Source organism: Achromobacter sp. Root83, from assembly GCF_001428845.1.
Lineage (GTDB): Bacteria > Pseudomonadota > Gammaproteobacteria > Burkholderiales > Burkholderiaceae_B > Achromobacter.
The window spans coordinates 113,122-169,097 of record NZ_LMIU01000023.1; the positions used below are offsets into that span (position 1 = coordinate 113,122).

Genomic DNA, 55,976 nt, shown 5'->3' on the forward strand with positions numbered 1-55,976 from the left:
ACCCGCGTTCGCTCATGCAGGGCGACTACATGGCCTTGAACTTCGCGGCGGGCCGTGAAGTGACGCGCCTGCGCCTGGGGGGCGGTGGCCAACAGGATGAAGATGAGTCCGTCATGGGCTATGAGCCCGACGGCTACGTGCTGCTGGCGCCGGATGCGCGCGGCGTGGCGCAGCCCGTGCGCATCCAGCCAGAGATCCATCCGCATGCCGAAGGCGAGGTGCCGCTGCGCTACCGCGTTCGAGACAACGGCGTGCGTATCGTCACCAATGCGTATTTCTTCCCCGAAGGGCAGGCGGCGCGCTACGAGGTCGCCAAGTACGGCGAGCTGCGCGTGGCGGAAAACGGAGAAGCCCTGCTCGTCAGGATGCTGGGCGAAGACCTGCAGCCTTTGTAGCCGCGCCGGCCGGTCCGGGCCTCAGCCCGGAAACCGCCCGGCCCAGCGCGCCGTGGCCTCGCGCAGGAACGGCGCGATGCCCGCGGCGGCGAAGGGCGGGAATCCCAATGCCTCCCAGGCGGCCTTCAGGGCCGTCAGGGGCGCGCCGGTGTCAATGGGCGGGGCGCCGTTCTGTTTGGACAGTTTGAGGCCGCTGGAGGCGTCCAGGATCAGCGGCACGTGCATATAGCGCAGCGGGGGCAGGCCCAGCAACCGGCCCAGCACCCGTTGGCGCGCCGTGGAACTCAGCAGGTCGGCGCCGCGCACCACGTCCGTCACGCCCTGCGCGGCGTCGTCCACCACCACGGCCAACTGATACGCCCACAGCCCATCCGCGCGCCGCAGCGCAAAATCGCCCACCGCTTGCGCCACGTCCTGTTCCTGGGGGCCCAGCCAGCGGTCTTCGAAGTGTTCCAGGCCATCCGGCACGCGCAGGCGCCAGGCGCGCGCCTGGCGGCCTTCCGGCAAGCCGTGGCGGCAGGTGCCGGGGTAAGGCCTTTCGCCGTCGGCGCCCGGCATCGTCTGGCCGCGCAGCGCCGAATCGGCGATTTCCCGGCGGGTGCAGCCGCAGCCATAGATCAGGCCGCGCGCGGCCAGCGTGTCGAATGCGGTCTGGTAGGCGTCGCCGCGACGGGATTGCCAGATGATCTCGCCGTCCCAGGCCAGGCCCAGCGCATGCAGCTGCGCCATGATGACCTCCGCCGCGCCGGGGACCGTGCGCGGCGTGTCCACGTCTTCGATCCGCAGCAGCCAGCGTCCGTCATGCGCGCGCGCGTCCAGCCAGCTTGCCAGCGCGGTCGCCAGCGAGCCCGCATGCAGCGGGCCGCTGGGACTGGGGGCGAAGCGGCCAACGTAGGTCACGGCGAAACGCCCGCGCGGCCAGGCGCGCGGGGATAGGAGAGGAGATTCAAGGCGCGGGGCGCCGCGGCGCGCTCAATGCAGCAGGCGCACGCCTTCTTCGTCCAGCAGCTCTTCCAGCACCAGATTGTCGATCTCGGCTTCCTGGCTCCAGAGAACCATGAGGGCGATGATCTTGATCTTGGCGAGCGGCACGGGCGTTTCCGGCGAAGCCAGGCCGCGGTCGATGACGATTTCACGCAGGGGCGCGGGCAGCACGCCGGCCGATTCCAGGAAGGCGATGAAGCCGATGGATTCGGTGCCGAGCTGTTGGTATTCGTTGTCGGTGTAGATCCGGGTTCCGGACGTGGGAGCCTGAGCGAGGTCGACGCATCGTTCGGTGGTCTCGGCCAGGCCGTACAGCCAACCGAGCGCGTCGTCGATGTCTTCGTGCTCGAATCCGGCGGCGGCGAGCCGCTTGGCGAGCACATCGGCCGCAGGACAGGCTTGCGGCGTGTAGTAATTCTCGAACAGATAAACCAGGATATCGAACATATGGCGCAGTTTTGAGCCTGTTTGCACAGTCGGCCCGCAGATCGGCAGACCAGCAAACATGAATTTTACTTTACGCTGATTTATTTTGCCGGGCAACCAAAGGAAAGCCGGAATGTTGTTTGCCGTCACCCACCGGCAATCGAGGCCCTTTTTTACGTTAAATGCTGTCAAAATCCACGATTCAGGGCAAAAAGGGGCGGACCGATCAGTCCGCCCCTTTTTTTTGAATCCGCTATTGTGCTGCGTGTCGCGTCAGGCGGATCGGGCCGAGTTCTCGAGCTTGAGTTCCGCCAGTTGCCGGATGAAAACCGGGATGCAGATGGCCAGCCCGATCAGCCCGCTGGCCAGGCCAGGAAGGATCGTCAGCAAGGCGCCGATGGTGCACAGCCACCGCTCCCAGCTCTTCATGCCGACCAGCATGTAGCGCGAGAACGCGGCCGACAGCAGCACCAGCCCGACCATGCAGCCGAACAGGGTCACGAAGAAGTCATACCAGGTGAAGCCCTGCACCGAGATCAGCAGCGACGGCGAGAACACGAACACGAATGGCACGATGAGCTTGGTGATGCCCAGCCTGAACGCCGTGTTGCCGGTCTTGAAGGGATCGCTGCCCGCCATGCCCGCCGCCGCGTACGCCGCCAGCGCCACCGGCGGCGTGATGTCCGCCAGGATGCCGAAATAGAACACGAAGAAGTGCGCGGCGATGGGCTGCACCCCAAGCTGCACCAGCGTGGGCGCGGCAACCGCCACCATGATCAGGTAGTTCGCCGTGGTGGGGATGCCGCAACCCATCAGGATGCAGACCAGACCCGTCATGATGAGCGCCGCGACCAGGGTCAGCGACTGCACGTTGGCGATGGCGTCGGGAATCACCATCGCCGCGCCGCCGGCGATGGCCTGCGCCGCGGAGATCACGATATAAGAGATCTTGAAGCCCACGCCCGTGAGTGTCACCACGCCGATCACGATGCCGACCGTACCGGCCGCGGCGCCCACGGCCAGTGCATACTTCGCGCCCGTTTCAAAGGCCTCGTACAGATCGCGCCAGCGCAGCCGCTGGAATGGGTTCAGCAGGCCGACGATGATGCAACCCGTGATGCCGGCGAAGGCGGCCAGATACGGCGTGCGGCCGCTGGCCAGCACGCTGATCAGCAGCACCAGCGGGATCAGCGTGGGCCAGCGCATCTTGAAGGATTGCTTCAGCTTGGGCATTTCCTCGGGGGTCAGGCCGCGCAGGCCCTCGCGCTTGGCCTCGAAGTGCACCTGCATGAACATGCCGAAGAAATACAGGAAGGCCGGGAAGATGCCCGCGATCGCGATCTGCTGGTACGGGATCCCCAGGAACTCGATCATCAGGAACGCGGCGGCGCCCATGATGGGCGGCGTGATCTGCCCGCCGGTGCTGCTGGCGGCTTCGACGCCCGCCGCAAAATGCCGCGGATAGCCGACGCGGATCATGGCGGGGATGGTCAACGACCCCACCGTTACCGCGTTGGCTACGGACGAGCCCGACAGCATGCCGAACATGGCCGATCCAAACACCGACACCTTGGCGGGGCCGCCCGCGTAGCGGCCGGCGATGGTCGAAGCGACGTCCAGGAAGAGCTGGCCCAGGCCGATGCGGGTGGCCAGCACCCCAAACAGCACGAAGTGGAAGACGTAGGTCGCCACCACGCCCACGGCCACGCCGTACACGCCCTGACTGGTCAGGTACATGTGGTTGACGATCTGGGACCAGTTGTTGCCGGCATGCTGCAGCAGGCCGGGGAAGTACTGGCCGAACATGGCGTAGGCCATGAACACCAGCGCAATGATGGGCAGCGGCCACCCCATGGCGCGGCGGGTGGCTTCCAGCAGGCCGACCAGCAGGATCGAGCCCATGAAGACATCCATCGGCAGCGGATTGCCCACCCGGTACGCCAGATCATCGAAGATGTAGGGGATATACAGCACCGACAGGGTCAGCGCGATGGCGATGATCCAGTCATACAGCGGGATGCCGCCGGGCGCGTACCACGTCGACCTGGGCTCGCGGCGGTAGTGGGATTTGGAAAATCCGAATACCAGGAATATCAGGCTGAGCACAAAAGCCAGGTGTACGCCACGGTGCGTGGCCTCGCGCAGCAGGCCGAAACCGGCCGTGTAGTAGTGAAAAAGCGAAAGCGTGACCAGCAGGCCTGAAACGATCCAGGTGGCGGTCTTGTCCAGCGGCCGGAAGCGGATCTCCGAATCGTACTTTTCCGCCAGTTGCTGGGTTTTCTCGTGGTCAATTTCCATCGCGGTGATTCTCAAGATGACTCAAGAAGCAGGGCCGCGCATCGGCGGCCCTGCTCACACACGGCGCAACCAGCAAACGCCGCGGACATAACGAACTATGACGATCCAGCTGTCCCGTCAAGGACAGGCAATACAAGTAAGGACCAGGCTTCCCCAAGCGGGGCCGCGCGCAGCCGGCTTTGCCGGTCCGCTGCGGCGCCCCCGGGGGGGAAGCGCCGCAGGCGCTACGGGGGGCTTTACTTCAGCAGGCCGATTTCCTTGTAGAACTTTTCGGCGCCCGGATGGAACGGGATGCCCGCGCCCTTGATGGCGTTGTCACGCGTGATCAGCTTGCCCTTGGCATGGCCGTTGTCCAGCGTTTTGCGCGTGGCGTCGCTGTACAGCGCCTTGGTGACGTCATATACGACCTGCTCGGGCAGCTTGGCCGACGTGACCATCTGCGCATTGACCGAGATGGTCTTTACTTCGCCGACGTTCTGATAGGTGTTGGCGGCGATGGTGTCGGGCGTGAAGAACTCCTGCTTGGCGCGCAGGGCGTCGATCTCGGGGCCGACCAGCGGCACGATTTCAATGCCGGCGCCGCTGGAAGCGAGTTCGGCAATGGCGCCGGCAGGGGCGCCGCCCACGAAGAAGAACGCGTCCAGGCCGCCATCCTTGAGCTTGTCGCCCGCCTGGTTGGGCTTGAGGTATTCGGCCTTGATGTCCTTATCGGTCATGCCGTAGGCGCCCAGGATCAGGCGCACGTCGACCAGCGTGCCGGAGCCCGGCTCGTCCATGGACACGCGCTTGCCCTTCAGGTCCGCCACGCTCTTGATGCCGGCGCCTTTGCGCGTCACCAGGTGGATGCTTTCGGGGTACAGCGTGGAGATCAGGCGCAGGTCCTGTGCCTTGGGCTTGCCTTCGAAGGTGCCCGTGCCGCTGTAGGCCCAGAACGCCACGTCCGACTGCGTGAAGCCCGCTTCGAACGAACCGCCCACGATGCCGTTGATGTTGGCCACCGAGCCATTGGAGGCGACCGCCGTCGCAACGAGCTTGCCGGGCTGCGACACGGCGTTGGCGATGATGCCGCCGATGGGGTAGTACGTGCCCGCAGTGCCACCCGTTCCGATGCGGAAAAATTGTTGGGCCTGCGCGGAACCTACGGTGCCGACGGCGGCGACCGCCACGGTGAGGGCGGTGATCCAGTGCTTGAGTTTCATGCGAGCTTCTCCGGTATTCGTGGACGGGATGTATCAGTGACGAGGGTTCGTCTTGTCATTCCTGCCGCGGCATTGGGGCCAGGGCAAAAATGGGCCTCCCCTTGGGGGCCGTTTTCATGATGAAATTCTGTCATGTCGACCTCTCGTAGCCAATGGTTACGGGGCTATCGTTTACCTGGGGGTGATCGGCCCCTTTGGTTATGGTTGGTCCTGCTTTGGTTATGCGTGCGTTACATCCCATGTGGTGCAGACAACGGAGTCACCAAGATGTCCCAGGAAGTCATACGCGGCATTGCGCTGCCCCCGCCCGCGCAGCCGGGCGATCCCTTGGCCCGCGTCGATACGCCCAGCCTGGTGCTGGACCTGGAGCCGTTCGAGGCCAACCTGCGTGCGATGCAGGCCTGGGCCGACCGCCACGAGGTGGCCTTGCGCCCGCATGCCAAGGCGCACAAATGCCCGGAAATCGCGCTGCGCCAGCTCGCTCTGGGCGCGCGCGGCATCTGCTGCCAGAAAGTCAGCGAAGCCCTGCCCTTCGTGGCGGCGGGCATCCGCGACATCCACATCAGCAATGAAGTCGTCGGACCGGCCAAGCTGGCGTTGTTGGGCCAGTTGGCGCGCATCGCCAAGATGAGCGTGTGCGTGGACAACGCGCAGAACCTGGCGCAGGTCTCGCAGGCCATGGCGCAGGCCGGCGCCCAGATCGACGTGCTGGTCGAAGTCGACGTGGGCCAGGGCCGCTGCGGAGTGTCGGACGATGCCCTGGTGCTGGCGCTGGCGCAGCAGGCGCGCAGCCTGCCGGGCGTGAATTTCGCGGGGCTGCAGGCGTATCACGGATCGGTGCAGCACTTTCGCACGCGCGAAGAGCGCGCCCAGGTCAGCCGGCAGGCCGCGCGCATCGCGGCGTCGTACGCGCAACTGCTGCGCGAAAGCGGCATCGCCTGCGACACGATCACGGGCGGCGGCACGGGCAGCGCCGAGTTCGACGCCGCCAGCGGTGTCTATACCGAATTGCAGGCGGGCTCTTACGCATTCATGGACGGCGACTATGGCGCGAATGAATGGGATGGTCCGCTGACGTTCCAGAACAGCCTGTTCGTGCTTGCCACGGTGATGAGCACGCCCGCGCCCGACCGCGTGATCCTGGACGCGGGCCTGAAGTCCACCACGGCGGAATGCGGTCCCCCCGCCATCTTCGGCGCGCCTGGGCTGACCTACGCGGCCATCAACGACGAGCACGGGGTCGTGCGCGTGGCGTCCGGAGCGGACGCGCCCGCGCTGGGCTCGGTGTTGCGCCTGGTGCCCTCGCACGTGGATCCCACTTTCAACCTGCATGACGGGCTGGTGATCGTGCGCGATGGCGTCGTCCAGGACATATGGGAGATCGCGGCGCGCGGTTTTTCGCGCTGATCCGCGCGGGCGGCCTGCTGGCCGCCCTGTTGACCGCCTTTCCTGCCGGTCCGGACAAAAAAGGCCGGCGCGTCACTGCCGCGCCGGCCCTCGATGCAGATTCCCAACGCCTACTTGGCCTGGTTCTGGATCTTCTCCCCGCCACGTTCGATGTCTTTGCCGGCACCTTCCATCGTGTTGCAACCGGCAGTCATGGCGGTGACCGCCAGCATCAGCGCAAGCCAAATTCGATGGGTCATTTTTTTCTCCTTCGGGGGATTCGTTGGACATAGCGGGTCATGCCGGGCGGCAGCCGCGCGCTTATCGCTCAGCAAGCCGCGTGCCTGACCCCTGTCCATGTCCACGTGTCCGGCGCCTCGGCGGCGGATATCCCCCTATATCCCCAGGAACTGCCGTAATTCCGGCGTGGCGGGCGCCGTGAAAAGTTGTTCCGGCGGCCCGATCTCATGCACCCGGCCCTGGTGCATGAATACCACGCGGTCGCAGACTTCACGCGCGAAGCGCATCTCGTGCGTGACCATCAGCAGCGTCATGCCGTCCGCTGCCAGCTCGCGCACCACCGCCAGCACTTCGTTGACCAGTTCCGGATCCAGCGCGGACGTGATTTCGTCGCACAGCAGCGCCAGCGGCTGCATCGCCAGCGCGCGCGCGATGGCCACCCGCTGCTGCTGGCCCCCGGAAAGTTCTTCCGGCCAGGCGTCGAATTTATGGGACAGCCCCACCCGGGTCAGCATGGCGCGCGCCAGGTCGGCGGCCTCGCGCTCGGGCATGCGCTTGGCCACCATCGGCGACAGCATGACATTGCGTCCCACGGTCAGGTGCGGAAACAGATTGAACTGCTGAAAGATCATCCCCACCTTCAGCCGCAGCGCCCGCAGCCGCAGTTCGTCGTCGCCCAGTTGCGCGTCGGCCACCATGATCGCGCCGCCATCGATCTGCTCCAGTCCGTTGATGCAGCGCAGCAGCGTGCTCTTGCCCGAACCGCTCTTGCCGATGATGGCGATCACTTCCCCGGGATCGACTCGCAGGGTCACCCCCTTCAGGACTTCGTTGTCGCCGAACCGCTTGCGTACGTCTTCAAGGGCGATGAGGGGCATGCAACTTCCTTTCCAGCCGGAGGCTGAGGCGCGACAGGGGCCAGCACAGCGCGAAATAGATGACGGCCGCGCAGGCATAGACGGTGAAGGGACTGAAGGTGGCGTTGGTGATCACGGTGGCCGCCTTCGACAGTTCGGTGAAGCCGATGATCGAGGTCAGCGCGGTGCTTTTGACGATCTGGACGGCGAAGCCCACGGTGGGTGCGACCGCGATGCGCAGCGCCTGCGGCAGCACCACATGGCGCATCTGCTGCACATACCCCAACGCCAGGCTGGCCGACGCTTCCCATTGCCCTTTCGGCACGGCCTCCACGCAGCCGCGCCAGATTTCGGCCAGGAAGGCGCCCGACCACAGCGTCAGGGCCGCCCCGGCCGCCAGCCACGGCGGCACTTCCACGCCGATCAGCGACAGGCCGAAGAACGCCAGGAAGAGCTGCATCAACAGCGGCGTGCCCTGGAACAGTTCGATATACGCCCAGCTCGCGCGGCGCATCAGCGCCACGCGCGATGTCCGCATCATGAGCGCCAGCATGCCCATCACCGCCCCGCCCGCGAAGGCCGCGAGCGACAGCACGACGGTCCAGCGCGCCGCCAGCAGCAGGTTGCGCACGATGTCCCAGCTTGAGAATTCGATCATCCTGCCGCCTTGCGGAACAAGCGCCTGCCGGCCAGGCGCAGCAACTGGCGCAGCAGCACGGCCAACGCCAGATAGATGCCAGTGGTCACGAAATAGACCTCAAAGGCGCGGAAGTTGCGCGACTGGATGAAGTTGGCGGCAAAGGTCAGGTCTTCGGCCGCGATCTGCGAGCACACCGCCGACCCCAGCATCACGATCACGATCTGCGACGACAGCGCCGGCCAGATGCGCATGAGCGCCGGCTTCAGCACCACGTGCCGGAACACCTGCACACGCGTCATCGCCAGGCTGGCCCCCGCCTCGTATTGACCCTTGGGCGTGGCGTCGATGCCCGCGCGGATGATCTCGGTGCTGTAGGCGCCCAGGTTGAGCGCCATCGCCAGGCAGGCGGCCTGCATTTCGCCCAGTTGCACGCCCAGCGACGGCAGGCCGAAAAACACGAAGAAGAGCTGGATCAGGAAAGGCGTGTTCCGGATCAGCTCCACATAGGCCGTGACCGGCGCGCGCAGCCAGCCCGGCCCTTGCGTGCGCACCCAGGCGCAGGCGATGCCCAGCGCCACGCCCGCCACGGCGCCGAACGCGATCAGTTCGACCGTAACGCCTATGCCCTTGAGCAGCACCGGCGTGTACTCCAGCACCGAGGCGAAGTCATACTGGTAAGCCATGATGGCCGCCCGGACTTACAGGTCCTTGGGCAGTGCGGCGCCCAGCCACTTCTGCGAAATCGCCGACAGCGACCCGTCGCCCTTGGCGGCGGCCAGGATGCCGTTGACGCGGGCGCGCAGCTTGGGCTCGTCCTTGTTCATGCCGATATAGCAGGGCGAATCCTTGATCAGGAATTTCGTCTCGGGCTTCTTGGGCGGATTGCGCGCCAGGATGGCGGCGGCGACCACGTTGCCGGTGGCGATCAGCGGCACCTGGCCCGACAGGAAGGCGGTGATGGTGCCGTTGTTGTCTTCATAGCGCTTGAGCGTGGCCGATTCGGGCGCGATCTTGGACAGCTCGATGTCTTCCACCGCGCCGCGCGTCACGCCGATGGTCTTGCCGGCCAGGTCGGCGGCCGAAGTCACCTTCAGGTCGGCCGGGCCGAACACGCCATTGAAGAACGGGGCGTACGCGTCCGAAAAGTCGATGGCCTTCTCGCGCTCGGCGTTCTTGCCCAGGCTGGAGATCACCAGGTCCACCTTCCTGGTCTGCAGATAGGGCACGCGGTTGGCGCTGGTGACGGGCACCAGCTCCAGCTTCACGCCCAACTGCTTGGCGATGAGTTGAGCGGTGTCGATGTCGTAGCCCAGGGGTTTCATGTCGGCGCCCACCGATCCGAACGGTGGGAAGTCCTGCGGCACGGCGATCTTGATGGTGCCGCTCTTGACGATGTCGTCCAGCGCGTCGGCATGCGAGGCGGGCGCCGCCAGGAGGCTGGCGGCGGCGCAAAGGGACAGCAACAGGGTTCTGCGTTTCATAGGGAACTCTCCAGGGCCCGCACTGCCCGGGCGGGTCAATGCGCTGCACACCATATCGGTATACAAAGTAGCCAAAGCAAGTTCCATGCCATTCGCGGGCCCCTGTGCGGCCCGAAGCCCGGCCCGCGCCATGCCCGACCGTGGTGCGGGCCATGCGCCGAAAGCGGGCATTCCGCGCACCGGAATGGGTGCGCGGAAGCAGAATTCAGTCCACCTGCGCGCCGGACTGCTTGACGGCCTTGCCCCACTTGTCGACCTCGGCGGCGACAAAGGCGCCGGTGGCCTCGGGCGTCAGCGGCATGGGTTCAGCGCCGCGATCGCGGAAGAACTTCTGCATCTCGGGCGTGTTCAGCACCTGCGCGATCTGCTTGCTGAGCGCGCCCGTCACGTCCGCCGGCGTGTCGCGCGGCGCCAGCACCGCCGCCCAGCCGATGGCCTCGAAGCCCGGGTAACCCGATTCGGCCACGGTGGGCACGTCCGGCAACTGCGGCAACCGCTTGGCGGTCGTCACCGCCAGCGCCACCGCTTTCTTGCTCTGCACGTGCGGCAAGCCCGCGGTCACCGAATCCACCATCAGCGGAACCTGGTGCCCCAGGAAATCCGCCTGGGCGGGGCCGCTGCCCTTATACGGAATGTGGCGGATGTCGATATCGGCGGCCGCCTTGAACATCTCGGCCGACAAATGCTGCGTGCCGCCGATGCCGGCGCTGGCGTACGCCAGTTCGCCCGGATTGGCGCGGGCCTGGGTCACGAGCTGCTTGAGCGACGTGATGCCCGAGGCGGGCGTGGCCAGGAACATCAGCGGCACCGAGAACACGCCCGACACCGGCGCGAAATCCTTGGTCAGGCTGTAGTTGATGTTCTTGTACAGCGTCTGGTTGACCGCCGCGGCGCTGCCGGCGATCACCAGTGTGTACCCGTCCGGCGCGGCGCGCGACGCCTGCTCCATGCCGATATTGCTGCCGGCGCCAGCGCGGTTCTCCACCACGATCGGCTGCTTCACGGCGGCGCCCAGCTTTTCGGCCAGGGCGCGGGCGAAGATATCGGTGGCCTGCCCGGGCGGGAACGGCACGATCAGACGGATGGGGCGGTCGGGATACTCGGCATGCGCGGGGGCGCCGGCCGCCGCCAGCGCCAGGCCGGCTGCGAGACTGGAAAGAATACGTTTCATGATTGGTCAGTAAAAAGTGACAGCGGGACGCGCGCGGACGGCTGACCCGTTGCATAAAATAGAGCGCCAGCGCTGGCGGCCCTTTTGGGGCCGCCCGGTGGCAAATCGGCGGGGGTGCGTCACGATAGCATTCCCCCGTCGGTGCTACATTTGCCTTTTCGCGTTCCCACCCCGAAGTTACCTTCATCCCCTGTCCTTTCACCCCGCAGGAACCGCCATGGAATTCAGCCAGTTCAACGTCAACACCCTCATGGAGATCACCTCCCGCCCGGACCTCGTGTTCGTGAGCGGCAAGGGATCCTGGCTGGAGGATCACGCGGGCAAGCGATACCTGGACTTCGTGCAGGGCTGGGCGGTGAACACGCTGGGCCACTCCGCGCCCGAAATGCAGCGCGCGCTGGTGGAACAGTCGCAGAAACTGATGAACCCGTCACCGGCGTTCTACAACATCCCCTCGATCGAGCTGGCGCAGCGCCTGACCGGCGCGTCCGACTTTGACCGCGTCTTCTTCGCCAACAGCGGCGGCGAAGCCAACGAAGGCGCCATCAAGCTCGCGCGCAAGTGGGGCCAGGTCAAGAAGAATGGCGCCTACAAGATCATCACGATGAACCACGGCTTCCACGGCCGCACCCTGGCCACGATGTCCGCATCGGGCAAGCCGGGCTGGGACAAGATGTTCGCGCCCCAGGTCGAAGGCTTCCCCAAGGCCGAACTGAACGACCTGGAATCCGTGCGCAAGCTGATCGACGACAAGACCGTCGCCATCATGCTGGAACCCGTGCAAGGCGAAGGCGGCGTGCTGCCCGCCACCAAGGAATTCATGCAGGGCCTGCGCAAGCTGGCTGACGAAAACCAGCTCCTGCTGATCGTCGACGAAGTGCAGACCGGCATGGGCCGCACCGGCAAGATGTTCGCCTACCAGCATTCCGACGTCATCCCCGACATCATGACCCTGGCCAAGGGCATCGGCGGCGGCGTGCCGCTGGCCGCGATGCTGGCGCGCCAGGACGTGTGCGTGTTCCAGCACGGCGACCAGGGTGGTACTTACAACGGCAACCCGCTGACCACGGCGGTTGGCGTCGCGGTGTTCGACGCGCTGGTTGCGCCGGGCTTCATGGACGCGGTCAATGCGCGTGCCAAGCAATTGTCCGAAGGGCTGCTGACCTTGTCGGCGAAGTACGGCATGAAGGGTGAGCGCGGCATGGGTCTGCTGCGCGCGCTGATCATGGATCGCGATGATGGCCCCGCGATTGTCGAGGCCGCGCGCAACCTGAACCCGCAAGGTCTGCTGCTGAACGCGCCGCGCCCGAATCTGCTGCGCTTCATGCCGGCGCTGAATGTGACGGCTGAGGAAGTGGATTCGATGCTGAAGCAACTGGATGCGCTGATTGCGCAGGTGCGCAAGGCTTGATGGGGTTTAGAACTTAGTGAATGCAGGGGCCGCGATTTGCGGCCCCTGTTTTTTGGCCGGGCGGTTCGCGGTTGGGATCGTTACTGTGGGTTGCGACACGTTAAGGGATACGAATGGACGCGAAGGAATTTGTCGGCAACTGGAATGCGCTGCGGGGTGAGCTGTTGGAGACGTTCATGGCGGCGGATGGCGGGAGTGCGGTCGCGGCCAAGGTGCGGGCGTTGGGGTTGCCGGCGGAGCAGCTTGCGGGTGTGCGTGGCGTTTTGGATGTGGCGCTGCGGGACACGATGTATGCGTTGCTGCTGGGGTTGGATGGGGCGGCGAGTATTGGGGATAGCCAGGAGCAGTTCACCATCGCGGGTGAGGATGGGGTGGTGATCGAGGATATTGAAGCGGAGGCTTGGGAGTGCTTCCATGGCGATTCGGGCGTCTGCGGTTGATTCGCTCGCCAAGGGTCTGGGTTTTTCGGTCGCCGTTACTGGAGTTGGAAGATGTCCAAGTCGCCTGCTGATGATGTGGTGTCGATCTATCGGGCGCATGCCGACGCGTTTGTGCGGCTGCGTGGGACTGGGCTGATCGGAGAGTTCCGGCGATTGGCTGCGCCGGGGGCGGTGTTGATGTTTACCAGCGGGCCGGCGTTGGGCGAAGCGATTGGGGAGTTTGAGGGGAAGCCGCTGTATCACGGGAGCTTGGATGGCGGCGAGTATCGCGGGTTGCTGGCTGCAAATGGGTTTGAGGTCGTGCGGCTTCCACCATACCGTTGAGGGTTGGCGAAGGACTGGTGTGCTGGACGCTATCGGGATTATGGCTGTTTTTTGTGGGTAGCTCTCTGAATGTCGAAAGCGGAGATTGGCTAAAGTCAGCTCACGGACAAAACGGTCATCGTAGTTTCCAACATGATCACATCAATATGAGGAGGGGTTTTCATGGTCGCTAACTTTAGAGTGAGCGCGGGTTGGTTATCTTCGACCGTGTTCTTGTTCTACGCGGCCCATGTAGCCCCTCCTGCCCATGCGCAGTTGGTCTCCGGCACCGGCGAAGTGGTCCCCGGGGCGGTCCAGTCGCCGAATTGGAACATCGGCGGCGACCTGACCGTCGGGGATTCCCTGAACGGGACGTTAACCATCGACGCAGGCGGTTCTGTCGACAATATCGGGGCATACATTGGAAACAGCAACGGCGGCGTGGGCACCCTGACAGTGTCGGGCCATGACGGCAGTGGCACGGCGTCGACTTGGACTAGCGCCGGTCCTGTGTATATCGGGGTTCAGGCTGGCAGCAACGGCATGCTGAGGATCCTGGGCGGAGGCGTCGCGCAAAGCGACTTGGCCTTAATCGGCGGGGACAACGGCAGTATCGGCGACGTGCTTGTGTCGGGCTTGGGGTCGACCTGGAATCTTTCCACGCCGAATTCCTTTCAGATCGGCGCGTTTGGAAGGGGCACGCTGCGTATCGACGATGGCGGCGCCATGCGTAGCGGCCAGGCACTGATCGGCAGCGGCCTCGGCGGCGAGGGCAGCGTCACGGTGTCGGGACCCACATCCCTCTGGGACCCGTTCAACAATATCTACGTAGGTTTCGAGGGTCTTGGCGACCTGCGCGTCCTGGAAGGCGCCACAGTGCGCACCGTCGGATCGTCTGCACCAGGCGCCGCCGCAACGGTCTACATTGGCCATCAGGCGGGCGGTGTTGGCACGGTGACCGTATCGAGCACGACGGCCGATATCTCGACACTTACCGCCAGCGACCGTATCGAGATAGGCTCGGCGGGCACGGGAACATTGAACATCGCGAAGGGCGGGCTGGCGATTGCCAGCAGCGATACCTGGCTGGGCGTCGACAACACCGCCACCGGTACGCTGAATCTCATCGGCGATGCCAGCGGCCGCGGCGTGCTGGAGACCGGCTCGGTTATCAAGGGCGCTGGCAACGCCACCTTCAACCTGGATGGCGGCGTCCTGCGGGCTCGGCGTAACCAGGCCAATTTCCTGAATGGCTTCCTGACGCAGGCGATCGGAAGCGAGGGTGCCTCGTTCGATAGCAACGGCTACGAGGTGGGCGTGATGACCGCATTCTCGGGAACCTCCAGCCTCGACAAGCTGGGCGCCGGCACGCTGACCTTGTCGGGCAACAGCGCCGCCTTCACGGGCACCACCGATATCCAGACCGGCACATTGCAGGTCGATGGCGTCCTCGGCGGGCCGGTGAACGTCCTGGCGGGAGCATGGCTGACCGGCACGGGACGCGTCGGCGCGACCGTCAACCAGGGCACGATCGCACCGGGGCCTCGCAGCGGGTTTGGCATCCTGACCGTCGCCGGTGACTATACGGCACAGGGCGGGAACCTGGAGATCCGCACCCAGCTTGGCGGCGACAACTCGCCAACCGATAAGTTGGTAGTCACGGGCGACACCGCGGGTGCGACACCGGTCAAGGTGAAGAACATGGGAGGCGCTGGCGGGTTGACCCAACGAGGCATACAGATCGTGCAGGTCAACGGAGTCTCGGCGGGGCAGTTCAATTTGGCTAATGGCGACTATGTCATCGAGGGGCGTCCGGCCCTGGTGGCCGGCGCCTACGGCTATGTCCTGCAACAGGACTCGGCCGACGGCGGCTGGTATCTGCGATCATCCCTAACCGATCCCGGCACACCGCCGATCGGTGGCGTTTCGCCGGGCGCTGAACCGCCCTTGCTGTATCAGCCCGGTGTGCCGGTCTATGAAGCCTATGCCAATACACTCCTTAACCTGAGCAGGCTGCCCACCCTGCGCCAGCGGGTCGGCAATCGCCTCTATGATTCAGCGGATGCCGGCCGCAACGGCGTATGGAGCCGCATGGAGGGCACGACGAGCCGCCTCGAACCGTCCACGTCCACCACGGGCGCACGCCAGGACATCGACAGCTGGAAGGCACAATTTGGTGTCGACCGTATCCTGGCCGGTCGAGAAGAAGGCTCCCGTCTGGTAGGCGGCATAGCCTTTCACTACGGCAAGGCCGACACACGCGTGTTTTCGGCATATGGCAACGGCACGATCGACACCACGGCCTATGGCCTGACACCGACGCTGACCTGGTATGGCAAGAATGGCCTCTATATCGACACCCAGGCCCAAGCAACTTGGTTCGACAGCGACCTGAATTCCCGGCTGGCCGGCAAGTTGAAGGGCGGTAGCCAAGCCAACAGTTACGGGCTGGGTCTCGAAGCGGGCAAGGCGTTCGGGTTGAGCGAGCGATTGGCCCTGATCCCACAGGCGCAGCTGACCTACGTATCGACCCGCTTCGACAGCTTCAACGACAAATTCGGCGCGCGCGTTGAAAGCGACAAAGGCGAGAGCCTGCTGGCCCGCATCGGTATCGCGCTGGACTACAAAAGCAATTGGCAAACGGGAGGCGTGAATCGTGAATCAAGCGTCTATGGCGTCGTCAACGTGAAACATGACTTTCTGGACGGAACCCGTGTGCGTGTGGCCGACGTGCCCGCGGCCAGCCGTATGGCGCGAACCTGGGGCAGCGTGGGAGCGGGAGCAAATTATGGTTGGGGCGATCGCTATGCAATCTACGGCCAGGTCGACGCCGACGCGGATCTCTCCGGCAGCTACATCGTCACCGCCACCGCAGGTTTCAGGATGACGTTTTAGCACCGGTTGTGCATAACACCCGAACAGCTGCAGTGGGTCGTGTGCTGCCAGTCGTGAGCGCCGCTACGCAGAACAGGCAAATATCGTTCGCCCTGCACGATTCAGGTCCACGACTCCCTTCTCGCTTTCCCCGATCACGGCCCTAACCGTCCAACTCCCGGGCGCTCTCGTAGGCCCGAGGTCGCGGTGTTGCTGCGGTCCTGCGGCTCTCTTCGGCCGCATCTTCTGCGAAGGCAGAACTAACCTGTGCCAGTGTCAACGGTCGATGCCGCACCCCCTACTGCTCCCTGGCCCGCTCCCTCAGCATGAACTTCTGCACCTTGCCAGTGGCGGTCTTGGGCAATGGTCCGAACACAATGGCGCGAGGCACCTTGAACCGCGCAAGGTGCTGGCGGCAGTGCGCCAGGATGTCGTCGGCGCTGGCTTGGGCGCCGTCCTTCAATGCCACGAAGGCGCAGGGCGTTTCGCCCCAGGTGGGGTCTGGGCGGGCCACGACGGCGGCCTCCAGCACGTCGGGGTGCCGGTAGAGCACGCCTTCAATCTCGACCGTGGAAATGTTCTCGCCGCCGGAAATGATGATGTCCTTCGCGCGGTCCTTGATCTCGATGTAGCCGTCGGGGTGCACCACGCCCAGATCGCCGGAATGGAACCAGCCGCCGGCAAATGCTTCGGCCGTCGCGGCGGGGTCGTGCAGGTAGCCCTTCATCAGGGTGTTGCCGCGTAGCGCGATTTCGCCCAGGGTGATGCCGTCGGCGGGTACGGGCTGGCCGTCGGCGTCCAATACCCGCACCGCTTCGACGTTCAGTTTGCGCACGCCGATCCGCGCCTTGCGGGCGGCACGCTCGGCCAACGGCAGGTCGTCCCATTCTTCGTGCCACGCGCAACTGATGGACGGCCCATACGTTTCCGTGAGGCCGTACAAATGCGTCACGCCGATGCCCAGTTCATCCATGGCCTCGATGATGGCGGCGGGCGGCGCCGCGCCGCCCGTCATGGCCTGCACCGGATGTGAGGCCTGCCGGCGCACGGCGGCGGGCGCGTTGACCAGCATGGTGAGCACGACCGGCGCGGCGCAGAAAAAGCCCACGCGGTGCCGTTCGATGGCGTCGAAGATGGCGGCGGGCTCCACCCGACGCAGGCACACGCTGGTGCCGGCCAGTGCCGCCAGCGTCCAGGGGAAGCACCAGCCATTGCAGTGGAACATGGGCAATGTCCACAGATACACGGCATGCGGCGGCATGCCGCAAGACAGGACATTGCCCATCGCATTGAGATACGCGCCGCGGTGGTGATACAGCACGCCCTTGGGATTGCCGGTGGTGCCGGAGGTGTAGTTGAGGCAGATGTTCTGCCATTCATCGGCGGGCGGTTCCCAACTTGCGCCCGCGGGTTGCGCTGCCAGCCAGGCCTCGTATTCGGCATCGCCCAGCGTGCCGTGTTGGCCGGTGAATTCGCGGTCTTCGATGCGTACCGTGCGGGGCGGCGCATCGAGCAGGGCCAGCACGTCTCGCACCTGGTCGCTGTATTCGCTGTCGAAAAGCAGCACCGTAGCGCCACCATGCGAGAGGATGAAGGCAAGCGTGGCCGCATCCAGCCGGGTGTTGAGCGCATTGAGCACCGCGCCCGCCATCGGCACGCCGAAATGCGCTTCGTAGAGCGCCGGGGTGTTGGGCGCCAGCACTGCTACTACGTCGCCGCGTCCGATGTCCCAGGCCCGCAGTGCCGCCGCCATGCGCTGACAGCGGTCCCGGGTGACGCCCCAACTCTGGCTGAAGTTGGCGCCATGGACGAGCGCCGGGCGGGCGGGATACACGCTGGCGGCCCAGTCCAGAAAGCCCAGCGGCGAAAGCGGTACGTGATTGGCCGCGTTGCGCGGCGGATCGTCGGCGTCGGCAATCATTGCGGTTTCTCCTGTCCTGCCTGTCCGGGGCGGGCTGGTCTTCGGGGGGCTGTGTGCTCGGCTTCAGGGCCAGCTTCATCGCCAGCTTCCGGGCCAGCTTCCCGGCCACCCTCACCGCCAACATCACGGCCAGCTTCCCTGCCGGTTTCCCGGCATGCCGCCTGCCAGCCCAGTTCCGCCAGTGGTGCCACGCGCGCGCCCATTTCCAGCGCGTCCTCGGCGGCGGCGTTGCCGGCGCGGGCGCGGGCGTACACGCCTTGCAGAATGGCGGCGATGCGAAAGAAGCTGTAGGCCAGGTAGAAATCCCAGTTGGGCGGCGGTTCGGTGCCGCGTTGGCGGCAATAGGCGGCCACGAAGGCGTCTTCGTCCGGTATGCCCAGCGCGCACAGGTCCAGGCCCGCTATGCCTCGCCACAGCGCGGGCGGGATGCGCCAGCACATGCAGTGGTAGGCCAGATCCGCCAGCGGGTGTCCCAGCGTGGACAGTTCCCAGTCCAGCAGCGCGATCGCGCGCGGTTCGGTGGGGTGGAACACCAGGTTGTCGATGCGATAGTCGCCATGCACCAGCCGGGTCTGGCCGTCGTCTTCGGGCAGGTGACGCGGCAGCCAGTCGATGAGCGCATCCATGGCGGCGATGGTTTCGGTTTGCGTGTCGCGATACTGGCGGGTCCAGCGTGCGACCTGCCGCGCGAAGTAATCGCCGCTGCGGCCGTAGTCCGACAGGCCCGCTTCGGCGGGGTCCACGGCGTGCAGCGCCGCCAGCGCCCGGCCGGCCTCGGCGTAGAGGGCGGCGCGTTCGGCCGGCGCCATGCCGGGCAGCGCGGGATCCATGAAGACGCGCCCTTCTGCAAAGCTCATCAGATAGAAGGGCGTGCCCACGATGGCCCGGTCGGCGCAGTAGTGCAGCATGCGCGGCACCGGCACGGCGCTGTCCGCCAGCGCCGCCATCACCCGGTACTCGCGATCCACGGCGTGCGCCGACGGCAGCAGCTCGCCGGGCGGTTGCTTGCGCAGCACGCGCAGGCCCGTGGCGTCTTCAAGCAGGTACGTGGGATTGGACTGACCGCCGGTCAGCGGCCGCAACGTCAGCGTGGCCGGGTCCGCCAGGCCCTGCCCGCCCAGATAGGCCGCCAGCGCGGGCAGCCACGCTGGCGTGGAAGCATGGGCGGGAAGCGTCATACCAGCGCCTTGCGCGGGGCATCCGCGTCGTCCCAGCGCCAGTAGCCGTCGCCCTCGTCAATGAGATAGCGCGCCAGCACCATCTTGTGTACTTCAGAAGCGCCATCCACCAGGCGCGCCTGCCGCGCATAGCGATAGATCCATTCCAGCGGCGTGTCCTTGGAGTAGCCGCGCGCGCCGTTGAGCTGAAGCGCGGTGTCGACCACTTTCTGCAAAGTTTCGGACACCACGATCTTGGCCATGGAGATCTCCTTGCGGGCGTAGTCGCCCTGGTCCAGCCGGACGGCGGCGCGCATCGTCAGCAAGCGGCCGATCTCGATCTGCATGGCGGCCTCGCCCAGCAGCCATTGCACGCCCTCGCGTTCGGCCAGCTTCTGGCCGAAGCTGCTGCGCTGGCCCACGTAGTCCACCGCGACCGCCATGGCGCGGCGCGCCAGCCCCAGCCAGCGCATGCAGTGCGTCAGCCGCGCCGGCCCCAGGCGGATCTGCGTGAGCTTCAGGCCATCGCCCACTTCCATCAGCCGGTTTTCGTCGGGGATCTCCAGCCCGTCGAATACCAGCTCGCAGTGTCCGCCGTGTTCTTCCGGCCCCATGATGGGAATGCGGCGCTCGATGCGCCAGCCCGGCTGATCCGCGTGGAACAGAAACGCGCTCAGCCCCTTGCGCGCGTCGTCCGACGTGCGGGCGATCAGGATGAAATGCTTCGCCACGCCCGCGCCGGTGATGAACCACTTGCGTCCGTGCACCACCCATTTGCCGTTTTTCAGGGTGGCGGTGGTGCGCATCATGGACGGATCCGAGCCGCTGCCCGGATGCGGTTCGGTCATGATGAAGGACGAGCGCACCTTGCCGTCGATGATGGGCTGCAGCCAGCGCGTCTTCTGATCTGGCCGGGCCACCTGCGCCAGCACGCGCATATTGCCGTCGTCGGGAGCCGCCGCGTTGAAGCACACCGGTCCGAAGATGGAGCGGTTCATTTCTTCGTAGCAGGCGGCCAGCCCGGCCATCGGCAGGCCTTGGCCGCCGAGTTCGCGCGGCATCTGCAAGGCCCACAGGCCGGCCTCGCGCACGCGGGCGCGCATGCGCTCCAGCGCGGCCTCATTGATGTTGTCGTGTTCGTCGTAGTTGGCCCGGTCGGCTTCCAGGGGGATCAGTTCGCGGTCGACGAATTCGCGCACGCGCAAGGCATAGTCCTTGTGTTCGGGCGGCAGAGAAAAATCCATTCGAGGTCTCCTTTTGTGGCGCGTGTGTTGCGCGTTTGTGGCGCATGTGGGGCGCATTTGGGGCTTACACCGCCCCGGTGCACGGGGTTAGAGCGAACTGGCCAGATGGCCGCCGTCCACATCGATGACAGAGCCGGTCATGAACGCCGACGCGTCCGACGCCAGCAGCAGCAGCGGCCCGTTGAGATCCTGGGGCTGGCCGAGCCGGCGCTGTGGCACGCGCTTGATCAGCGCCTCGCCGGCCGGCGAGGCAAAGAACTCACGGTTGAGATCGGTGGCGATGTAGCCGGGGGCGAGCGCGTTCACGCGGATGCCGTGGCGCGCCCATTCCAGGGCCAGTGCGCGTGTCAGGTGCAGCAGTCCCGCCTTGGCGGCCGCATAGGGCGCCACGTGGGAGGCCACGCGCTGACCAAGGATGGACGCGATGTTGACGATGGCCCCTGGCGTGCCGTGCGCGATGAAATGCCGCGCCGCCGCCTGGGCGACTCGCCAGGCGCCGTTCAGATTCACGTCCACCAGTCCGGTCCAATCGGCTTCGGTGAGTTCCAGCGCGGGCCGCGATACCGCGATGCCGGCATTGTTGATGACCACGCTGACCGGTCCCAGCGCCTGGGCCGCGGCGTCGAACGCCGCCTGGACGCTGGCGGGCTGCGTTACATCCATGGCGATGGCGCAGGCTTGGCCACCCGCCGCGCGGATGGCGGCCGCGGCCTCTTCGCCCAGTGCTGTCCGGCGTCCGCATAGCGCCACCCGCGCGCCCGCGCCCGCCAGCACGTCGGCAAAGTGGCGCCCCAATCCGCTGTACGCGCCCGTGACCAGCACGGTGCGGGATTTCAGGTCTTCGAACATCCGCTACCCTCCTTGGTGGGTTGGGGACCTCGCAGCAACGGTGCCAGATCGTCCGGCACGTCCAGCTCCCACCGTAGCACGGCGCTGGCCAGGGCCTTGCCGTAGTTGTCGATGGCCAGGCTGCGCGACACACCGCCGCCCAGCGCGCCGTCGAGCACGAAGTTCAGCACGCCCAGGCCGTCCACGTCGTAGCGCGTGATGTCGCCGCGCACGGTCTGCTCGTTGTAGATGGCGCGCATGGCCTGCACCGTGAGCGCGCGCTTGATGTGGGGATAGAACTGGGGCTCGTAGGCGATGACCGCGATGTTCGAGGTATTGCCCTTGTCGCCGCAGCGCGTGTGCGCCACGCTTCGCAACGTAACTCGCATGAGATGCCTCCTTAGACGAATTCCACGCTGCACGCCACACGCTCGCGCGGCACCAGCGTGGACCACAGGCCGATGACTTCGCGGGTGCGGTCCTGATGCGGCACACGCTTGCCGGTAGAGGCCAGCCCGCAGACGGCCATGCCGTCCACTTCGCGGCCGATCTTTTCGGCCTGGGCGCGGCTGGCGCAGCGGGCCGCGATACGCACCGCCACCTCGGCCGGTTCCTCGCGCAGGGCGGCCGACGCCGCGCCATGCACCGCGTTCACGCCGATGAAATCGATGCGCAGGTCGTCGGCCTGCAGGCCCGCGATGCGCAGGCGTTCGCGCAGTATGGTTTCGGCCAGCCGCGCCTTGTCCAGGCAGCCCGGCCCGGCAAAGAAGAACATGTCCTCGCCGATATGGCCTTCGGTGCAGCCGATGGACACCTTGAGTGTCGACGTGCGCGGCCAGCCCGAAATATGGCTTACGCGGACACGGTCGCGGGCCGCCTGTTCCAGCCGCGCGGTCGTGAAATCCACCACGACGTCCGGCGTAATGTAGCGCGCCGGGTCATGCACCTCGTAGAACATCTGCTCTTTCACGGTGCGCAGATCGATGCAGCCGCCCGTGCCTTCCACCTTGCCGATTTCCGCCGTGCCGTCGGCGTCCACATCGGCATAGGGGAACGCCAGGTTCCACGGCTCGGGCACGTCCTTGTAGCCGGGGTCGCCGAAATAGCCGCCCGTGACCTGCGCGCCGCACTCCAGCAAATGGCCGATGCCGCTGCCCTGGCCCAGCCGCGTCCAGTCGTCCTCGCGCCAGCCATAGTGGTGCATCATGGGCGCCAGAAATAGCGAAGGGTCGGCCACGCGCCCGGTGATGACGATGTCCGCGCCCTGATCCAGCGCCTGCACGATGGCGGCCGCGCCCGCGTAGGGTTCGGCCGAAATCAAGGTGTCGCGCACGGTCGAGACCGCCGCCCCGGTTTCCATGATGCGCAGATCGCTTGCGGCGATTTCCGCGCTCAGGTCGGTGGCGGTCACGGCGGCCACGCGGGCATTGGTCCAACCCGCCTGCGCGCATAGTTCGGCCACGCGGCGGGCCGCGCCTTGGGGGTTGATCCAGCCCTGGTTGGACACGATGCGAGTGCCGTGCGCCCTGCAATGCGGCAGCACTGCCCGCATGCGCTCATCCAGCCAGGTGTCGTAGCCCGCGAAGGCCGGGTCGCGCCGCTTGCGCACCTGCGCGGCCGACACGGTGGCCTCGGCCATGGTCTCGAAACACAGAAAATCGAGCGCGCCGCGTTCCGCGTTCCAGCGCGCCGGGTCGATGCGGTCGCCCCACCAGCCCGAGCCCGAGCCAATGCGCAGCCTGCCGGCCTTGTCGTTCATGTCTGCCTCCTTGTTCTGGCTTCGCTGATTCACTGGGGCCGGATGCCGGCGTCCTGGATGACCTGCCGCCACTTGGCGGTGTCGCTGCGGATGGTCTCGGCGTATTGCGCGGGCGTGCCCGCCACCGGAACCGCGCCCAGTTCCTCGACCTGGCGGCGAGTGCCGGGCGCGGCCAGCGCCGCGGCCACCGCGTTGCGCACCTTGCCCACGACCTCGGGCGGCGTGCCTGCTGGCGCCAGCAGGCCGAACCAGGAATTCACCTCGTAGCCCGGCAGGCCGGCCTCGGCCACGGTGGGCACGTCCGGCAGCATGGGCACGCGGCGCGTGGTCGTCACCGCCAGCGGCTTGACCGCGCCGGCCTTGATCTGGCCCATGGCCGAAGGCAGGTTGTCGTACATCAGTTGCACCTGCCCGCCCAGCAGATCCGTCATGGCGGGCGCGGAACCCTTGTAGGGCACGTGACGGATGTCGACCTTGGCCAGCCGGTTGAAGAGTTCGCCCGACAGATGCGGCGAGCCGCCCAGGCTGGTGGACGCGAAATTCAGCGACCCCGGCGCGCGCCGCGCCTGGTCGATAAGCTGCTCCACCGACGTGATGCCCAGCTTGGGGTTGACCAGCAATACATTCGGCGAATTGGCCACCAGCGTCACCGGTGTGAAGTCGCGCGCCGCGTCGTAAGGCACCTGGGCATAGATGAACTGGTTGGTGGCCTGCGTGCCCAAGGTTCCCATCAGCAGCGTATAGCCGTCTGGCTGGGCGCGCGCCACGGCGGCCGCGCCGATGCCGCCGCCCGCGCCGGGGCGGTTCTCGACCACGACGCTCTGGCCAAGCTGCGCGCCCGCCTCGCGCGCCACCAGCCTGGCCAGCAAGTCCGTCGTGCCACCCGGCGGAAACGGCACCACCAGGGTGATGGGGCGCGCGGGCCAATCGGGCGCGGCCTGGGTCGCGGCGGACAGGGCCAGCGCGGCGCCCAGTATCAGGGTTCTGACCATGCGATTGCTCCTGGATGTTTTCATTGACTTCCCCATTCAGGCGGCGCGACGCGCCGTCTTGTTCACGCCATCGGACAGCTCCACCAGCGCGTCCAGCGCCACGGCGCCTTCGCCCTGCGCGCCCACCAGCACCGGGTTGATGTCGATGGATGCCACATGCCCGGCCGCCGCCAGCGCGTAGCGGCCCAGGCGCACCGCCTGTTCCGCCACCGCCTGCATATCGGCCGCGGGGTCGCCGCGCACGCCGGCCAGCAGGCGGCCGATGCGCAGGCCGCGCAACGCCTCCAACGCTTCCTCGGCCGCAAAGGGCGGCATCAGCAGGGCCACGTCGCCCAGCGCCTCCACATACTTGCCGCCCGCGCCCACCATCACCACCGGGCCGAACACCGGGTCGTTGCGCACGCCTAGCGCCAGCTCGTGCAGGCCGCGCTGCATGCGGGCCACGATCCAGCTTGCGTCGTCCACGCCCAGGCGGGCCAGTGTCTCGGCCTGCCGCGCCAGCGCCTCGCGCAGCGCGGCCTCGTCGTTCAAGCCCAGCGCCACCAATCCGTGTTCCGATTTGTGCGGCAGACGCGCCGAACATGCCTTGAGCGCCACCGGCGCGCCCATGCGGCGCCAGGCCGCCACGGCCGCATCGGCATCCGTGCAAAGCACGTGCTCGCCCACCGTGATGCCCTGCGCGGCCAACAGCGCCAGGCTGGAAGCTTCGGACATGAACCCGGGCGGGGCGCCGGCCGGCGCATCCAGCGGCGCGGCCGGCGCGGCCACGGACGCGCGTCCGCGCAGCGTATGCATACGCCATAGCGCCGCCAGGGCATCCACTGCCTGTTGCTCGTCCGCATACACCGCCACGCCATGCGCCCGGAACGTGGCGGCCACGTTGTCTTGCCACGCCACCACCGCCACGGGCTTGGCTGCCGTCTGCGCAAAGCGCGCGGTGTCCGACGCAAACCGCTCAACGTCGTAGCCGCGCCCCGCCACCGGAATATCGATCAGGAACATATCGGCCGCCGGATCTTGCGCGATGGGCGGCAGCACCTCGCCGAACAGGCCGTTGTTCGACAGCAGGGCGGCAGTGATATCCACCGGGTTGCCCGTGGTGGCAAAGCCTGGGAGCCGCTGCCCCAGCGCTTCCTGTGTGGTCTGGCCCAGCGGTGCGATCTCCAGGCCGCGTTCCACCGCCGCGTCGGCGGCCAGCACGCAGCTCGCTCCCGAATTGCTGACCACCACCATGCGTGGGCCTTGCGGCAGCGGGCCGCGCAGCGCCAGCTCGGCATAGCGCACCAGCTCCTGCGGGTCGCGCGCCCGCAAAATGGCGTGGTGGGCAAAGAAGGCATCCACGGTGCGGTCTTCATTGGCCAGCGCGCCCGTGTGCGACGCGGCCGCTCGAGCGCCCGCTTCCGAGCGCCCCGCTTTCACCGCAATCAGCGGCACGTTGCGCGCCCGCGCCAGCGCCGCCGCCTCGGCCAGGGCGCCCGCGTCGCGCAGCGACTCCAGGTACAGCAGCACGATGCGCACCTCGGGGTCGCGCAGCACCGCGCAGGCTAGCTCGGCCACTGTCACGTCGGCCTCGTTGCCGGTGGCGTGCACGTGCCGTACGCCCACGCCGCGCTGGCGCAGCAGGCCATACACCATCGCACACATGCCGCCGCTCTGGCTGATGACCGCCACCGGTCCGTCCTGCGGCTCCACCTCCAGGAACATGGTCGAGAAGCTGGCAATCGCCCCATTGCCGAAATTGGCCAGCCCCTGCGAGTTCGGTCCGACGATGCGCATGCCGGCCGCACGCGCCCGCGCCGTCATCGCGTCCTGCGTCCGGCGGCCCGCTTCGCCGGTTTCCGAGAATCCGGCCGAAATCACGATGGCCGCCGACACGCCCAGCGCCGCGCAGCGGTCTACCGCCTGCACCGCCTGCTCGCCGGCCACCGCCACGATGGCAAGGTCCGGTACCGCCGGCAATGCATCCAGGTCGGGCCACGCGCGTTCGCCCTGCACCTGGGCGCGTTGCGGGTTGATGGGGTACAGCGTGCCCGCGTAGCCGTGGCGCCGCATGTAATGAATGGGCCGTCCGCCGATCTTGTCGGGGTGGTCGGACGCACCCACGATGGCGATGGATGCCGGGGACAGCAGCCGGTTCAGCGCCGCCGCGTCTCGGTTGTCGGAAACCATGAATTCTCCTTTCAGCAGGTAGAGGCCCGCGCCTTCAGTTGACGGTGGCGCCGGAGGCGCGCACCACCTCGGCCCATTTCTTCACTTCGTCGCCGACGAAACCACGCGTGTCGTCCGGCGTCATCCAGTCCGCCGCGAAGCCCTGTGCCGCGAATTTCTGCTGCACGTCCGGACGGCCCAGCACCTTCTGCAGGGCCGCGCTCAGCGCCTTGACCACGTCCGGCGGCGTGCCCGCCGGGGCCAGCAGGCCGTTCCATGCCGTGGCCTCATAGTTCTTCAGCCCGGCCTCCGCCACCGTGGGCAGCTCCGGCGCGGCCTGCGAACGCTCGGCGCTGGTCACCGCCAGCGCCTGCAGCTTGCCGGCCTTCACATAGGGCATGGAAGACAGCATGGTGTCGAACATGAGGTCGGCCTGCCCGCCCATCACATCGGTAAGCGCGGGCGCGCTGCCCCGATACGGCACATGCACCATGCGCGTACCCGCCAGGGTGTTGAACAGTTCCGCCGACAGATGGGTGGACTGCCCGTTGCCCGACGACGCAAAGGTCAGTTGGCCCGCGCGCTGCTTGGCCAGGGCGATGAGTTCGCTCACGTTGCGCACCGGCAGGTCCGGGCGCGTCACGATGACCAGCGGCCCCTTGGTCAGCAACGACACGGGCGTGAAGCTCTTCTGCGTGTCGTAGGCCAGGTTCTTGAACAGCGACATATTGATGGCGTGCGCCGTGGTGGCGATCAGCAGGGTGTAGCCGTCCGGCGCGCTCTTGGCCACCATGTCGGCGCCGATATTGCCTCCCGCGCCAGACCGGTTATCCACGATCACCGTCTGGCCCAGCACATCGCCCAGGCCTTGGGCCACCACGCGCGCCACGATATCGGTCGGCCCTCCTGGCGGATACGGCACCACCAGGGTCACGGGTTTCGTCGGCCAGGCCGACGCGGCCGATACCGCGCCCGGCGCCGAGCAGGCCGCCAGGGTCAAGGCGGCCAGCGCCGCGCGCCATACGGAAATTGCAGGCATGAGTGTCTCCTCCGTCCTCAGCGGGACGTTTTTTTCAGTGGGTTGGGAAGGGAGCTACGCTTGCCGGCGGTGCATCAGGGCGGCCGGCGCGCCTGGAAACAAAGCAGGGTGCGGCTACCGTGCTCGAAATCGCGGGCAAACACCTGCTGCCCGATGGTCAAGCCGGGCGTGGCGTGGCCCATCAGCACCGCGCCCTCGCGCAACCGGACCAGCACCAGCTCGTAAGGCGCCAGCGTGCGCCACGACGCGTCCGGCGCGCGGTGCACCGTGCTGTGGGCGATCACCTCGCCCTCGCCGGCCGCGCGCGCCCATTGCAGATTCGCGCCGCCGCAGGCCGCGCACGCGTACGGGCGCAACGCCCACCAGGCTTCGCAGTCCGCGCAGCGCCGCAGATCCAGGGGATGCCGTTCGCTCATCGGGTAAGCCTCCGTGCCGCGCGCCGCGGGTGCCGGCACCATTGGAGCGGCGGGATGACGTTCATGACAGGCCCTCCGCTTGCAGTACCAGGCTCACGTGCGCCGACAGCACGCCGCCGTCCGCGTGCACCAGCGCCCGGCTGCGCGGCGCGATCTGGCGGCCGCCGGCCAGCCCGGCAAGCTGCGTCCAGGCTTCCGCGACGTGCGCCAGACCGCCCGCCACGCCCGAATGCCCGAACGACAGCAGGCCGCCATGCGTGTTCAGCGGCAGCGGCCCCGCCGCATCGAAGTCTCCGCGCCGTGTGCGTTCGGCCGCGCCGCCGCGCGGCGCAAAGCCCAGTTCTTCCAGCAGCATCGCCAGCGTGATCGTGAACGAATCGTAGATCGCCAGATAATCGATCTGCCCGGTCTCCATCCCCGCCTGCGCCAGCGCCCGCCCGGCCGCGCGCGCCGCGCCCGTGTCCATGACGTCGCGCATGGCCGACAGATGCTGGTGCCGATGCGCCTGGCCCGCCCCGGTAATGCGCACGGGCCCTTCCTCTTTGCTCACCACCAGCGCTACCGCGCCATCGGAAATCGGGCAGCAGTCCAGCAGATGCAGCGGCGTGGCGATCGGCTTGGAATCCAGCACCGCTTGTACGTTGATGGGCTCGCGCAATTGCGCCAAGGGGTGCCCGCCCGCGTGGCGGCGCATCAACACCGCCAGCTCGGCCAGATCCTCCCGCCGCGTGCCGGTGGCGTGCATGTACGCCGACGCCAGCAGCGCGTAATACGCCGGCACCGACGCGCCATTGGGGACCTCGGCGTCTGCTTCGCCCACCTGCGCCAGCGTCTGGATGGACGCATCCACGGCCTGGCCCGTCAGGCGGTTCTCTCCTGCCACCACCAGCACCCGGCGGCACGTACCCGTGCGCACCAGCTCGCGCGCCAGCATCACCATGCCCGCGCCGGTCGCCCCGCCCATCTGCATGCCGTGCGCATAGTGCGGATCCAGCCCCAGCTTTTCGCTCAGCAGGCTCGCCAGCATCAGATGCGGAAAGGTCGTCGCATACCCGCACAGCACGCCGTCGATGGCGCCGCGCTGACGCGCCAGACCGGCGCGCTCCAGCGCGGCCTCGGCCGCTTCCGCCATCAGGTCCAGCGCGCTGCGCCCCTCATGCCGGCCAAAGCGCGTCACCGCCGCGCCGTGCATATAGGCATGCGCGAGGGATAAGTGGCCGGTGCGTTCAAGCATGCGGCATCCACGCGCGTTCGATCGCGCGTGCCTCGTCGGCCAGGGCCTGCGCCAGTTCCGCTTCGCGCGGCTCGATACGTTCATTCAGCGCGGCCACGCTCAGCGCCCCGATCGCACGGCCGCTGGGCCCGCGCACCGCGACGCCCAGCCCGCCCATTTTCTCTATCACCACATCCAGCAGCATCGCGTACCCCAGTTTGCGCGCCCGTTGCTCCGCCGCGTCCAGCGCCTTGGCCGAGAATCGCGGATACCGCGCTGCCAGCCGCTCCCGCACCAGCGGCAGCAGGGCTCGCGCCTCGTCCTCGTCCAGCGCCGACAGCAGCGCCAGGCTGCCCGCGCCCACGCCCAGCGGGCGGCGGCTGCCCACCTCCAGATAGTTCGCGCGTATCGGGTAATCGCCAAAACACAGATCCACGCACACCGACTCCGAGCCCACCGGCATCGACAGAATCACGGTATCCCCGAAACGCCGCGCCAGCCGGATCAGCGCCGGGCGCGCCAGCCCGCGCAGGTCCAGCCCGTCGACCATGGCGTGGTGCATGGCGTACACCTGCGGACCCAGCATATAGTGCTTGCTTTCCGGGTCTCGCTCTACGAAACCCTCGGACTCCAGGTCCTTCAGAATGCGCAGCGCGGTGGACATGTCCAGCCCCGCATGCTGCGCAATGTCCGTCAGCCGGTGGATGCGCCGATCCGACAGGCTTGCCAGCACGCGGCAGGTCTTTTTCGTCGAGGAAACGGCCGAAGATTCCTGGGTTGGCATAAGTGGCGGGTGGCGAAAGAAAGGAACAGGGGGACAAGATAAGAAAGCTGTGCGGGGGCGGTAAAGTTGCAGCGCAACAAAGTTTCGCCTGATGAAAGTCAATGCCGATTCGCCCCGAACGGTGTAGGCCGCTTGGACGAACCGCGCACCCGCCCCGTTGCGGACCTTTCGGGCGCCGTCAACGCCTGTACACTTTTGCCATGCTACGCATCGACAATCTCAGCAAGCGCTACGGCGACCATCTCGTATTCCAGGGGCTTACCCATACGTTCCCGGCCGGGTGCGCGGCGCTGTGCGAAGAAGACAGCACCGGCAAGTCCAGCCTGTTGGGCATCATGGCGGGGGTTATCGCGCCGGATGGGGGAGATGTCTGGATCGACGGGCATTCGGTGATCCACGCGCCCCTGCAAGCCAAGGGCCGGCTGGCCTACGTGCCCGACAATTGCCTGGCGTTTCCCACGCAGACGGGGCGCGGGTTGCTCGAGCTGATGGCCGAGGAAAAGCACACGGCGCTGGACGATGCCACGCTCGATCTGGCCTATCGCCTGGGGCTGGAACCTCATCTGGACAAGCGCTTCGAACAGATGTCCACGGGAACGCGCCGCAAGGTCTTCCTGACGGCTGCCGCCTTGGGCAACCCCGCCGTGGTCATCGCGGATGGCCCCAGCAGCGGGCTGGACGCGCAAGCCCGCGCCGTGCTGGCCAAACAGTTCAAAACCTGGGCGCAGGATCGCGTCGTCGTGTTCGCCAGTCACGATGCCGAACTGGTGCAGGCTTGCGGAGCAAGGGAAATCAACGTCGCGGCGTTGCGCTGACCGCGTAGCCGCCGGCGCTACTGTTCATCCATCCCTGGCGCCTGCCCCGAAAAGTGCCGGGTCACCCATTGTTCGCACTCTGTCCATAGCCGCGGCGCGCCACGTTTGATGGCGGGGCCATACCGTGCCAGGACCTGTTCGAGCGAGACGCCGTTCTCCGCCCAGGTTCCCCCTCCGGTGTAGATATTGATGAGCAGAGGCTGAAAGCGATCCAGCGCTTTCGCAAACGTCGCGTCTTCTGTCTCTGCCTGCTCGAACTCTTGCCACAGGCTGAGAAATTCCTTGCCCTGTTCCCGCGGCAACAAGCCAAACAAGCGCGACGCCGCCCGGGATTCCTGTTCGGCCTGCAATTCGCTGGAAAACCCGCCGTGGATCGGAAAATCCCCGACGTCGATCTCGACGACGTCATGCAGCAAGAGCATCCGCATGACGCGATCGGTATTCACTGCCCCGCTGGCATATTCGGACAGCACCAAGGCGTACATCGCCAGATGCCAGGAATGTTCGGCGGAATTCTCCTTGCGGCTTTGATCAAGCAGCGGCGATTGCCGGATGACGGTTTTCAACCGGTCGATTTCTCTTAGAAAGCGCAGCCGCTTTTCCAATGGGGTCGTGTGCATGGTCTTTTACGTCCATAGTGAATTCATGGCTGCGCGCGGCTCGCGGCGTTGCGTCACTGTGCGTGCGTTTCAAGCCCGCGCTGGGCGGCCTGGGTACGCAGCCATTTCGCAACGGCCTGGACGGCCGCCGAGGCCGGCCGGCCGGCGTGCATGGCCAGGTGATAGGTATGGCCGTCGATCACGGGCCCGAACGGCTGCACGAGATGGCCGGCTTCCAGCTCGTCCGCGATCAGCGCCAGGCTGACCAGCGCGATCCCATGGCCGGCTACGGCCGCCTGGATCGCGTGGCCTTCGTCGGAAAAGCGTAGCTGGCTCGCTTGCCGCGGCAGTGGCCGTTGGGCGATTGTGAACCAGCGCTCCCAGGTCGGATTCTCGGGCTTGGGCCGCTTCCAGTCGAAACGGATCAATGGCACGCGCGCCAGATCCTTGGGCGACGTGACCCCCAGGCGCGGGTTTGCCACGGGCGCGAACCGGTCGGTGAACAGGGGCTGGGTCACCAGGCCGGGATACGGCCCACGGCCATAGCGTATGGCGATGTCCACCGCCGTCGACCGCAGGTCGACGAGGTCGTCGCTGGCCTGCAGTTGCAAATCCATGTCGGGATGCAGCCGCCGAAAATCCGCCATGCGCGGAACCAGCCATTTCACGGTGAACGCATTCGTCGCCGAGATGCTCACCTGCGTCCGCGTGCGCTGTTGCGCCAAGCGCGTCAGCGTCGCCTCGAACGCATCGAACCCGTCACGCAGCACCGGGTAGAGCTGCGCGCCCGCTTCGGTCAGCGACACCTTGCGCACCTGGCGATCGAACAGCACCAGCTCGGTCTGCGCCTCCAGAGCGCGGATCTGGTGGCTGACGGCGGTGGGCGTAACGGCCAGTTCCTGGGCGGCGGCCTTGAAGCTGCCCAGGCGCGCGGCGGCTTCGAATGCGCGAAGCGCCGAAAGCGGAAGAGATCGACGTTGCATGGTCAGGGGTGTGCGCATAGATGAGATTAACTCTTCTTATAGCTGACAAATGAACCTTTGTCACAGGGTGGGCGCGTTCCTAAAGTAGAGGCACGGATCGGCCACTGGCTTTGATCCTTCCGACCAACCATAAGTGAAGGAATTCGCACCATGCTGCAACGTGTCATCACCCAGCCCGACAACTACGCGCCCTTCCTGCTCTCGCAGGGGATTCAATTCGGAAACCTGCTTTTCATCTCTGGCCAGGCGGGCGCCAACGACGACGGAAAGATCGTCGAAGGCGGCTTTCTGGCTCAGGGCGAGCAAGCCTTCCTGAACCTGCGCCGTGCCCTGGAGGCCGGCGGCTCCAGCTTGAAGGACGTGATCAAGGTCACCATCTTCGTCACCGACATGGGACATTTCAAGGACGTGGTGGCGTTGCGCCGCCGCTTCTTTTCGGCCCCCTATCCGGCCGACACCATCGCGGAGATCAAGGCGCTCTACGACCCGGCCGCCATGATCGAGATCGAGGCCATCGCGGCCGTGCGCGTACCGGAGGGCCGCTGACATGGACACGTTCGCCGATGGTCCGGCAGGCGATACGCAAACCGCGCACGCCAGATTGTTCGCGCCGCTGCGGCTGGGCGGGGAACTGAGCTTGTCCAACCGCCTTGCCGTCGCGCCCATGACCCGGGTCAGCGCCACGGCCGACGGCCTTGCCACGGCGCAGATGGCCGCCTACTACGAAGCCTTCGCCGCCGGCGGTTTCGGCCTGGTGATCACCGAAGGCATCTATACGGACAAGGCGCACTCGCAGGGCTACCTGTTCCAGCCGGGCCTGGCCGATGAGGCGCAGCGCGATGCGTGGCGGACCGTGGTGGACCGTGTCCATGCGCAGGGCGGCCGCATCGTCGCGCAGCTCATGCATGCGGGCGCGCTGTCGCAGGGCAACCCCTATCGCTCCGACACGAAGGGCCCTTCGGCCGTGCTGCCGAAAGGGCAGCAGATGGCCTTCTATCGCGGCGACGGGCCTTACCGGATGCCCGAAGCGATGTCGGGCGACGACATCGCCAAGGCGGTCGACGGATTCGCGCAAGCGGCGCGCAGAGCGCAGGACGCGGGCTTTGACGGCGTGGAGGTCCACGGCGCCAACGGCTATCTGCTGGACCAGTTCCTCACCGCCCACACCAATCTGCGCCAGGACCGCTACGGCGGCACCCTGGAAAACCGCCTGCGCCTGACGGTGGAGGTCATCCAGGCGGTCCGGCGGGCGACGTCGGAGGGCTTCGCGGTGGGTGTGCGCAGTTCGCAAGGCAAGGTCAACGACTTCACGCACAAATGGGAGGGCGGCGAGGCGGACGCGGCGCGGATCTACGGCACGCTTGGCGCGCTGCCCATTGATTACCTGCACACGACCGAGTTCGAAGCCTGGCGTCCCGCTTTCGGCGAGCACGGCCCCAGTCTCGCGGCGTTGGCGCGCAGGCATGGTTCGGTGCCGGTGCTGGCCAACGGTTCGCTACATGAGGCGGTGCAGGCCGACGGCGTGATGGCAAGGCAGGATGCGGACTTCGTTTCGCTGGGCCGTGGCGCGCTCACGCATCCCGACTGGCCCGCAAGGCTGCGCGCGGGGGCGGGGCACGAGACCTTCGATCGCGGCTTGCTGGCGCCGATTGCCGACCTGGCCAATGCGGCCCGTCACCGGGCGGACGCGTCGTCCTGATCCGGCCGCGACGCTCGTGCGGCAGGCGGCGCTTGCTTAGCTGGCGCGGGTAATCCAGTTGCCGTGCAGTCCCTGGGGCACGCGTTGGGGCATCTCGATGACGGCCACGGGCGCCTCTTCGATCCGGCGCGCATCCAGCAACAGCAGGCTGCTGCTCCGAAGCTCGGGATCGTAAGCGAAGGCCGCCAGGTAGCCATCGTCCTCCGCTTGACCGCCCAGCCGTGGCACGAACGCCGCCTCGCCAACGATCTGGTTGCCCAGGTCATGGCGCGTGTATTGGCCGGTCTCGGTATCCAGTTTGAGCAGCGCGTTGAACACCGCCGATGGCGGTTGGACCTCCTTGAGCGAGGAGGTCAAGGTGGGCATATAGACGAAACGCGTCGGCAGCGCCTCGCGCAGGTGATTGATGCGCGGGAATTCGGTGATTTCGTTCGAGAAGCCCGCAACCTCGAAGCTGCGGCGTGCCGGATCGATGGTCATGCGCTTGAATGTGGGAACCGGGCCGTCCGCCAGCGCGAACTTGTCGTGGTGCACGTAATCCACCACGATCTGTTGGCCGCGCTCGAAGCCGTTGGCGAAATGGAATACAAAAAAGGGCTCGCCCTCGATCCAGACGGGCGCGCCGCCGTCCAGCGGCAGCAAGGCGATACGCATGCCCAGATCGGGCCGCCATTGCAGCATCGACTTGCCGGCCTTCGCGGCCTGCACATCGAACACCGCCGGCCCGGCGATAAGGACCACGTAGTGCTCTGTCAGGATGAAGTCATGGATCATCGTGGGCATCGGCAGTTCCACGGATCGCGTGCTCACCAGCACTCCGGAGGCGTCGATGCGATGGAACTTCACCGTGGGCGTGCGCCAGCTATATTCCAGCGCATACAGATCGCCCGTGCGCGGATGGCGCCGGTTGTGGGCGCCCAGCCGCAGCGGTTCGGCGCCGCCCGCGGTCCACTGGCCCAGCGTGGCCAGTTCCTCGTTCACCTCGTAGCTGGTCGTGGCCTCGTTCAGCGCGATAAAGCGCCCGCCATGGAAGATGATGTTGACGAAAGCGCCGTTCTTGACGGGCGACGGCACTTCGCCCGGCAGGAACGCGGCCGGATCGACGGGTACGGGATGCGCGAAGCTGCCGAAGACCGCCCGGCCCGCGCGGCGCTCCACCGTCAGACTTTGCGTTTTCACGTAGCGGTTGCGGTAGCGGGCCTTCCCGTCCTCGATGTAGACGGCGTGGATCATCCCATCGCCGTCGAGCGGATAGGTGTAGGCGATGGGCTTGAATTCCGGGTTAGGTCCGTTGCGCATGTACACGCCGCGCAAGTCGGCGGGAATCCGCCCGGCGATCACCCGCAGGTCGCGAACGTCGGCCTCGCGCTGCACCGGGAGGAAGTTGGCGCTCAGGTGCGGATCGTCGTAGACCCAGGGCACATCCACCGGCTCGTCGGCTCGGGCCAGAGGCCATAGCGCCTGACTACCGATTGCCGCCGCGCCGAAGACGGTCAGACGGTGAAACGAGCGGCGGGTGAGGAGAATCGACATGATGAAGGCCTCGCTGGACGGATCCACGGTGGCGCAGCCGCCACGCGGCAGGGATAACCGAATACCTTACCCGCCGCCTGCGTACAGGCACTGTACGCAATTTGGGGGATGGCGTGCCGTGCGCCGTTGATGTTCACCCTGCCGGCGGTCCAGCCCTTACCCGAATGGGCCTGGGCGACAGGCCACCGACCGCGAGCGGCGCGGCCGGCAAGCGGGAAGCAGCGGCGCCGTCCGTAAGAATTGAAAAAGAAGAGGCCCGGCTGATGACGCGGGACTAGACTGCAATATCCAGGGTTCCTGCATATCAATGGAGTTTTTGATGAGAAAGTCCATATATCCCTGCGTAGCTTCACTCCTCACCCTGTTCTGCCTGTGCGCCACCGCTCAAACCGTGACGCCGCTTCAGGGACAATCTCCCGAAACCACCCAGCAGGACATCGGTGCATGCCAGGCTCAAGCCGGCGGCTCCAGCAGTGCCAGCACCGACAGTACGCGGTCTGGCGGCCGGGCCCGGGGCGCTGCCGCCGGCGCTGCCGCGGGCGCGGCGGTTGCTGGCGCGCGCGGCCGTCAGCACGAGGAGGTGTATGACCGGGTGGATGATGATGTCAAACAGGCGTACCGGCAGAACCAGGCGAAGGACGCCGCGGTAGCAGGGGCGGTTGTGGGCGGCTCCCGCCAACGCCAGGATCGCCGTCAAGACCGCGCAAACGAGGCGCAGCAGAATACCGCCGTGTCTTCCGCCTACACCAGTTGCATGCAGCAGAAGGGTTATCAAGTCACGCCCTGAGCGCGTTGACCGCCGCACACTTGCCAAGCGGTCAGGGCGGCGCCTTCCAGGGACAGGGTGCAGTTCACGTTCCCGCCTTCGGCGGCGTCGACCCGATGACCTTGCAGTGCTTGGCTACGAAGCCCTAGGCCACGTTCGCGAAGCGTTGTTCAAGATAGGCGATGATGTCGCCGGACTCGTACATCCAGCGCGTGCCGTCCGCCTCGTCGATGCGCAGGCAGGGCACCTTCACCTTGCCGCCGCCCGCCAGCAGTTGTTCACGCGCCTGAGCATCCTGCTTGGCGTCGCGCAGCGTGATGGGCACGTTCAGCCGATGGATGGCGCGGCGGGTCTTGACGCAGAACGGGCAGGCGTGAAACTGATATAGCGACAGCGCGGCCGCTTCGGTGTTCACCGTCGCCTGGCCTTGTGCCGAGCGCCGTTGCGGGCGCGGACGCGTCAGCGCGTCGCCAACGACAATCAGTTGACCCAGGCCGACACGCAGGGCTTTTACGAGCATAGATACGGACTCAAAACAGATGAAGAGGCAGCCAGTCTACTCCCTGCGGGGTTCTGGCCGCCTGATCAGCGTGCGCTGCCTTAAACGGCATCAACAAGCCTCAGGGTGTTCACCAACAGGCTGTACAGGCTATCCACCGCTTTGGATCCCCGCGACCCCCTGCTTCTGTAGACCGCGACTTCCATGGGCTCAAGCGGTCCGAGTCCGTGCTGGCTGCCAAGTATCTGCAAGTGCGACGGCGCGCTGCATTGCGTGAGCACGGCTACAGCCAAGCCGCTTTCCACCGCGGCAATCTGTCCGGGCAGGCTGGAGCTGTTGTAGACCACCCGATGCCTGCGCCCCTGCAGCGCCAGCGAGTTCAACGCACTGCGGCGCGCCAGGCTTGAATCCTCGTACACAGCTATCGGGAGCGGGTCTCGGCGCCACAGGGCAAACTGCTCCGAACCCACCCATACCATCGGCTCGTGGAACAGCAGCGTGCCACGGCGGGCATGGTCGCGCGATATCAAAGCCAGATCCAGATCGCCCGCGGCAACGCGGGGGATCAAGGAGGTGGACTGTTCGCAGCTCAGCACGATTTCCACGCCGCTGTGACGCGGTGCGAAACGCTTCAGGACGGGCGTCAGGTACTTGGCGGCATAGTCATCGGGCACACCAAGGCGAACCACCCCGCTAAGCGCTTCGCCGCTCAGGGCGACATGCGCCTCGGCCTGCAGGTCGAGCATGCGGCGGGCGTAACCCAGCAGCTTCTGCCCTTCGGTCGTCAGTTCCTGCGTGCGCGTGCCGCGTTCGATCAGCCGGTGGCCCAGCGCGCCTTCCAGTTTCTTGAGCTGCATGCTGACGGCGGATTGGGAACGGTTGACCTCTGCCGCGGCCCTGGACAGGGATCCCGCGTCGATGACGGCAACAAAGGACCTGAGCCAGTCGATCTGGAGATCACGAAAGGAGGTGCTCATAAAAGAGGGTGCTTGCCTGGTTTCGTTTTTCGAATGGGAGTCAGAAGAATTATGCGCTTTTCGGTTCCTGAATTGCAGGCCAGACTGCCGTCATGCACACAGACCAATCATTACGGAGCGCCGATGCCGCCTTTGTGACGCCCGAGGCCCCGGCCACGCGTGGCCTGAAGAGTTCGGGCGCCCTGCCGTTCCTGCTGGGGGCGGGACTGCTCGGCACCATCGGCGTGTTCGTGCACATGGCCCATGCCAGCGCGTTGACCGCGACCTGGTTTCGCTGCGCATTCGGATTGGCCGGCCTGACAGTGTGGATCCTGGTTCGTGGCCAGGGACGCGCCCTGCGCCTGACTCGGTCCACCGGGCATCTGGTGCTTCTGGCGAGCTTGCTGATGGTGCTCGGCTGGGCGCTTTTCTTCGCGGCGATCGAGCGTACGTCGACCAGTATGGCGGTGGTGCTGTTCCACATGCAGCCGATGTGGGTGCTGGTGCTGGGCGCGCTGTGGCTTCATGAACGCAGCAGCAGGCAGCGCCTTGTCTCGGTCTTTGTCGCGATGGCGGGCCTGGTGCTGGCCACGGGCGTGCTGCAGCATCATCCCGCCGCCTCGCAAGCGGCTCAGGTGAGCTATTGGATCGGCGTCGCTTTTTGCCTGGTCGGCGCGTTCTGCACCGCCTGCGTGACGGTCCTGGCGCGGCGTTTGCGGCAGATCCCCGCAGGAGCGCTTGCGTGGTGGCAATGCGCATTGGGCACCGCCGTGCTTTGGATCTGGCCTATGCGATTGGGCTGGCCGGAATGGGGCGCTTCATGGGTATGGCTGGCGAGCCTGGGTCTGATCCACACGGCGGCCGCCTACACGCTTATGTATGCCGGCATGGCGCGCCTGACCACCGGCCGGATCGCCGTGTTTCAGTTCATCTATCCGGCGATCGCGATCCTGATTGACTGGCAGTTCTTTGATCAGCGGCTGGGCCGTCTGCAACTGTTGGGAATCGCGGTCATGGGCTTGGCAATCTGGAGCTCGGAACAGGGCTGGGGGCGCAGGCGCCTGGCGATAGGCCGGGGCTGAAGATACACAGGTATCCGGCAAGGGCCGCGCGAGCGCCGGCGATGGATTGGAAGGTCTGGCCTCAGCCCGGCGCCGCTTCATTCCCGTGCAGCGTCCGCAGCCTGCGCAGCTCCGGGAACCACCGCATCCACAACCCCGCCACCGCAATCGTCCCCATTCCACCGATCACCACCGCCGGCACGGCCCCGAACAATGCCGCCGTCAGGCCGGATTCGAATTCTCCAAGCTGGTTGGAAGCGCCGATGAACAGCGTGTTCACCGCGCTGACCCGCCCCAGCATGTGATCCGGCGTATTCAACTGCACCAGCGACGACCGCACCACGACGCTCACCGAATCCGCCGCGCCCAGCACGACCAGCGCGGCCACCGACAACGGTATCGAGGTCGACAGGCCAAACACGGTGGTGGCCAGTCCAAACACGATCAGCGAACCGAACAACAGCCGCCCGACGTTCTCGCCGAGGCTCAGGCGGGCCAGCGTCAGCGACATCAGCGCGGCACCGCAGGCCGGTGCGGCGCGCAGGGCGCCCAGCGCCCAGGGGCCGGCGTTCAAGATGTCTTTGGCGAAGATGGGCAGCAAGGCGGTAGCGCCGCCAAGCAGCACGGCGAACAGGTCCAGCGATAGCGTGCCCAGCAGCAGCCTGCGCTGGAAGATGAAGGTGATGCCGCCGAACAGGGTGCGCCAGGTCGTGGGCTCTTTGCGGGGGGGCGCGCGGTCGATGGCCAGCGTGGCGATCGAGGCGAATGCAGTCAGGTACAGCGCCGCCGCCACGCAGTAGATCCACCCTGCTCCCAGGCTGTAGCCGACGCCGCCCAACGCCGGGCCCGCGATCTGCGCGATCTGTCCGCCCGATGATGACAGGGCGGTGGCGCGCGGCAGCCATTCCCGGGGAACCACCGCGGGGATCAGCGTGGACAGGGTAGGCGCTTCGAAGGCACGCGCCGAACTCATGATGATGATGGTGGCGTAGATCAGCGTCTTGCCGCCGACGCCGTGCAATGCGGCGATGGCCAGCACCAGCGTGGCCAGGGCTTCCAGCGCCATGCAGACGGCGACGATCTTGCGGCGGTCGTAGCGGTCGGCCACGTGGCCGACGACCAGTGTCAGCGCCGCCATGGGAAGGAACTGCGCCAGGCCGATCAGGCCCAGGTCCATCGCGCTGCCGGACAGCGCATAGATCTGCCAGCCCACCGCCACCGAGACGATCTGGAACGCCAGCGACGCGCTGACGCGCGCGAACAGGAAGTGCAGGAATGGGGGGCGGGAAAGCGGACTGGGGGAGTCGGGGGCGGGCATGGAGGGGATGCGGGGCTGCGGGCGAGAGCCCGATTCTAGGCGTCGGGGGCTGACGGCCAGCTAAACCGGGCGGCTCCCTCGGGACGCGGCGCCCGCTTCCGCCAGACCGGCCGGAGTTCGGATTCCGGAGCCCGGAGCCGCAGCCGGAGCCGCAGCCGGGAGGCGGAGCCCAGAGTCGCAGCCCGCAGCCGCAGCCCGAACGCCCCTCCCGGCCCTAGCCCGCGAGGTGTTACTCGATCGCCACCAGCTCCGCGCCCTCGGTCACCTGGTCGCCTACCCCATAGAACACTTCCGCCACTTTGCCATCCGCGGTCGCCGAAATCGTGTGTTCCATCTTCATGGCTTCCATGACGAGTAGCGGCTGGCCCTTTTCCACCGTGTCGCCGGCCTTGACCGAAATCGAGATGATCTTGCCGGGCATGGGCGCGGCCAGGCCCGCGCCGTGGTCGCCCTGCGTGTCCTGGGAGTGCGTCAGCGCGTCGTAGAGGTCCAGGACGTGCACGCCGCCTTCACCGAACACGTAGGCGCGGTCGGCGTGCAGGACCACCGTGCCGGCGCTTTCATGGCCTTCCAGGGTGATGCGCAGGCCATAGGCCAGGTTCGGGTTGGCGCTGGCGTGCGAGCGCCACAGGAAGGCCTGCGGACCGGCGCCCGTGTCCAGGGTCCAGGCCCCACTCTGCCGGGCCACCGCGACGCGGCGGGTCTCGCCGTTATCGACCCATTGCAGGTGGCGCTGGTACTGGTTGCCCAGCCGCCATCCGTCGCGCGCGTCCCAGGGGTCGCCCGGACCCTTGCCCGCCGCCTGCTGGCCCGGCTGGGCCAGGCCCTGGCGCACCAGCACCGCCGCGGAGGCCAGGGCCAGCGTCGATGCGCTGGCAGCCTCGGGTTCGGGCAACAGCGTGGCGCGCTGGCGCTCGATGAGTCCGGTGTCCAGGTCGGCGGCGGCAAAGGCGCTGTCCTTCATCAGGCGCGACAGGAAGGCGACGTTGGTCTGCACGCCCACGGCCTGCGTCTGGGCCAGCGCCTGCAGCATGCGGGCGCGGGCCTGGTCGCGGTCGGCGCCATGCACGATCAGCTTGGCGATCATGGGGTCGTAGAACGGGGTAATGGTGTCGCCCATGCGCACCCCGCCGTCGACGCGGATCTCGCCGTTGGCGAACGCGGTATGCGGGGGCAGGCCCAGGTAGGCCAGCGTGCCGATGGACGGCAGGAAGCCCTTTTCGGGGTTCTCGGCGTAGATGCGTGCCTCGATGGCGTGGCCGTTGATGCGCAGGTCTTCCTGGCGCGCCGGCAGCGGCTGGCCGGCGGCCACGCGCAGCTGCCATTCCACCAGATCGTGGCCGGTGATCATCTCGGTCACCGGATGCTCGACCTGCAGGCGCGTGTTCATTTCCATGAAGTAGAAGCGGCCGTCGGGTTCGGAGATGAATTCGACCGTGCCCGCGCCCACATAGCCCACGGCACGCGCGGCGGCGACTGCCGCTTCGCCCATGGCGCGGCGGCGTTCCTCGGTCATGCCGGGGGCGGGCGCCTCTTCGATGACTTTCTGGTGGCGGCGCTGCACCGAGCAGTCGCGTTCGAACAGGTAGACGCAGTTGCCATGGGTGTCGGCGAACACCTGGATTTCGATGTGGCGCGGCTTTTGCAGATAGCGTTCGATCAGCACGCGGTCGTCGCCAAAGCTGGACGCGGCTTCGCGCTGGCAAGAGGCCAGCGCGTCCAGGAAGGCGCCGGACGATTCCACGACGCGCATGCCCTTGCCGCCGCCGCCCGCGCTGGCTTTGATCAGCACGGGGTAGCCGATGGCGTCGGCCTGCGTCTTGAGGAACTGCGGATCCTGGTTGTCGCCGTGATAGCCGGGCACCAGCGGCACGCCGGCCTTTTCCATCAGGGACTTGGCGGCGGACTTGCTGCCCATGGCGGCGATGGCGGATGCCGGCGGGCCGACGAAGGCGATGCCGGCCTTCTCGGCGGCTTCCGCGAAGGCCTCGTTTTCCGACAGAAAGCCGTAGCCGGGGTGAATGGCACCCGCGCCGGTGTCGCGCGCGGCCTGCAGGATGGCGTCGGCGCGCAGATAGCTGGCGCGCGGCTCGGAGCCGCCGATGTACACCGCCTGGTCGCAGGCGGCGACGTGGCGCGCGTTGGCGTCGGCATCCGAATAAACGGCGACGGTGCGGATGCCCATGCGGCGGGCGGTGGCGGCGACGCGGCAAGCGATTTCGCCGCGGTTGGCAATCAGCAGAGTATCGAACATGGATGTCATCCTGGCTGTCATTCTTCTTGAACTGCGGTGCTGCGGGCGCGAAACCCTACATGCGGAAGACGCCGAAGCGCGTGTCCTCGATGGGCGCGTTCAACGCGGCCGACAGCGCCAGCCCCAGCACGCGGCGGGTGTCGGCCGGCGCGATGATGCCGTCGTCCCACAGCCGCGCGGTGGCGTAGTAAGGATGGCCTTCGCGTTCGTACTGTTCGCGGATCGGCGCCTTGAAGGCGTTCTCTTCGTCGGCGGACCATTGGCCGCCGCGCGCTTCGATGCCGTCGCGCTTGACGGTGGCCAGCACGCTGGCCGCCTGTTCGCCGCCCATGACCGAGATGCGGGCGTTGGGCCACATGAACAGCATGCGCGGCGAGTAAGCGCGGCCGCACATGCCGTAGTTGCCGGCGCCGAACGAGCCGCCGATCAGCACGGTGAACTTCGGCACCGCGGCGGTGGCCACGGCGGTCACCATCTTCGCGCCGTGGCGCGCGATGCCTTCGTTTTCGTACTTGCGGCCCACCATGAAGCCCGTGATGTTCTGCAGGAACACCAGCGGGATCTTGCGCTGCGCGCACAGTTCGATGAAGTGCGCGCCCTTCTGCGCGGACTCGGAAAACAGGATGCCGTAGTTCGCCACGATGCCCACGGGCATGCCGTGGATGTGCGCGAAGCCGGTGATCAGCGTGGGGCCGAAGCGCGCCTTGAATTCGTCGAACTCGGAGCCGTCCACGATGCGCGCGATGACTTCGCGCACGTCATAGGGCTTGCGCGTGTCGGCGGGGATGATGCCGTTCAGTTCGCTGGGGTCGTAGCGCGGTTCGCGCACCGGTATCGTGGCCAGCGGCTGGGGCTTCTTGCGGTTCAGCCGCGCCACGGCGTTGCGCGCCAGTTGCAGCGCGTGCATGTCGTTGGCGGCCAGATGGTCCACCACGCCGGACAGGCGCGTGTGCACGTCGCCGCCGCCCAGGTCTTCGGCGCTGACTTCCTCGCCCGTGGCGGCCTTCACCAGCGGCGGACCGCCCAGGAAGATGGTGCCCTGGTTCTTCACGATGATCGACTCGTCGCTCATGGCGGGCACGTACGCGCCGCCAGCGGTGCACGAACCCATCACCACGGCGATCTGCGAGATGCCTTGCGACGACATCTGGGCCTGGTTGTAGAAGATGCGGCCGAAGTGTTCGCGGTCGGGAAAGACCTCGTCCTGCTGCGGCAGGTTGGCGCCGCCGGAGTCCACCAGGTACACGCAGGGCAGATGGTTCTGCGCGGCGATCTCCTGCGCGCGCAGGTGCTTCTTGACCGTCATCGGGTAGTACGTTCCGCCCTTGACCGTGGCGTCGTTGCAGACGATCACGCATTCCGTGCCCGACACGCGGCCGATGCCGGTGATGACGCCCGCGCCTGGCGCGTCGCCGTCATACATGTCGTGCGCGGCCATGGGCGACAGTTCCAGGAACGGCGTGCCCGGGTCGATCAGGTTTTCGACGCGGTCGCGCGGCAGCAGCTTGCCGCGCGCCACGTGCTTGGCGCGCGCGGCTTCGCTGCCGCCCAGCGCGGTCTGCGCCAGCTTCTGGTTCAGATCGTCGAGCTGCGCCTGCATGGCGCGCGCATTGTCGGTGTAGTCCTGGGACCGCGTGTTGATGCGGGATTCGATGATGGGCATGGGGTACCACCCGTCCTGCTTGATTGGAAGTTATGGGCGCTCTGTGAGCGGTTTGTCTCGCTGCCCGTTGATCGGGCATTCTTGTCGATTCGGGGTCCTGGATTTCGTTGCGCCTTTCCTGCATGGCCCGCGGCCGACCCGCCGCGGTGTGTGCAATGCCGAAAAGGCGCAGCGGAATCCATCTTGGGAGGCGGGCGCGGGCCCGTCTCCCAAGCCGGTCCTTAGACCATCTCGATGGCCATCGCGACGGCTTCACCGCCGCCGATGCACAGCGTGGCCACGCCGCGCTTGCCGCCGGTCTTGCGCAGCGCGCCGACCAGCGTGGCCATCAGGCGCGCGCCCGATGCGCCGATGGGATGGCCCAGCGCCGTGGCGCCGCCATGGATGTTGACCTTGTCGTGCGGGAGCTTGAAGTCGGTCATGGCGGCCATGGTGACCACCGCGAAGGCTTCGTTGATCTCGTACAGGTCCACGTCCTCGGCCTTCCAGCCGGTCTTGGCGAACAGGTTCTTCAGCGCGCCCACGGGGGCGGTGGTGAACCAGCCGGGTTCCTGCGAATGCTGGCTGTGCGCGACGATGCGGGCCAGCGGCTTGACGCCGAGTTTTTCGGCGGTGGACGCGCGCATCAGCACCATGGCCGCGGCGCCGTCGGAGATCGACGACGAATTGGCGGCGGTGATGGTGCCGTCCTTCTTGAAGGCGGGCTTGAGCGACGGGATCTTTTCCGGCATGGCCTTCGTTGGCGCTTCGTCGGTGTCGATCACGGTGTCGCCCTTGCGGCCGGCCACGGTGACGGGGGCGATTTCCCACTTGAAGCTGCCGTCTTCCGAAGCGGCGCGGGCGCGGCGCAGCGATTCCAGCGAGAACGCGTCCTGCTGTTCGCGGGTGAACTCGTACTTGGCGGCGCAGTCCTCGGCGAACACGCCCATGGCCTTGCCCTTGTCGTAGGCGTCTTCCAGGCCGTCCAGCGCCATGTGGTCATACACGGTGTTGTGGCCGAAGCGATAGCCCTGGCGGGCCTTGAGCAGCAGGTAGGGCGCATTGCTCATGCTTTCCTGGCCGCCGGCGACGACGACTTCGGCGCTGCCGGCCGCCAGCAGGTCATGGCCGAACATGGCGGCCTTCAGGCCCGAGCCGCATACCTTGTGGATCGTGGTGCACGCCACGCCCAGCGGCAGGCCCGCGCCCAGCGCCGCCTGGCGCGCGGGCGCCTGGCCCTGGCCGGCCTGCAGCACGTTGCCCATGATGACTTCGTCGACTTGCTCGGCCTTGATGCCGGCGCGTTCGATGGCGGCCTTGATGGCCACCGCGCCCAGCTCGTGCGCGGCCAGGCCGGACAGACTGCCCAGCATGCCGCCCATGGGCGTGCGGGCGACGGAAACGATAACGATGGGATCTGACATGACTAGCTCCTGTAGGGGTCGGGACAGCGTCTGAGTTACAACACCGCGTTGCCGCTCGAAGGGCGTTCTGAGCGCAGGCGTCTGTCTGTATCGTAAGGGAAAAATTCTTCAATCCGGCCCTGCGCGACGTGGGCGCGGCAGGCCTGCCACCATTCCGGTTCCAGCAGGTCGGCATGGTGGCGCAGGAAGGCGGCTCGCACACGCGCGTCGCCCAGCAGGAAGCGGCCGAATTCTTCGGGAAACACGTCGTTCGGTCCGATGGCGTACCAGGGTTCCGACGCCATTTCCGCTTCTTCGTTGGGGGCCGGCGGAATGCGCCGGAAGTTCATTTCGGTCATGCGCTGGATTTCGTCGTAGTCATAAAAGACGACCCGGCCCAGGCGCGTGACGCCGAAATTCTTGTAAAGCATGTCGCCGGGGAAGATATTGGCCGCGGCCAGTTGGCGGATGGCGTCCCCGTATTCGCGCACGGCCGGCTCCAGCAGCGCGTCCGAGGCATGGCGCAGATAGAGGTTCAGCGGCGTCATCCGCCGTTCGATGTAGACGTGGCGGATGACCACCGTGTCGGCGGTTTCTTCGATCAGGCTGGGCACCAGCCGGCGCAGTTCGTCCAGCAGCGCGGGGGCGAAGCGCTCGCGCGGCAGCGCCACCTGCGAGTATTCCCAGGTGTCGGCCATGCGGCCCACGCGGTCGTGCAGCTTCACCATCTGGTACTTGCGCCGCACCGTGGCGTGGTCCATGCCGTCCTTGTCGATGTGGTCCTTGATCAGCTTGAACACATAGGGATAGGACGGCAGGGTGAACACGCACATCACCATGCCCTTGATGCCGGGTGCGATGTCGAACGCATCGCGCGAATGCGCCAGGTGGTGCAGGAAATCGCGGTAGAACAGTGTCTTGCCCTGCTTCTGCAGGCCGATCATGGTGTAGAGCTCGGCCTTGGGCTTGCGCGGCAGCAGGCTGGCCAGGAAGTTCACCACCGCGGCCGGCGTTTCCATGTCCACCAGGAAATAGGCACGGGTAAAGCTGAACAGTGTGCTCAGGTCGTCGGACCCCAGCAGCAGCGCGTCCAGCACGACCTGTCCGGCGGGATTGCGCGTCAGCGCCAGCGCGAAGGGATAGACGGTGGTCTGGTTGATCAGGCGGCCGACGATGTAGGCGCCCTTGTTGCGGAAGAACAGCGAGCCCAGCGCGTGGATCTGACAGTCGGTGGCGATGCGCCGGCCCACGTGGCGCGGCAACAGCGTGCGCAACTGCGAGACCGCCGCGCGCGCCAGCAGCCGGGTGTCGCGCGGCAGGTCTTCGAAGGGCAGGGCCAGGCCAAAGTCCGCCACCATCCGGATCAGGCTTTTTTCCAGCCCGTCCGTTGCCGGGTAGTACACCCGGTACGACGGCGTGCTGCTGTCCAGGTAGTCGGTGGCGATCGCGGGCCGGACGAAGAGAAAGTCGTTATGGAAATAGTCGCGGTGCAGCAGCCGGCACGACACCGAATTGAAGAAGGTCTCGGCGCATTCGGGCTGGCGGTGTTCGCCCAGCAGCCCGACGAATTCCTGCTTGATCTGCTGCCAGAACGCGGTCTGGGCGTCGGTCAGGGACGGCGCGGCGGCGCCATTGCCAGCGCCGTTCCGGGTGGCGCCCACGGCGCCTTCCGGCCGGCCCCGCAGCACGCTTTCGAGCTGGGCCGCGCACTCGCGCACCCGCATGTCGTAGTACTCGATGCGCTCGCGCGACAGGTGCTGGATGCCGTGCCAGTCGCCGGATTCAAACAGCGCCTTGGCGCGCTGCGCGCTGTAGCGGAACAGCGCGTAGTGCCGGTCAAAACCCGCCAGGATCAGGCGCGCGACATCCAGCGGCGACGGCCCCGGGGCGGGGGCCTGCTCGATATGCTGGACATCGGACAAGCGGATCATGGCGGCGCGGCTCGATGAAGGCCGGTCAGGCGGTTTCGTTGAAGAGTTCGCGGCCGATCAGCATGCGGCGGATTTCGCTGGTGCCGGCGCCGATCTCGTACAGCTTGGCGTCGCGCCACAGGCGGCCCACCGGGTATTCGTTGATGTAGCCGTTGCCGCCCAGGATCTGCACGCCCTCGCCCGCCATCCACGTGGCCTTTTCGGCGGTGTACAGGATCAGCGCGGCGCAGTCCTTGCGCACCTGCCGGACGTGGTCCGTGCCCAGCTTGTCCAGGTTCTTGCCTACCTGGTAGCAGAAGGCGCGGCTGGCCTGCAGGGTGGTGTACAGGTCGGCGACTTTGCCCTGGATGAGCTGGAATTCGCCGATGGCCTGGCCGAACTGTTTGCGGTCATGGATGTAAGGGACGACCACGTCCATCACGGCCTGCATGATGCCGAGCGGGCCGCCGGACAGCACGGCGCGTTCGTAGTCCAGGCCGCTCATCAGCACCTTCACGCCGCCGTTGACTTGGCCCAGCACGTTTTCCTCGGGGATCTCGCAATCCTGGAACACCAGTTCACCGGTGTGGCTGCCGCGCATGCCCAGCTTGTCCAGCTTCTGCGCCACCGAAAAGCCCTTGAAGCCCTTTTCCACCAGAAAGGCGGTAATACCGCGCTGGTGGGCGTCGGGATCGGTCTTGGCGTAGACGACCAGCGTATCGGCGTCGGGGCCGTTGGTGATCCACATCTTGGTGCCGTTCAGCACGTAGCGGTCGCCTTTCTTGTCGGCGCGCAGCTTCATGCTGACGACGTCGGATCCGGCGCCGGGTTCGCTCATGGCCAGGGCGCCCACGTGTTCGCCGGAGATCAGCTTGGGCAGGTACTTCGCCTTCTGGGCGGCCGTGCCGTTGCGGTTGATCTGATTCACGCACAGGTTGGAATGCGCCCCGTAGGACAGGCCGACCGACGCGCTGGCGCGGGAGATTTCCTCCATCGCGACCATGTGGGCCAGATAGCCCATGTTGGCGCCGCCGTATTCTTCGTCGGCCGTCATGCCCAGCACGCCGAGTTCACCGAATTTGCGCCAGAGGTCCATGGGAAACTGGTCGCTGCGATCGACTTCCGCGGCGCGCGGCGCGATTTCGGCCTGCGCGAAGTTGCGTACCGCGTCGCGCAGCATATCCAGGTCTTCGCCCAGGTCGAAGTTCAGGCCGGGAAGGTTCATCGATGTCTCCGTGATAGTGGGTACTTACATTTTTATGGGCGCCCGCCATCGGCGCCTTGCGGCCGCCTCGTGGCTCATCATGCGCCGATCCACCGCCGCCGCGCAATGATGCACTGCAAATATTACGTTTACGTAAACGTAAATTGGAGTCGGGTTATCCCTAGGATGTTGCCGGTTTTCCCCGGGCCGACGATGGGTAATATCCCAGCCAATCCTTGAATCCTGAATCATCGCGACGGAGTTTGCCGTGCTCGAACTATCCAATCTGGACGAAATTGTGGCGCTGCGGCGCGACATCCACATGCATCCCGAGCTTTGCTACGAAGAGCACCGCACGGCCAAGGTGGTGGCGGATGCGCTGCGCGGATGGGGCATCGAAACGCATACCGGCATCGCCAAGACGGGCGTGGTCGGGGTGATCAGGCGCGGCACGTCGGACCGCGCCATCATGCTGCGCGCCGACCTGGACGCGCTGCCCATGCAGGAAGAAAACCAGTTCGGCCACCGCTCGCGCCATGAGGGCAAGATGCACGGCTGCGGCCATGACGGGCACACCGCCATGCTGCTTGCCGCGGCCCGGCACCTGCAGACCGAGGGCGGCTTCGACGGCACGGTGTATCTGTGCTTTCAGCCGGCCGAGGAAGGCGGCGCGGGCGGCCGCGCCATGATCCAGGACGGCCTGTTCACCCGCTTCCCCTGCGAGGCCGTGTTCGGCATGCACAACTGGCCGGGCCTGCCTGCCGGCTCCTTCGGTGTCTGTTCCGGCCCCATGATGGCCGCCGCCAATGGCTTCAAGATCACCGTCAAGGGCAAGGGCGGCCACGCCGCCGCGCCGCAGGACTGCAACGATCCGGTGCCCGCGCTGTTCGCCATCGGCCAGTCGCTGCAGACCATCCTGACCCGCAGCAAGCGGCCGCTCGACGCCGCCGTGCTGTCGATCACCCAGGTGCAGGCCGGCGGCAGCGTCATCAACGTCATTCCGAACACGGCATGGCTGGGCGGCTCGGTGCGGGCGTACCGCACGGAGGTGGTCGACCTGATCGAACGCCGCATGAACGAGATCGCGGGCAACATCGCCGCGGCGCACGGCTGCGAGGCCGACGTGTTCTTCGAGCGCCGCTATCCGGCGCTGGTCAACACCGTGGCCGAGACCGAGTTCTGCATGGACGTCATGCGCGATGTCGTGGGCGAGGACCGCGCGCTGGTGATCGAACCGGCGATGGCCTCCGAAGACTTCGCCTTCCTGTTGCAGGAAAAGCCGGGCTGCTATGTGTTCCTGGGCAACGGCGACGGCGAGCACCGCATGGCGGGCCACGGCCTGGGCCCCTGCATGCTGCACAACGCCAGCTATGACTTCAATGATGCTTTGATTCCGGCGGGTGCGTCGTACTGGGTTCGCCTGGCGCAGCGCTACCTTGCCTGATGTGCTTTACCGCGGTCCGCTTTATCCCAACGTAGTGCTGTGCAACATCACCAGGACGATATGAAAAAGAAGACATTGCTGATCAAGGCCGCGGGGGCGGCGCTGGCAATCATGGCAAGCGGCGCAATGGCGCAGGGCTGGCCGGCCAAGCCTGTCACCGTGGTCGTGCCCTACACCGCCGGCGGCAGCGCCGACGCGATCGGGCGCCGCCTGGGCGACGCGTTGCGCAAGGAAGCCAACGTGACCGTCATCGTCGAAAACAAGCCGGGCGCGGGCGCGTCGGTGGGCACGGACTTCGTGGCGCGCGCGCAGCCGGACGGCACCACGCTGCTGCTGGCCTCGACCAGTCCGCTGACGATCTTCCCGCATCTGGCCAAGACCAACTACGACCCGATGAAGGACCTGACGCCGGTGGCCAGCGTGGCCGTGGCGCCTGTTGCGATCGTGGCGACCAAGGCGTTACCGGTGAAGGATTTCGCGGGCCTGATCGACTACGCCAAGTCGCACCCCGAAGGTGTGCGCTATGGCACGCCGGGCCAAGGCACGGTGGCGCATATCGGCATGGCGGCGGTGACCACGCAGACGGGCACCAAGATGCTGCATGTGCCTTACCGGGGCAACAGCCAGGCGCTGACCGACGGCCTGGGCGGCGTCGTGGAGCTGCTGGTGGTCAATAGCGACGTCGTGCTGCCGCACGTGGCCAACGGCGCCTTGAAGCCGCTGGCCGTGATGGCGCCGCAACGCCTGGCCGCCTGGCCGGACGTGCCGACGATGGCCGAGCTCAAGCTGCCGCAGGCGCAGTATTACTCCAACTTCGGCATCTTCGCGCCCGCCAATCTGCCGCCGGCCGTCTCGGAGCCCTTGCAGGCAGCCTTGGCCAAGGCCGTGGCCAGCGCCGAGTTCCAGGAACTGCTGGCCAAGTCCTACCTGCAGCCGGGCACCGCCACGGGCGAGGCCTTCGTCAAGCAGGTGCAGGCCGAGTTCGCGAACAACGCGCGCATCATCAAGGAAGGCAATATCAAGGCCGAATAAGCGGCGGCGCATGGCAAAAGCGCGCGGCCCTTCGGGGCACGCGCGCTTTTTTGTCTACGCGGGCCGCGGCGTGTTCATGTGCCGCGCGGCCCGAACATGATCACCAGCATGCCGGCCAGGCACAGGCCCACGCCGATCCAGTCGCTCGCGCTGGGACGCACGCCGTCCACGGCCCACAGCCACAGCAGCGCCATGCCGATATAGACGCCGCCATACGCGGCGTAAACGCGGCCGGAGGCCGTGGGATGCAGGGTCAGCAGCCACGCGAACAGCGCCAGGCTGAACGCGGCCGGCGCCAGCAGCCAGATGGAATGGCCTTTGCGCAGCCACAGGTAAGGCAGGTAGCAGCCGACGATTTCGGCCAGCGCGGTCAGGATGAAGAGCGCGACGGTCTGCAGGGCGGCCATGTGCGCGCTGCCTATGGCTTCTGCGCCAACAGTGCGCGGCACTGCCGCTCCTGCTGCGCGATTTCCTGCAGGGTGTCCTCGATGTCGCGGCGTTGCTGCTCCAGCGTGGCGCGGTGCTGTTCCAGCACGGCCAGGTATTGCCGAAGCTGCACCTCGGTGTCGCCGGGCCCGTCGTACATGTCGATGAGAGTCAGGATCTCGGACAGTTGCAGCCCCAGCCGCTTGCCGCGCAAGGCCAGTTTCAGGCGCGTGCGGTCGCGCGGGCCGAAGATGCGGTTGCGCCCCTCGCGCGCCGGGCTGACGATTCCCTGGTCTTCATAGAAGCGGATCGTGCGGGGCGTGACGTCGAACTCGCGGGAGAGTTCGGAGATGGTCCAGGTTGACGAGGGCATGCGACGTGTGGCAGTTTACGTAAACGTAAATTATGATGACTTGACCTGATCGTCAAGCGTGGAGCGAGAGGCAATGAACCCCAACGAACAAAAGCTGCAGTATCCCTGGGCGGACTTCCAGCCCGAAGCCGGCCGCGCGCACGTCGTGGCCGACGGCGTCAAATGGATCCGGATGCCGCTGCCGTTCGCGCTGGATCATATCAACCTATGGCTGCTGCGCGACAACATCGACGGCAAGGATGGCTGGACCATCGTCGATTGCGGTATTTCCCGCGACGAGGTGAAGACGTTATGGGAAGACGTGTTCAGGAACGAGCTGGACGGCCTGCCCGTGCTGCGCGTGCTGGTCACCCACATGCATCCCGACCACATCGGCCTGGCCCACTGGCTGTGTGAACGCTGGAACGCCCGGCTGTGGATGACGATGACCGACTACATGGTGGCGTCGCTCTGGTCGTCGCGCCGTAGCGACGCCGGCGCGGGGCCGGGCGGACAGGCGGCGGTCGAGCATTTCGCCCGTCACGGCCTGACCGACCCTGACGCGCAAGAGCAGATCCGCCAGCGCGCCAACTACTATCCCAACCTGGTGCCTTCGGTGCCGTCGCGCTATACCCGCATCATGCACGGCGACCAGGTCCGCATCGGCGGGCGCGACTGGCGCGTCATCGTGGGCTACGGCCACGCGCCCGAGCATGCTTCGCTGTATTCTCCGGACCTGAAGGTGCTGATTTCCGGCGACATGGTGTTGCCGCGCATTTCCACCAACATCAGCGTGTTCGATTACGAACCCGACGCCAATTCCCTGCCCTTGTACCTGCGTTCGCTCGACGGCTACGACGGACTGCCCGACGACACCCTGGTGCTACCGTCGCACGGCCGTCCCTTCAAGGGCTTGCATGAACGCATCGCGCAGCAGCACGAGCATCACCGCGACCGGCTGGCCGAGGTGCTGGAAGCCTGTTCCGCCGCACCGCAGTCCACGTCGGACATCGTGCCGGTGCTGTTCAAGCGCAAGCTGGACCTGCACCAGCTTACCTTCGCCATGGGCGAGGCGCTGGCGCACTTGCACGCGCTGTACTTCGAAGGCAAGTTGACGCGCGCCCAGGACGCGGATGGCATCGTGCGGTTCAAGGCTGCTTGAGCGGGCCTGATCGAGTGTGAACGGGCCTGCCCGCGCCGAGCCGGCCGAATCCGGCCTGAGCGGCGTGGGCGGCCGGCGCGGCGGGCGCCGCGCGACGTTTTAACGGGTCGACGTCGCCAGCCGCAGCGCCAGCCCCACGAACACCAGTGCGGCGATGCGGTTCAGCCAGCGCTTGGCGGTCGCCGAGCGCTGCAGCAGTTCGCCGAACGCGCCCGAGAAGAACGCAATCGCCCCGAACACCAGCAGTGTCGACACCATGAAGACCGCGCCCAGCTGCATGGTCTGCAGCCCCACGGGGCCCAGTGCGGGTGAGGTGAACTGCGGCAGGAAGGCGAAGAAGAACAGCAGGACCTTGGGATTGGTCAGGTTCATGACGATGCCGCGCCGGTACAGGGCGCCGGGCCGCATGGGCTCGGGACGGCTGCCGGCGTCGGCGTCGACCGGCGCGCGCAGGATCTGCCACGCCAGCCAGGCCAGGTAGGCCGCGCCCGCCAGCTTGAGTACCGTGAAGGCCATGGGCGACGCCGCAAACACCGCGGCCAGCCCCACCGCCACGGCGGCGGTGTGGCCCAGCAGCCCGGTGCACAGGCCCAGCACCACGAACATGCCCGCCTTGCGGCCCCAGATGGCCGATTGCATCAGCACGAAGATATTGTCCGGCCCCGGCGTCAGGGCCAGCAGCACGGCAATGCCGAAGAATGCGATCAGGGTGTCGAAGGGCAGCATGGGATCTCGCCAGTAACGGGCCGGCGGGCCGATGCCCGGCGGACAGTGGCATCATAAGGGCAAAGCCCGCCAGAACAGGAGACAGACCGACCATGACCCCCGCCGCTGCCCATACCGATTTGGCTTCCCCCGAACCCGCCGACGCCCCGCTTGAAGCCTGGCTGCATGCGCGCCATAGCTGCCGCGCATTCCTGCCCGAGCCGGTGCCTCGCGACACCATCGAGCGCATCCTGAGCCTGGCGCAGCGGACGGCGTCCTGGTGCAACTGCCAGCCTTGGCAGGTGGCCATCACCGAGGGCGCGGGCACGCGGCGGCTGGCCGACGCGCTGCGGCGCCGCGCGGAGCACGCGGGCTTCATCCCCGACTTTCCCTTTCCGCGCGAGTACCGGGGCGACTACCTGGCCCGCCGCCGCGAATCGGGCTTCCAGCTCTACGGCGCGGTCGGCGTGGCGCGCGGCGACCGCGAGGCCTACCGCCGCCAGGAGATGCGCAACTTCGCGCTGTTCGACGCGCCGCACGTCGCCATCGTCACGACCGACGAGGCCCTGGGCGAATACGGCGCGATGGACTGCGGCGGCTATGTCGCCAATTTTCTGCTGGCGGCGCAGGCCAACGGCGTCGCCACCGTGGCGCAGGCGTCGCTGGCGATGTACCCGGAAGTGTTGCGCGAAGTCCTGGGCATCGGGCCTGACCGCCGCGTGGTCTGCGGCATTTCGTTCGGCTATCCGGACGCGGCGCACGCCGCCAACAGCTACCGCACCCGGCGGGCCGAATTGTCCGAGACGGTAAGCTGGATAAGCTGAAATTGTTCCCGCGTCCTGATATGGTTTGGTTTCCCCGGTTTTGTCGCACCCCTTGAAGATGCCTACCAAACACATCGATACGGTTCTCCAGCACGCGGGCACCGCCCCGTTCAACCCCGAGACCGGCACGGCGCCGGTGCCGCTGCCGCCCATGCGGGCCAGCACGGTGCGCTTCGCCAATATCGCGGCGCTGGAAAACGCGCAGCGCAGCAAGGCCGCCGGCGGCCGGGCGTCTACGTACGGGCGCATGGGCATGGACACGCATGCCGCGCTGGAAGAAGTCTTCACGCAGTTGGAAGGGGGGACGCACTGCTACCTGGCGTCCTCGGGCCTGTCGGCCATGACGATGGTCATGCTGGCCCTGTGCTCGGCGGGCGATCACGCCCTGATCTCGGACTGCGTATACGGTCCCATGCGCGAACTGGACGATGCCGTCCTGAAACGCCTGAACATCGACATCACCTACTTCGCGGCCGGCGAAGACCTCGAAGCCCTGGTACGCCCCAACACCACGCTGCTGTATGTGGAGTCTCCCGGTTCGCTGCTGTTCGAGATGCTGGACATGGGCAAGATGGCCGCCTTCGCGCAAAGCCATGACCTCGTGCTGGCCACCGACAATACCTGGGGCTCGGGCTATATCTACCGGCCGCTGACGCTGGGCGCGCAAGTGTCCGTGATCGCGGGCACCAAGTACGTGGGCGGCCACTCCGACCTGATGCTGGGCGCCGTCGTCACCAACGACGAGACCATCGCCAGGAAACTGAACCGCACCCAGTACGCGATGGGCTACTCCATCAGCGCGGACGACGCCTGGCTGGCGCTGCGCGGCGTGCGCACCATGCCCATCCGCATGGCCCAGCATGCGCGCCATGCCATGCAGGTGTGCGAATTCCTGAAAGGCCGCCCCGAAACCGTGCGCCTGTTCCACCCCGCCTGGCCGGAAGATCCCGGCCACGCCTTGTGGCAGCGCGACTGCCTGGGCTCGAACGGCATGCTGTCGGTGGAACTGCGCCTGTCGCCCGCCGCGGCGCGTCAGTTCGTGGATGCGCTGACCCTGTTCGGCATCGGCTTCTCGTGGGGTGGCTACGAAAGCCTGGTGCAGCTCGTGTCGCCCAAGGACCTGTCCAAGCATCGCTACTGGGGCGAAGGCGACAACGCGCTGGTCCGCCTGCACATCGGCCTGGAATCGCCCGAGGACATCATCGCCGACCTGGCGCAGGCGTTCGAGCAGGCCGCCGCCGTCAAGGACTGAGCGATGCGCGCGCGGCGCCGTCAGGCCGCCGCGCCGCGTATCCACGCGCCGATGCGCGCGGCGATGTCGTCGCTGTTGTCGTCCATCATGGGCATGTGCGAATTGCCGGCGATGCCCATGTCGGCCAGGCGCCACGTTTGCACGCGAGCGCCCTGGCGCGCCAGTTCACCGGCGTATTCGGCGCCGCTCGCGCACAGTGTCTGCCAGAGCGGCGTGGCGTCCAGATAGTCGCCGTAAACGAACAGGAACGGCTTGCCCGCCACGCTGGCGGACACGACCTCTTTGGAAAACCCGGACGGCTCGATGCCGATCACGCCGCGCACCAGCTCCGGCCGCGCATGCAGCGCGCGGTACGCGACCTCGCCGCCATGGCTGTGCGCGAGCACCAGGCAGGGCCCGACGCGGTCCAGCACGGCGCAGAAGCCCTGCAATGCAGCGTCGTTGTTGCCCAGCCAGCGCGGCACGGCATGGCGGATGAAGCTGTCGAAGGCGGCGACGGGAAAGCGCTGCCCCGCGAACGCGCGCCGCGCC

At 66.8% G+C, this 55,976-nt stretch carries 53 protein-coding genes (2 of these 53 only partly in view); 16 read left to right on the forward strand and 37 right to left on the reverse strand.

Going from position 1 to position 55,976, the window contains the following annotated elements; all coding sequences use genetic code 11:
• Nucleotides 1–395: the end of a GDYXXLXY domain-containing protein gene (locus ASE30_RS20120; protein WP_057286049.1), read on the forward strand. It extends 2,236 nt beyond the left edge of the window; the window shows 395 of its 2,631 coding nt (coding positions 2,237–2,631); its start codon lies beyond the left edge, outside the window; its stop codon occupies nt 393–395.
• A 21-nt stretch (nt 396–416) separates the two neighbouring features.
• Here ASE30_RS20120 and gluQRS read toward each other — a convergent pair whose 3' ends face one another.
• The 4 genes from gluQRS to ASE30_RS20140 all read right to left on the reverse strand — a co-directional run bounded on the left by gluQRS (nt 417) and on the right by ASE30_RS20140 (nt 5,302).
• On the reverse strand, nt 417–1,295 hold the full coding sequence (gene gluQRS / locus ASE30_RS20125; RefSeq protein WP_156407720.1) for a tRNA glutamyl-Q(34) synthetase GluQRS: 879 nt from the start codon (nt 1,293–1,295) through the stop codon (nt 417–419).
• Between the two features lie 72 nt (nt 1,296–1,367).
• Nucleotides 1,368–1,826, reverse strand: a complete 459-nt coding sequence (locus ASE30_RS20130) for a DUF494 family protein (protein ID WP_057286050.1) — start codon at nt 1,824–1,826, stop codon at nt 1,368–1,370.
• 252 nt (nt 1,827–2,078) lie between these two features.
• Entirely contained in the window at nt 2,079–4,103 is a 2,025-nt protein-coding gene (locus ASE30_RS20135) for a TRAP transporter permease (RefSeq protein ID WP_057286051.1), read from the reverse strand.
• Between the two features lie 236 nt (nt 4,104–4,339).
• Nucleotides 4,340–5,302 carry a TAXI family TRAP transporter solute-binding subunit gene (locus ASE30_RS20140; RefSeq protein ID WP_057286052.1) on the reverse strand — a complete coding sequence of 321 codons (963 nt, stop codon included), beginning with the start codon at nt 5,300–5,302 and terminating at the stop codon, nt 4,340–4,342.
• Between the two features lie 267 nt (nt 5,303–5,569).
• On the opposite strand from ASE30_RS20140, the gene ASE30_RS20145 reads away from it, so the two are divergent.
• The gene (locus ASE30_RS20145; RefSeq protein WP_057286053.1) at nt 5,570–6,709 is read left to right on the forward strand and encodes a DSD1 family PLP-dependent enzyme; all 1,140 of its coding nucleotides are present in this window, start codon (nt 5,570–5,572) and stop codon (nt 6,707–6,709) included.
• A gap of 110 nt (nt 6,710–6,819) precedes the next feature.
• On the opposite strand, the gene ASE30_RS20150 is transcribed toward ASE30_RS20145, so the two are convergent.
• From ASE30_RS20150 to ASE30_RS20175, 6 genes are all read right to left on the reverse strand, one after another.
• Nucleotides 6,820–6,948: an entericidin A/B family lipoprotein gene (locus ASE30_RS20150; protein WP_057286054.1), complete on the reverse strand. Its 129-nt coding sequence runs from the start codon at nt 6,946–6,948 to the stop codon at nt 6,820–6,822.
• A 135-nt stretch (nt 6,949–7,083) separates the two neighbouring features.
• Complete coding sequence (locus tag ASE30_RS20155) at nt 7,084–7,806, reverse strand: amino acid ABC transporter ATP-binding protein (RefSeq protein ID WP_057286055.1); 723 nt, start codon at nt 7,804–7,806, stop codon at nt 7,084–7,086.
• Nucleotides 7,787–8,443: an amino acid ABC transporter permease gene (locus ASE30_RS20160; RefSeq protein ID WP_057286056.1), complete on the reverse strand. Its 657-nt coding sequence runs from the start codon at nt 8,441–8,443 to the stop codon at nt 7,787–7,789. Before ASE30_RS20160 ends, ASE30_RS20155 begins: the two co-directional genes overlap by 20 nt.
• Nucleotides 8,440–9,108, reverse strand: coding sequence for an amino acid ABC transporter permease (locus ASE30_RS20165; RefSeq protein WP_057286057.1), 669 nt, complete (start codon nt 9,106–9,108; stop codon nt 8,440–8,442). Before ASE30_RS20165 ends, ASE30_RS20160 begins: the two co-directional genes overlap by 4 nt.
• A gap of 15 nt (nt 9,109–9,123) precedes the next feature.
• Nucleotides 9,124–9,906, reverse strand: a complete 783-nt coding sequence (locus ASE30_RS20170; protein ID WP_057286058.1) for a transporter substrate-binding domain-containing protein — start codon at nt 9,904–9,906, stop codon at nt 9,124–9,126.
• A 205-nt stretch (nt 9,907–10,111) separates the two neighbouring features.
• On the reverse strand, nt 10,112–11,077 hold the full coding sequence (locus tag ASE30_RS20175) for a tripartite tricarboxylate transporter substrate binding protein (protein ID WP_057286059.1): 966 nt from the start codon (nt 11,075–11,077) through the stop codon (nt 10,112–10,114).
• Between the two features lie 217 nt (nt 11,078–11,294).
• On the opposite strand from ASE30_RS20175, the gene ASE30_RS20180 reads away from it, so the two are divergent.
• The 4 genes from ASE30_RS20180 to ASE30_RS20195 all read left to right on the forward strand — a co-directional run bounded on the left by ASE30_RS20180 (nt 11,295) and on the right by ASE30_RS20195 (nt 16,126).
• The gene (locus ASE30_RS20180) at nt 11,295–12,488 is read left to right on the forward strand and encodes an acetylornithine transaminase (RefSeq protein ID WP_057286060.1); all 1,194 of its coding nucleotides are present in this window, start codon (nt 11,295–11,297) and stop codon (nt 12,486–12,488) included.
• A 113-nt stretch (nt 12,489–12,601) separates the two neighbouring features.
• The gene (locus ASE30_RS20185) at nt 12,602–12,928 is read left to right on the forward strand and encodes a hypothetical protein (RefSeq protein ID WP_057286061.1); all 327 of its coding nucleotides are present in this window, start codon (nt 12,602–12,604) and stop codon (nt 12,926–12,928) included.
• 51 nt (nt 12,929–12,979) lie between these two features.
• On the forward strand, nt 12,980–13,252 hold the full coding sequence (locus ASE30_RS20190) for a hypothetical protein (RefSeq protein ID WP_057286062.1): 273 nt from the start codon (nt 12,980–12,982) through the stop codon (nt 13,250–13,252).
• A 162-nt stretch (nt 13,253–13,414) separates the two neighbouring features.
• On the forward strand, nt 13,415–16,126 hold the full coding sequence (locus ASE30_RS20195) for an autotransporter outer membrane beta-barrel domain-containing protein (protein ID WP_057286063.1): 2,712 nt from the start codon (nt 13,415–13,417) through the stop codon (nt 16,124–16,126).
• Between the two features lie 277 nt (nt 16,127–16,403).
• Here ASE30_RS20195 and ASE30_RS20200 read toward each other — a convergent pair whose 3' ends face one another.
• From ASE30_RS20200 to ASE30_RS20255, 12 genes are all read right to left on the reverse strand, one after another.
• Nucleotides 16,404–18,026: an AMP-binding protein gene (locus ASE30_RS20200; RefSeq protein ID WP_057286064.1), complete on the reverse strand. Its 1,623-nt coding sequence runs from the start codon at nt 18,024–18,026 to the stop codon at nt 16,404–16,406.
• Nucleotides 18,023–19,204 (reverse strand): phosphotransferase family protein, encoded by a 1,182-nt coding sequence (locus tag ASE30_RS20205; protein WP_082601655.1) that lies wholly within the window; start codon nt 19,202–19,204, stop codon nt 18,023–18,025. Before ASE30_RS20205 ends, ASE30_RS20200 begins: the two co-directional genes overlap by 4 nt.
• Nucleotides 19,201–20,427: an acyl-CoA dehydrogenase family protein gene (locus ASE30_RS20210; protein WP_057286065.1), complete on the reverse strand. Its 1,227-nt coding sequence runs from the start codon at nt 20,425–20,427 to the stop codon at nt 19,201–19,203. Before ASE30_RS20210 ends, ASE30_RS20205 begins: the two co-directional genes overlap by 4 nt.
• Before the next feature lie 87 nt (nt 20,428–20,514).
• Nucleotides 20,515–21,276: an SDR family NAD(P)-dependent oxidoreductase gene (locus ASE30_RS20215; RefSeq protein WP_057286066.1), complete on the reverse strand. Its 762-nt coding sequence runs from the start codon at nt 21,274–21,276 to the stop codon at nt 20,515–20,517.
• A complete protein-coding gene (locus ASE30_RS20220; RefSeq protein WP_057286067.1) occupies nt 21,261–21,644 on the reverse strand; it encodes a hypothetical protein in 384 nt (127 codons plus the stop codon). Before ASE30_RS20220 ends, ASE30_RS20215 begins: the two co-directional genes overlap by 16 nt.
• An 11-nt stretch (nt 21,645–21,655) precedes the next feature.
• Nucleotides 21,656–23,014 carry an acyclic terpene utilization AtuA family protein gene (locus tag ASE30_RS20225; RefSeq protein ID WP_057286068.1) on the reverse strand — a complete coding sequence of 453 codons (1,359 nt, stop codon included), beginning with the start codon at nt 23,012–23,014 and terminating at the stop codon, nt 21,656–21,658.
• A gap of 29 nt (nt 23,015–23,043) precedes the next feature.
• Nucleotides 23,044–24,006 (reverse strand): tripartite tricarboxylate transporter substrate binding protein, encoded by a 963-nt coding sequence (locus ASE30_RS20230; RefSeq protein ID WP_235515298.1) that lies wholly within the window; start codon nt 24,004–24,006, stop codon nt 23,044–23,046.
• A 36-nt stretch (nt 24,007–24,042) separates the two neighbouring features.
• Nucleotides 24,043–26,175: an acetate--CoA ligase family protein gene (locus ASE30_RS20235; protein ID WP_057286070.1), complete on the reverse strand. Its 2,133-nt coding sequence runs from the start codon at nt 26,173–26,175 to the stop codon at nt 24,043–24,045.
• Between the two features lie 34 nt (nt 26,176–26,209).
• Complete coding sequence (locus ASE30_RS20240) at nt 26,210–27,193, reverse strand: tripartite tricarboxylate transporter substrate binding protein (RefSeq protein WP_057286071.1); 984 nt, start codon at nt 27,191–27,193, stop codon at nt 26,210–26,212.
• 74 nt (nt 27,194–27,267) lie between these two features.
• Entirely contained in the window at nt 27,268–27,609 is a 342-nt protein-coding gene (locus tag ASE30_RS20245) for a Zn-ribbon domain-containing OB-fold protein (protein WP_057286313.1), read from the reverse strand.
• A 61-nt stretch (nt 27,610–27,670) separates the two neighbouring features.
• A complete protein-coding gene (locus ASE30_RS20250; RefSeq protein ID WP_057286072.1) occupies nt 27,671–28,843 on the reverse strand; it encodes a thiolase family protein in 1,173 nt (390 codons plus the stop codon).
• Nucleotides 28,836–29,606, reverse strand: coding sequence for an IclR family transcriptional regulator (locus tag ASE30_RS20255; protein WP_057286073.1), 771 nt, complete (start codon nt 29,604–29,606; stop codon nt 28,836–28,838). The genes ASE30_RS20250 and ASE30_RS20255 overlap by 8 nt, the downstream gene beginning before the upstream one ends.
• A 200-nt stretch (nt 29,607–29,806) precedes the next feature.
• Here ASE30_RS20255 and ASE30_RS20260 point away from each other — a divergent pair, with 200 nt between their 5' ends.
• Complete coding sequence (locus ASE30_RS20260; RefSeq protein WP_057286074.1) at nt 29,807–30,421, forward strand: ATP-binding cassette domain-containing protein; 615 nt, start codon at nt 29,807–29,809, stop codon at nt 30,419–30,421.
• A 17-nt stretch (nt 30,422–30,438) separates the two neighbouring features.
• Here the strand turns inward: ASE30_RS20260 and ASE30_RS20265 are convergent, their stop codons facing one another.
• Together ASE30_RS20265 and ASE30_RS20270 are read right to left on the reverse strand one after the other, a co-directional pair.
• Nucleotides 30,439–31,041, reverse strand: a complete 603-nt coding sequence (locus ASE30_RS20265) for an HD family hydrolase (protein ID WP_057286075.1) — start codon at nt 31,039–31,041, stop codon at nt 30,439–30,441.
• Between the two features lie 53 nt (nt 31,042–31,094).
• Nucleotides 31,095–32,003, reverse strand: a complete 909-nt coding sequence (locus ASE30_RS20270) for a LysR substrate-binding domain-containing protein (protein WP_057286076.1) — start codon at nt 32,001–32,003, stop codon at nt 31,095–31,097.
• A 150-nt stretch (nt 32,004–32,153) separates the two neighbouring features.
• On the opposite strand from ASE30_RS20270, the gene ASE30_RS20275 reads away from it, so the two are divergent.
• Together ASE30_RS20275 and ASE30_RS20280 are read left to right on the forward strand one after the other, a co-directional pair.
• Complete coding sequence (locus tag ASE30_RS20275; protein ID WP_057286077.1) at nt 32,154–32,549, forward strand: RidA family protein; 396 nt, start codon at nt 32,154–32,156, stop codon at nt 32,547–32,549.
• A 1-nt stretch (nt 32,550) separates the two neighbouring features.
• Nucleotides 32,551–33,702 (forward strand): NADH:flavin oxidoreductase, encoded by a 1,152-nt coding sequence (locus ASE30_RS20280; RefSeq protein ID WP_057286078.1) that lies wholly within the window; start codon nt 32,551–32,553, stop codon nt 33,700–33,702.
• 36 nt (nt 33,703–33,738) lie between these two features.
• Here ASE30_RS20280 and ASE30_RS20285 read toward each other — a convergent pair whose 3' ends face one another.
• Nucleotides 33,739–35,235 (reverse strand): carotenoid oxygenase family protein, encoded by a 1,497-nt coding sequence (locus ASE30_RS20285; protein ID WP_156407721.1) that lies wholly within the window; start codon nt 35,233–35,235, stop codon nt 33,739–33,741.
• Between the two features lie 319 nt (nt 35,236–35,554).
• Between ASE30_RS20285 and ASE30_RS20290 the strand changes: the two genes are divergently transcribed.
• Nucleotides 35,555–36,022 (forward strand): YMGG-like glycine zipper-containing protein, encoded by a 468-nt coding sequence (locus ASE30_RS20290; RefSeq protein ID WP_057286314.1) that lies wholly within the window; start codon nt 35,555–35,557, stop codon nt 36,020–36,022.
• Nucleotides 36,023–36,146: 124 nt separating this feature from the next.
• Here ASE30_RS20290 and ASE30_RS20295 read toward each other — a convergent pair whose 3' ends face one another.
• Nucleotides 36,147–36,521, reverse strand: a complete 375-nt coding sequence (locus ASE30_RS20295; protein ID WP_057286080.1) for a glutathione S-transferase N-terminal domain-containing protein — start codon at nt 36,519–36,521, stop codon at nt 36,147–36,149.
• Between the two features lie 80 nt (nt 36,522–36,601).
• Complete coding sequence (locus tag ASE30_RS20300; protein ID WP_057286081.1) at nt 36,602–37,477, reverse strand: LysR family transcriptional regulator; 876 nt, start codon at nt 37,475–37,477, stop codon at nt 36,602–36,604.
• 92 nt (nt 37,478–37,569) lie between these two features.
• Here ASE30_RS20300 and ASE30_RS20305 point away from each other — a divergent pair, with 92 nt between their 5' ends.
• Nucleotides 37,570–38,538, forward strand: coding sequence for a DMT family transporter (locus ASE30_RS20305; RefSeq protein ID WP_082601656.1), 969 nt, complete (start codon nt 37,570–37,572; stop codon nt 38,536–38,538).
• A gap of 61 nt (nt 38,539–38,599) precedes the next feature.
• Here the strand turns inward: ASE30_RS20305 and ASE30_RS20310 are convergent, their stop codons facing one another.
• The 6 genes from ASE30_RS20310 to ASE30_RS20335 form a co-directional block, all read right to left on the reverse strand.
• Complete coding sequence (locus tag ASE30_RS20310; RefSeq protein WP_057286082.1) at nt 38,600–39,835, reverse strand: MFS transporter; 1,236 nt, start codon at nt 39,833–39,835, stop codon at nt 38,600–38,602.
• A 229-nt stretch (nt 39,836–40,064) separates the two neighbouring features.
• Entirely contained in the window at nt 40,065–42,089 is a 2,025-nt protein-coding gene (locus ASE30_RS20315; protein ID WP_057286083.1) for an acetyl/propionyl/methylcrotonyl-CoA carboxylase subunit alpha, read from the reverse strand.
• A gap of 55 nt (nt 42,090–42,144) precedes the next feature.
• Nucleotides 42,145–43,752, reverse strand: a complete 1,608-nt coding sequence (locus ASE30_RS20320) for a carboxyl transferase domain-containing protein (RefSeq protein WP_057286084.1) — start codon at nt 43,750–43,752, stop codon at nt 42,145–42,147.
• A 221-nt stretch (nt 43,753–43,973) separates the two neighbouring features.
• Nucleotides 43,974–45,155 (reverse strand): acetyl-CoA C-acetyltransferase, encoded by a 1,182-nt coding sequence (locus ASE30_RS20325; protein WP_057286085.1) that lies wholly within the window; start codon nt 45,153–45,155, stop codon nt 43,974–43,976.
• 35 nt (nt 45,156–45,190) lie between these two features.
• The gene (gene aceK, locus ASE30_RS20330) at nt 45,191–47,065 is read right to left on the reverse strand and encodes a bifunctional isocitrate dehydrogenase kinase/phosphatase (protein WP_057286086.1); all 1,875 of its coding nucleotides are present in this window, start codon (nt 47,063–47,065) and stop codon (nt 45,191–45,193) included.
• A 25-nt stretch (nt 47,066–47,090) separates the two neighbouring features.
• Nucleotides 47,091–48,269 (reverse strand): isovaleryl-CoA dehydrogenase, encoded by a 1,179-nt coding sequence (locus ASE30_RS20335; protein WP_057286087.1) that lies wholly within the window; start codon nt 48,267–48,269, stop codon nt 47,091–47,093.
• Between the two features lie 247 nt (nt 48,270–48,516).
• On the opposite strand from ASE30_RS20335, the gene ASE30_RS20340 reads away from it, so the two are divergent.
• Nucleotides 48,517–49,692, forward strand: a complete 1,176-nt coding sequence (locus ASE30_RS20340) for a M20 aminoacylase family protein (protein ID WP_057286088.1) — start codon at nt 48,517–48,519, stop codon at nt 49,690–49,692.
• Between the two features lie 60 nt (nt 49,693–49,752).
• Nucleotides 49,753–50,724 (forward strand): tripartite tricarboxylate transporter substrate binding protein, encoded by a 972-nt coding sequence (locus ASE30_RS20345; RefSeq protein ID WP_057286089.1) that lies wholly within the window; start codon nt 49,753–49,755, stop codon nt 50,722–50,724.
• A 74-nt stretch (nt 50,725–50,798) separates the two neighbouring features.
• On the opposite strand, the gene ASE30_RS20350 is transcribed toward ASE30_RS20345, so the two are convergent.
• Both ASE30_RS20350 and ASE30_RS20355 read right to left on the reverse strand, forming a co-directional pair.
• Nucleotides 50,799–51,131, reverse strand: coding sequence for a YnfA family protein (locus ASE30_RS20350; protein WP_200964454.1), 333 nt, complete (start codon nt 51,129–51,131; stop codon nt 50,799–50,801).
• A gap of 11 nt (nt 51,132–51,142) precedes the next feature.
• Complete coding sequence (locus tag ASE30_RS20355) at nt 51,143–51,523, reverse strand: MerR family DNA-binding transcriptional regulator (RefSeq protein ID WP_057286090.1); 381 nt, start codon at nt 51,521–51,523, stop codon at nt 51,143–51,145.
• A 73-nt stretch (nt 51,524–51,596) separates the two neighbouring features.
• On the opposite strand from ASE30_RS20355, the gene ASE30_RS20360 reads away from it, so the two are divergent.
• Complete coding sequence (locus ASE30_RS20360) at nt 51,597–52,664, forward strand: MBL fold metallo-hydrolase (protein ID WP_057286091.1); 1,068 nt, start codon at nt 51,597–51,599, stop codon at nt 52,662–52,664.
• Between the two features lie 99 nt (nt 52,665–52,763).
• Here ASE30_RS20360 and ASE30_RS20365 read toward each other — a convergent pair whose 3' ends face one another.
• Nucleotides 52,764–53,390 carry a LysE family translocator gene (locus tag ASE30_RS20365; protein ID WP_057286092.1) on the reverse strand — a complete coding sequence of 209 codons (627 nt, stop codon included), beginning with the start codon at nt 53,388–53,390 and terminating at the stop codon, nt 52,764–52,766.
• A gap of 92 nt (nt 53,391–53,482) precedes the next feature.
• On the opposite strand from ASE30_RS20365, the gene ASE30_RS20370 reads away from it, so the two are divergent.
• Both ASE30_RS20370 and metC read left to right on the forward strand, forming a co-directional pair.
• Nucleotides 53,483–54,193 carry a nitroreductase gene (locus ASE30_RS20370; RefSeq protein WP_057286093.1) on the forward strand — a complete coding sequence of 237 codons (711 nt, stop codon included), beginning with the start codon at nt 53,483–53,485 and terminating at the stop codon, nt 54,191–54,193.
• Between the two features lie 58 nt (nt 54,194–54,251).
• Nucleotides 54,252–55,445, forward strand: coding sequence for a cystathionine beta-lyase (gene metC, locus ASE30_RS20375; protein WP_057286317.1), 1,194 nt, complete (start codon nt 54,252–54,254; stop codon nt 55,443–55,445).
• Between the two features lie 20 nt (nt 55,446–55,465).
• Here the strand turns inward: metC and ASE30_RS20380 are convergent, their stop codons facing one another.
• A protein-coding gene (locus tag ASE30_RS20380; protein WP_057286094.1) for an alpha/beta fold hydrolase crosses the window boundary here: on the reverse strand, nt 55,466–55,976 show its 3' portion. The gene runs 455 nt beyond the window's last position; the window shows 511 of its 966 coding nt (coding positions 456–966); the start codon falls outside the window, past its right edge — the gene reads right to left on this strand; it ends in the stop codon at nt 55,466–55,468.

Coding starts and splice junctions, on each gene's coding strand:
- ASE30_RS20130 (WP_057286050.1), bottom strand. CDS start 1,826: ATGTTCGATATCCTGGTTTATCTGTTCGAGAATTACTACACGCCGCAA.
- ASE30_RS20135 (WP_057286051.1), bottom strand. CDS start 4,103: ATGGAAATTGACCACGAGAAAACCCAGCAACTGGCGGAAAAGTACGAT.
- ASE30_RS20140 (WP_057286052.1), bottom strand. CDS start 5,302: ATGAAACTCAAGCACTGGATCACCGCCCTCACCGTGGCGGTCGCCGCC.
- ASE30_RS20145 (WP_057286053.1), top strand. CDS start 5,570: ATGTCCCAGGAAGTCATACGCGGCATTGCGCTGCCCCCGCCCGCGCAG.
- ASE30_RS20150 (WP_057286054.1), bottom strand. CDS start 6,948: ATGACCCATCGAATTTGGCTTGCGCTGATGCTGGCGGTCACCGCCATG.
- ASE30_RS20155 (WP_057286055.1), bottom strand. CDS start 7,806: ATGCCCCTCATCGCCCTTGAAGACGTACGCAAGCGGTTCGGCGACAAC.
- ASE30_RS20160 (WP_057286056.1), bottom strand. CDS start 8,443: ATGATCGAATTCTCAAGCTGGGACATCGTGCGCAACCTGCTGCTGGCG.
- ASE30_RS20165 (WP_057286057.1), bottom strand. CDS start 9,108: ATGGCTTACCAGTATGACTTCGCCTCGGTGCTGGAGTACACGCCGGTG.
- ASE30_RS20170 (WP_057286058.1), bottom strand. CDS start 9,906: ATGAAACGCAGAACCCTGTTGCTGTCCCTTTGCGCCGCCGCCAGCCTC.
- ASE30_RS20175 (WP_057286059.1), bottom strand. CDS start 11,077: ATGAAACGTATTCTTTCCAGTCTCGCAGCCGGCCTGGCGCTGGCGGCG.
- ASE30_RS20180 (WP_057286060.1), top strand. CDS start 11,295: ATGGAATTCAGCCAGTTCAACGTCAACACCCTCATGGAGATCACCTCC.
- ASE30_RS20185 (WP_057286061.1), top strand. CDS start 12,602: ATGGACGCGAAGGAATTTGTCGGCAACTGGAATGCGCTGCGGGGTGAG.
- ASE30_RS20190 (WP_057286062.1), top strand. CDS start 12,980: ATGTCCAAGTCGCCTGCTGATGATGTGGTGTCGATCTATCGGGCGCAT.
- ASE30_RS20195 (WP_057286063.1), top strand. CDS start 13,415: ATGGTCGCTAACTTTAGAGTGAGCGCGGGTTGGTTATCTTCGACCGTG.
- ASE30_RS20200 (WP_057286064.1), bottom strand. CDS start 18,026: ATGATTGCCGACGCCGACGATCCGCCGCGCAACGCGGCCAATCACGTA.
- ASE30_RS20205 (WP_082601655.1), bottom strand. CDS start 19,204: ATGACGCTTCCCGCCCATGCTTCCACGCCAGCGTGGCTGCCCGCGCTG.
- ASE30_RS20210 (WP_057286065.1), bottom strand. CDS start 20,427: ATGGATTTTTCTCTGCCGCCCGAACACAAGGACTATGCCTTGCGCGTG.
- ASE30_RS20215 (WP_057286066.1), bottom strand. CDS start 21,276: ATGTTCGAAGACCTGAAATCCCGCACCGTGCTGGTCACGGGCGCGTAC.
- ASE30_RS20220 (WP_057286067.1), bottom strand. CDS start 21,644: ATGCGAGTTACGTTGCGAAGCGTGGCGCACACGCGCTGCGGCGACAAG.
- ASE30_RS20225 (WP_057286068.1), bottom strand. CDS start 23,014: ATGAACGACAAGGCCGGCAGGCTGCGCATTGGCTCGGGCTCGGGCTGG.
- ASE30_RS20230 (WP_235515298.1), bottom strand. CDS start 24,006: ATGGTCAGAACCCTGATACTGGGCGCCGCGCTGGCCCTGTCCGCCGCG.
- ASE30_RS20235 (WP_057286070.1), bottom strand. CDS start 26,175: ATGGTTTCCGACAACCGAGACGCGGCGGCGCTGAACCGGCTGCTGTCC.
- ASE30_RS20240 (WP_057286071.1), bottom strand. CDS start 27,193: ATGCCTGCAATTTCCGTATGGCGCGCGGCGCTGGCCGCCTTGACCCTG.
- ASE30_RS20245 (WP_057286313.1), bottom strand. CDS start 27,609: ATGAGCGAACGGCATCCCCTGGATCTGCGGCGCTGCGCGGACTGCGAA.
- ASE30_RS20250 (WP_057286072.1), bottom strand. CDS start 28,843: ATGCTTGAACGCACCGGCCACTTATCCCTCGCGCATGCCTATATGCAC.
- ASE30_RS20255 (WP_057286073.1), bottom strand. CDS start 29,606: ATGCCAACCCAGGAATCTTCGGCCGTTTCCTCGACGAAAAAGACCTGC.
- ASE30_RS20260 (WP_057286074.1), top strand. CDS start 29,807: ATGCTACGCATCGACAATCTCAGCAAGCGCTACGGCGACCATCTCGTA.
- ASE30_RS20265 (WP_057286075.1), bottom strand. CDS start 31,041: ATGCACACGACCCCATTGGAAAAGCGGCTGCGCTTTCTAAGAGAAATC.
- ASE30_RS20270 (WP_057286076.1), bottom strand. CDS start 32,003: ATGCAACGTCGATCTCTTCCGCTTTCGGCGCTTCGCGCATTCGAAGCC.
- ASE30_RS20275 (WP_057286077.1), top strand. CDS start 32,154: ATGCTGCAACGTGTCATCACCCAGCCCGACAACTACGCGCCCTTCCTG.
- ASE30_RS20280 (WP_057286078.1), top strand. CDS start 32,551: ATGGACACGTTCGCCGATGGTCCGGCAGGCGATACGCAAACCGCGCAC.
- ASE30_RS20285 (WP_156407721.1), bottom strand. CDS start 35,235: ATGTCGATTCTCCTCACCCGCCGCTCGTTTCACCGTCTGACCGTCTTC.
- ASE30_RS20290 (WP_057286314.1), top strand. CDS start 35,555: ATGAGAAAGTCCATATATCCCTGCGTAGCTTCACTCCTCACCCTGTTC.
- ASE30_RS20295 (WP_057286080.1), bottom strand. CDS start 36,521: ATGCTCGTAAAAGCCCTGCGTGTCGGCCTGGGTCAACTGATTGTCGTT.
- ASE30_RS20300 (WP_057286081.1), bottom strand. CDS start 37,477: ATGAGCACCTCCTTTCGTGATCTCCAGATCGACTGGCTCAGGTCCTTT.
- ASE30_RS20305 (WP_082601656.1), top strand. CDS start 37,570: ATGCACACAGACCAATCATTACGGAGCGCCGATGCCGCCTTTGTGACG.
- ASE30_RS20310 (WP_057286082.1), bottom strand. CDS start 39,835: ATGCCCGCCCCCGACTCCCCCAGTCCGCTTTCCCGCCCCCCATTCCTG.
- ASE30_RS20315 (WP_057286083.1), bottom strand. CDS start 42,089: ATGTTCGATACTCTGCTGATTGCCAACCGCGGCGAAATCGCTTGCCGC.
- ASE30_RS20320 (WP_057286084.1), bottom strand. CDS start 43,752: ATGCCCATCATCGAATCCCGCATCAACACGCGGTCCCAGGACTACACC.
- ASE30_RS20325 (WP_057286085.1), bottom strand. CDS start 45,155: ATGTCAGATCCCATCGTTATCGTTTCCGTCGCCCGCACGCCCATGGGC.
- aceK (WP_057286086.1), bottom strand. CDS start 47,065: ATGATCCGCTTGTCCGATGTCCAGCATATCGAGCAGGCCCCCGCCCCG.
- ASE30_RS20335 (WP_057286087.1), bottom strand. CDS start 48,269: ATGAACCTTCCCGGCCTGAACTTCGACCTGGGCGAAGACCTGGATATG.
- ASE30_RS20345 (WP_057286089.1), top strand. CDS start 49,753: ATGAAAAAGAAGACATTGCTGATCAAGGCCGCGGGGGCGGCGCTGGCA.
- ASE30_RS20350 (WP_200964454.1), bottom strand. CDS start 51,131: ATGGCCGCCCTGCAGACCGTCGCGCTCTTCATCCTGACCGCGCTGGCC.
- ASE30_RS20355 (WP_057286090.1), bottom strand. CDS start 51,523: ATGCCCTCGTCAACCTGGACCATCTCCGAACTCTCCCGCGAGTTCGAC.
- ASE30_RS20360 (WP_057286091.1), top strand. CDS start 51,597: ATGAACCCCAACGAACAAAAGCTGCAGTATCCCTGGGCGGACTTCCAG.
- ASE30_RS20365 (WP_057286092.1), bottom strand. CDS start 53,390: ATGCTGCCCTTCGACACCCTGATCGCATTCTTCGGCATTGCCGTGCTG.
- ASE30_RS20370 (WP_057286093.1), top strand. CDS start 53,483: ATGACCCCCGCCGCTGCCCATACCGATTTGGCTTCCCCCGAACCCGCC.
- metC (WP_057286317.1), top strand. CDS start 54,252: ATGCCTACCAAACACATCGATACGGTTCTCCAGCACGCGGGCACCGCC.